Annotated in this window: 57 protein-coding genes, 1 pseudogene and 1 riboswitch (2 of these 59 only partly in view); of the genes and pseudogenes, 25 read left to right on the top strand and 33 right to left on the bottom strand. The window is 71.6% G+C overall.

Going from position 1 to position 53,996, the window contains the following annotated elements; all coding sequences use genetic code 11:
• On the top strand, nt 1-1,237 hold the 3' portion of the coding sequence (locus tag ACFTZC_RS04285; protein WP_382886647.1) for a DEAD/DEAH box helicase family protein. The gene continues 1,187 nt to the left of window position 1, outside the view; 1,237 of the gene's 2,424 nt are visible here — the last part of the coding sequence; its start codon lies beyond the left edge, outside the window; the stop codon is at nt 1,235-1,237.
• 308 nt (nt 1,238-1,545) lie between these two features.
• Here ACFTZC_RS04285 and ACFTZC_RS04280 read toward each other — a convergent pair whose 3' ends face one another.
• Nucleotides 1,546-2,406, bottom strand: a complete 861-nt coding sequence (locus ACFTZC_RS04280; RefSeq protein ID WP_382886645.1) for an alpha/beta hydrolase — start codon at nt 2,404-2,406, stop codon at nt 1,546-1,548.
• A 239-nt stretch (nt 2,407-2,645) separates the two neighbouring features.
• On the opposite strand from ACFTZC_RS04280, the gene ACFTZC_RS04275 reads away from it, so the two are divergent.
• Nucleotides 2,646-3,836, top strand: coding sequence for a PucR family transcriptional regulator (locus tag ACFTZC_RS04275; RefSeq protein WP_382886643.1), 1,191 nt, complete (start codon nt 2,646-2,648; stop codon nt 3,834-3,836).
• Between the two features lie 114 nt (nt 3,837-3,950).
• Here ACFTZC_RS04275 and ACFTZC_RS04270 read toward each other — a convergent pair whose 3' ends face one another.
• The 3 genes from ACFTZC_RS04270 to ACFTZC_RS04260 all read right to left on the bottom strand — a co-directional run bounded on the left by ACFTZC_RS04270 (nt 3,951) and on the right by ACFTZC_RS04260 (nt 6,186).
• Nucleotides 3,951-4,571, bottom strand: coding sequence for a restriction endonuclease (locus tag ACFTZC_RS04270; RefSeq protein ID WP_382886641.1), 621 nt, complete (start codon nt 4,569-4,571; stop codon nt 3,951-3,953).
• Nucleotides 4,572-4,750: 179 nt separating this feature from the next.
• Nucleotides 4,751-5,653, bottom strand: a complete 903-nt coding sequence (locus ACFTZC_RS04265; RefSeq protein ID WP_382886639.1) for an SAM-dependent methyltransferase — start codon at nt 5,651-5,653, stop codon at nt 4,751-4,753.
• The gene (locus tag ACFTZC_RS04260; protein WP_382886637.1) at nt 5,650-6,186 is read right to left on the bottom strand and encodes an EF-hand domain-containing protein; all 537 of its coding nucleotides are present in this window, start codon (nt 6,184-6,186) and stop codon (nt 5,650-5,652) included. Before ACFTZC_RS04260 ends, ACFTZC_RS04265 begins: the two co-directional genes overlap by 4 nt.
• Before the next feature lie 259 nt (nt 6,187-6,445).
• Here ACFTZC_RS04260 and ACFTZC_RS04255 point away from each other — a divergent pair, with 259 nt between their 5' ends.
• Nucleotides 6,446-6,844: a pyridoxamine 5'-phosphate oxidase family protein gene (locus ACFTZC_RS04255; RefSeq protein WP_382886636.1), complete on the top strand. Its 399-nt coding sequence runs from the start codon at nt 6,446-6,448 to the stop codon at nt 6,842-6,844.
• A gap of 72 nt (nt 6,845-6,916) precedes the next feature.
• Here the strand turns inward: ACFTZC_RS04255 and ACFTZC_RS04250 are convergent, their stop codons facing one another.
• The 5 genes from ACFTZC_RS04250 to ACFTZC_RS04230 form a co-directional block, all read right to left on the bottom strand.
• The gene (locus tag ACFTZC_RS04250; RefSeq protein WP_382886634.1) at nt 6,917-7,378 is read right to left on the bottom strand and encodes an ATP-binding protein; all 462 of its coding nucleotides are present in this window, start codon (nt 7,376-7,378) and stop codon (nt 6,917-6,919) included.
• Nucleotides 7,375-7,710 carry a metalloregulator ArsR/SmtB family transcription factor gene (locus ACFTZC_RS04245; RefSeq protein ID WP_365815349.1) on the bottom strand — a complete coding sequence of 112 codons (336 nt, stop codon included), beginning with the start codon at nt 7,708-7,710 and terminating at the stop codon, nt 7,375-7,377. Before ACFTZC_RS04245 ends, ACFTZC_RS04250 begins: the two co-directional genes overlap by 4 nt.
• Nucleotides 7,711-7,948: 238 nt before the next feature.
• Complete coding sequence (locus ACFTZC_RS04240) at nt 7,949-8,152, bottom strand: antitoxin (RefSeq protein ID WP_365815334.1); 204 nt, start codon at nt 8,150-8,152, stop codon at nt 7,949-7,951.
• A 100-nt stretch (nt 8,153-8,252) separates the two neighbouring features.
• Entirely contained in the window at nt 8,253-8,969 is a 717-nt protein-coding gene (locus tag ACFTZC_RS04235; RefSeq protein ID WP_382886632.1) for a response regulator transcription factor, read from the bottom strand.
• Between the two features lie 62 nt (nt 8,970-9,031).
• On the bottom strand, nt 9,032-9,583 hold the full coding sequence (locus ACFTZC_RS04230; protein WP_382886631.1) for a MarR family winged helix-turn-helix transcriptional regulator: 552 nt from the start codon (nt 9,581-9,583) through the stop codon (nt 9,032-9,034).
• A gap of 200 nt (nt 9,584-9,783) precedes the next feature.
• Between ACFTZC_RS04230 and ACFTZC_RS04225 the strand changes: the two genes are divergently transcribed.
• Both ACFTZC_RS04225 and ACFTZC_RS04220 read left to right on the top strand, forming a co-directional pair.
• A complete protein-coding gene (locus ACFTZC_RS04225) occupies nt 9,784-11,271 on the top strand; it encodes an MFS transporter (protein WP_382886630.1) in 1,488 nt (495 codons plus the stop codon).
• 106 nt (nt 11,272-11,377) lie between these two features.
• Nucleotides 11,378-12,235 (top strand): SDR family oxidoreductase, encoded by an 858-nt coding sequence (locus tag ACFTZC_RS04220; protein WP_382886629.1) that lies wholly within the window; start codon nt 11,378-11,380, stop codon nt 12,233-12,235.
• A gap of 82 nt (nt 12,236-12,317) precedes the next feature.
• On the opposite strand, the gene ACFTZC_RS04215 is transcribed toward ACFTZC_RS04220, so the two are convergent.
• Nucleotides 12,318-12,716 (bottom strand): hypothetical protein, encoded by a 399-nt coding sequence (locus ACFTZC_RS04215; protein ID WP_382886627.1) that lies wholly within the window; start codon nt 12,714-12,716, stop codon nt 12,318-12,320.
• 88 nt (nt 12,717-12,804) lie between these two features.
• Nucleotides 12,805-13,434, bottom strand: coding sequence for a TetR/AcrR family transcriptional regulator (locus tag ACFTZC_RS04210; RefSeq protein ID WP_382886625.1), 630 nt, complete (start codon nt 13,432-13,434; stop codon nt 12,805-12,807).
• A gap of 140 nt (nt 13,435-13,574) precedes the next feature.
• On the opposite strand from ACFTZC_RS04210, the gene ACFTZC_RS04205 reads away from it, so the two are divergent.
• Nucleotides 13,575-14,447, top strand: coding sequence for an MBL fold metallo-hydrolase (locus tag ACFTZC_RS04205; RefSeq protein ID WP_382886624.1), 873 nt, complete (start codon nt 13,575-13,577; stop codon nt 14,445-14,447).
• Here ACFTZC_RS04205 and ACFTZC_RS04200 read toward each other — a convergent pair.
• Nucleotides 14,398-15,018 carry a rhomboid-like protein gene (locus tag ACFTZC_RS04200; protein WP_382886622.1) on the bottom strand — a complete coding sequence of 207 codons (621 nt, stop codon included), beginning with the start codon at nt 15,016-15,018 and terminating at the stop codon, nt 14,398-14,400. The two genes, ACFTZC_RS04205 and ACFTZC_RS04200, sit on opposite strands and share 50 nt — an antisense overlap.
• Here ACFTZC_RS04200 and ACFTZC_RS04195 point away from each other — a divergent pair.
• Nucleotides 15,017-15,931: an aminoglycoside phosphotransferase family protein gene (locus ACFTZC_RS04195; RefSeq protein WP_382886620.1), complete on the top strand. Its 915-nt coding sequence runs from the start codon at nt 15,017-15,019 to the stop codon at nt 15,929-15,931. The genes ACFTZC_RS04200 and ACFTZC_RS04195 overlap by 2 nt on opposite strands.
• A gap of 25 nt (nt 15,932-15,956) precedes the next feature.
• Nucleotides 15,957-16,430, top strand: a complete 474-nt coding sequence (locus ACFTZC_RS04190) for a GNAT family N-acetyltransferase (RefSeq protein ID WP_382886619.1) — start codon at nt 15,957-15,959, stop codon at nt 16,428-16,430.
• 60 nt (nt 16,431-16,490) lie between these two features.
• Here the strand turns inward: ACFTZC_RS04190 and ACFTZC_RS04185 are convergent, their stop codons facing one another.
• Nucleotides 16,491-17,963, bottom strand: coding sequence for an MFS transporter (locus ACFTZC_RS04185; protein ID WP_382886755.1), 1,473 nt, complete (start codon nt 17,961-17,963; stop codon nt 16,491-16,493).
• Between the two features lie 1,070 nt (nt 17,964-19,033).
• Nucleotides 19,034-19,456 carry a MerR family transcriptional regulator gene (locus tag ACFTZC_RS04180; protein ID WP_359306506.1) on the bottom strand — a complete coding sequence of 141 codons (423 nt, stop codon included), beginning with the start codon at nt 19,454-19,456 and terminating at the stop codon, nt 19,034-19,036.
• Nucleotides 19,457-19,526: 70 nt separating this feature from the next.
• Between ACFTZC_RS04180 and ACFTZC_RS04175 the strand changes: the two genes are divergently transcribed.
• A complete protein-coding gene (locus tag ACFTZC_RS04175; RefSeq protein WP_382886617.1) occupies nt 19,527-20,414 on the top strand; it encodes an enoyl-CoA hydratase/isomerase family protein in 888 nt (295 codons plus the stop codon).
• On the opposite strand, the gene ACFTZC_RS04170 is transcribed toward ACFTZC_RS04175, so the two are convergent.
• The gene (locus ACFTZC_RS04170) at nt 20,397-21,194 is read right to left on the bottom strand and encodes an ISAs1 family transposase (RefSeq protein ID WP_382886615.1); all 798 of its coding nucleotides are present in this window, start codon (nt 21,192-21,194) and stop codon (nt 20,397-20,399) included. The genes ACFTZC_RS04175 and ACFTZC_RS04170 overlap by 18 nt on opposite strands.
• Here ACFTZC_RS04170 and ACFTZC_RS04165 point away from each other — a divergent pair.
• A complete protein-coding gene (locus tag ACFTZC_RS04165) occupies nt 21,175-21,735 on the top strand; it encodes an ATP-binding protein (protein WP_382886613.1) in 561 nt (186 codons plus the stop codon). The genes ACFTZC_RS04170 and ACFTZC_RS04165 overlap by 20 nt on opposite strands.
• A 37-nt stretch (nt 21,736-21,772) precedes the next feature.
• On the opposite strand, the gene ACFTZC_RS04160 is transcribed toward ACFTZC_RS04165, so the two are convergent.
• Both ACFTZC_RS04160 and ACFTZC_RS04155 read right to left on the bottom strand, forming a co-directional pair.
• The gene (locus ACFTZC_RS04160; protein ID WP_382886611.1) at nt 21,773-22,783 is read right to left on the bottom strand and encodes a zinc-binding dehydrogenase; all 1,011 of its coding nucleotides are present in this window, start codon (nt 22,781-22,783) and stop codon (nt 21,773-21,775) included.
• An 84-nt stretch (nt 22,784-22,867) separates the two neighbouring features.
• Nucleotides 22,868-24,076, bottom strand: coding sequence for an FAD-dependent oxidoreductase (locus ACFTZC_RS04155; RefSeq protein ID WP_382886609.1), 1,209 nt, complete (start codon nt 24,074-24,076; stop codon nt 22,868-22,870).
• Nucleotides 24,077-24,199: 123 nt separating this feature from the next.
• Here ACFTZC_RS04155 and ACFTZC_RS04150 point away from each other — a divergent pair, with 123 nt between their 5' ends.
• Nucleotides 24,200-24,871 carry a pentapeptide repeat-containing protein gene (locus ACFTZC_RS04150; protein ID WP_365815303.1) on the top strand — a complete coding sequence of 224 codons (672 nt, stop codon included), beginning with the start codon at nt 24,200-24,202 and terminating at the stop codon, nt 24,869-24,871.
• A gap of 277 nt (nt 24,872-25,148) precedes the next feature.
• Here the strand turns inward: ACFTZC_RS04150 and ACFTZC_RS04145 are convergent, their stop codons facing one another.
• Nucleotides 25,149-25,646 (bottom strand): hypothetical protein, encoded by a 498-nt coding sequence (locus ACFTZC_RS04145; RefSeq protein WP_365815301.1) that lies wholly within the window; start codon nt 25,644-25,646, stop codon nt 25,149-25,151.
• 113 nt (nt 25,647-25,759) lie between these two features.
• Complete coding sequence (locus tag ACFTZC_RS04140; protein WP_365815297.1) at nt 25,760-26,335, bottom strand: TerD family protein; 576 nt, start codon at nt 26,333-26,335, stop codon at nt 25,760-25,762.
• Between the two features lie 181 nt (nt 26,336-26,516).
• Here ACFTZC_RS04140 and arfB point away from each other — a divergent pair, with 181 nt between their 5' ends.
• Nucleotides 26,517-26,945, top strand: coding sequence for an alternative ribosome rescue aminoacyl-tRNA hydrolase ArfB (gene arfB, locus ACFTZC_RS04135; RefSeq protein WP_382886607.1), 429 nt, complete (start codon nt 26,517-26,519; stop codon nt 26,943-26,945).
• A gap of 51 nt (nt 26,946-26,996) precedes the next feature.
• Here arfB and ACFTZC_RS04130 read toward each other — a convergent pair whose 3' ends face one another.
• Nucleotides 26,997-27,566: a flavin reductase family protein gene (locus ACFTZC_RS04130; protein ID WP_382886606.1), complete on the bottom strand. Its 570-nt coding sequence runs from the start codon at nt 27,564-27,566 to the stop codon at nt 26,997-26,999.
• Between the two features lie 347 nt (nt 27,567-27,913).
• Between ACFTZC_RS04130 and cdgB the strand changes: the two genes are divergently transcribed.
• Both cdgB and ACFTZC_RS04120 read left to right on the top strand, forming a co-directional pair.
• The gene (cdgB, locus tag ACFTZC_RS04125) at nt 27,914-29,716 is read left to right on the top strand and encodes a diguanylate cyclase CdgB (protein ID WP_382886604.1); all 1,803 of its coding nucleotides are present in this window, start codon (nt 27,914-27,916) and stop codon (nt 29,714-29,716) included.
• A 175-nt stretch (nt 29,717-29,891) separates the two neighbouring features.
• On the top strand, nt 29,892-30,917 hold the full coding sequence (locus ACFTZC_RS04120; protein ID WP_382886603.1) for a CBM35 domain-containing protein: 1,026 nt from the start codon (nt 29,892-29,894) through the stop codon (nt 30,915-30,917).
• Between the two features lie 43 nt (nt 30,918-30,960).
• On the opposite strand, the gene ACFTZC_RS04115 is transcribed toward ACFTZC_RS04120, so the two are convergent.
• From ACFTZC_RS04115 to ACFTZC_RS04105, 3 genes and pseudogenes are all read right to left on the bottom strand, one after another.
• A complete protein-coding gene (locus ACFTZC_RS04115; protein ID WP_382886602.1) occupies nt 30,961-31,935 on the bottom strand; it encodes a 1-phosphofructokinase family hexose kinase in 975 nt (324 codons plus the stop codon).
• Between the two features lie 146 nt (nt 31,936-32,081).
• The gene (gene nagA / locus ACFTZC_RS04110; protein WP_382886600.1) at nt 32,082-33,254 is read right to left on the bottom strand and encodes an N-acetylglucosamine-6-phosphate deacetylase; all 1,173 of its coding nucleotides are present in this window, start codon (nt 33,252-33,254) and stop codon (nt 32,082-32,084) included.
• A 185-nt stretch (nt 33,255-33,439) separates the two neighbouring features.
• Nucleotides 33,440-34,327 (bottom strand): annotated as a pseudogene (locus ACFTZC_RS04105) (ROK family protein); the annotation flags it as partial.
• Nucleotides 34,328-34,690: 363 nt separating this feature from the next.
• Between ACFTZC_RS04105 and ACFTZC_RS04100 the strand changes: the two are divergent.
• The 3 genes from ACFTZC_RS04100 to otsB all read left to right on the top strand — a co-directional run bounded on the left by ACFTZC_RS04100 (nt 34,691) and on the right by otsB (nt 37,222).
• On the top strand, nt 34,691-35,938 hold the full coding sequence (locus ACFTZC_RS04100) for an extracellular solute-binding protein (RefSeq protein WP_382886753.1): 1,248 nt from the start codon (nt 34,691-34,693) through the stop codon (nt 35,936-35,938).
• Nucleotides 35,939-35,950: 12 nt separating this feature from the next.
• A complete protein-coding gene (locus ACFTZC_RS04095) occupies nt 35,951-36,310 on the top strand; it encodes a DUF3263 domain-containing protein (protein ID WP_382886599.1) in 360 nt (119 codons plus the stop codon).
• Nucleotides 36,311-36,379: 69 nt separating this feature from the next.
• Nucleotides 36,380-37,222 (top strand): trehalose-phosphatase, encoded by an 843-nt coding sequence (gene otsB, locus ACFTZC_RS04090; protein WP_382886597.1) that lies wholly within the window; start codon nt 36,380-36,382, stop codon nt 37,220-37,222.
• Nucleotides 37,223-37,272: 50 nt separating this feature from the next.
• Here the strand turns inward: otsB and ACFTZC_RS04085 are convergent, their stop codons facing one another.
• The 3 genes from ACFTZC_RS04085 to ACFTZC_RS04075 form a co-directional block, all read right to left on the bottom strand.
• Nucleotides 37,273-38,811 (bottom strand): trehalose-6-phosphate synthase, encoded by a 1,539-nt coding sequence (locus tag ACFTZC_RS04085; RefSeq protein WP_382886596.1) that lies wholly within the window; start codon nt 38,809-38,811, stop codon nt 37,273-37,275.
• A gap of 141 nt (nt 38,812-38,952) precedes the next feature.
• Complete coding sequence (locus tag ACFTZC_RS04080; protein WP_382886595.1) at nt 38,953-39,117, bottom strand: hypothetical protein; 165 nt, start codon at nt 39,115-39,117, stop codon at nt 38,953-38,955.
• Nucleotides 39,118-39,155: 38 nt separating this feature from the next.
• A complete protein-coding gene (locus ACFTZC_RS04075) occupies nt 39,156-40,112 on the bottom strand; it encodes a glucosyl-3-phosphoglycerate synthase (RefSeq protein WP_382886594.1) in 957 nt (318 codons plus the stop codon).
• 225 nt (nt 40,113-40,337) lie between these two features.
• Nucleotides 40,338-40,465: riboswitch (SAM riboswitch) on the top strand.
• Nucleotides 40,466-40,482: 17 nt separating this feature from the next.
• On the opposite strand from ACFTZC_RS04075, the gene thrC reads away from it, so the two are divergent.
• From thrC to groL, 4 genes are all read left to right on the top strand, one after another.
• Nucleotides 40,483-41,775: a threonine synthase gene (gene thrC, locus ACFTZC_RS04070; RefSeq protein ID WP_382886592.1), complete on the top strand. Its 1,293-nt coding sequence runs from the start codon at nt 40,483-40,485 to the stop codon at nt 41,773-41,775.
• 93 nt (nt 41,776-41,868) lie between these two features.
• Nucleotides 41,869-42,144, top strand: coding sequence for a MoaD/ThiS family protein (locus ACFTZC_RS04065; protein ID WP_365815271.1), 276 nt, complete (start codon nt 41,869-41,871; stop codon nt 42,142-42,144).
• A 359-nt stretch (nt 42,145-42,503) separates the two neighbouring features.
• Nucleotides 42,504-42,707 (top strand): cold-shock protein, encoded by a 204-nt coding sequence (locus ACFTZC_RS04060; RefSeq protein ID WP_005315736.1) that lies wholly within the window; start codon nt 42,504-42,506, stop codon nt 42,705-42,707.
• A 424-nt stretch (nt 42,708-43,131) separates the two neighbouring features.
• Nucleotides 43,132-44,757 carry a chaperonin GroEL gene (gene groL / locus ACFTZC_RS04055; RefSeq protein ID WP_365815269.1) on the top strand — a complete coding sequence of 542 codons (1,626 nt, stop codon included), beginning with the start codon at nt 43,132-43,134 and terminating at the stop codon, nt 44,755-44,757.
• A gap of 162 nt (nt 44,758-44,919) precedes the next feature.
• Here the strand turns inward: groL and ACFTZC_RS04050 are convergent, their stop codons facing one another.
• The gene (locus ACFTZC_RS04050) at nt 44,920-45,405 is read right to left on the bottom strand and encodes a carboxymuconolactone decarboxylase family protein (protein ID WP_382886589.1); all 486 of its coding nucleotides are present in this window, start codon (nt 45,403-45,405) and stop codon (nt 44,920-44,922) included.
• Between the two features lie 173 nt (nt 45,406-45,578).
• Between ACFTZC_RS04050 and ACFTZC_RS04045 the strand changes: the two genes are divergently transcribed.
• The 3 genes from ACFTZC_RS04045 (at nt 45,579) to ACFTZC_RS04035 (ending at nt 47,886) form a co-directional block, all read left to right on the top strand.
• Nucleotides 45,579-46,544: an RNA polymerase sigma-70 factor gene (locus ACFTZC_RS04045; protein ID WP_382886588.1), complete on the top strand. Its 966-nt coding sequence runs from the start codon at nt 45,579-45,581 to the stop codon at nt 46,542-46,544.
• Between the two features lie 110 nt (nt 46,545-46,654).
• A complete protein-coding gene (locus tag ACFTZC_RS04040) occupies nt 46,655-47,164 on the top strand; it encodes an RNA polymerase sigma factor (protein ID WP_382886586.1) in 510 nt (169 codons plus the stop codon).
• On the top strand, nt 47,164-47,886 hold the full coding sequence (locus tag ACFTZC_RS04035; RefSeq protein WP_382886585.1) for a hypothetical protein: 723 nt from the start codon (nt 47,164-47,166) through the stop codon (nt 47,884-47,886). The genes ACFTZC_RS04040 and ACFTZC_RS04035 overlap by 1 nt, the downstream gene beginning before the upstream one ends.
• A gap of 114 nt (nt 47,887-48,000) precedes the next feature.
• On the opposite strand, the gene ACFTZC_RS04030 is transcribed toward ACFTZC_RS04035, so the two are convergent.
• Nucleotides 48,001-48,669, bottom strand: coding sequence for a hypothetical protein (locus ACFTZC_RS04030; protein WP_382886584.1), 669 nt, complete (start codon nt 48,667-48,669; stop codon nt 48,001-48,003).
• Nucleotides 48,666-49,214, bottom strand: coding sequence for a hypothetical protein (locus ACFTZC_RS04025; RefSeq protein WP_382886583.1), 549 nt, complete (start codon nt 49,212-49,214; stop codon nt 48,666-48,668). The genes ACFTZC_RS04030 and ACFTZC_RS04025 overlap by 4 nt, the downstream gene beginning before the upstream one ends.
• Nucleotides 49,215-49,640: 426 nt before the next feature.
• On the opposite strand from ACFTZC_RS04025, the gene ACFTZC_RS04020 reads away from it, so the two are divergent.
• Nucleotides 49,641-51,008 carry an alkaline phosphatase gene (locus ACFTZC_RS04020; RefSeq protein ID WP_382886582.1) on the top strand — a complete coding sequence of 456 codons (1,368 nt, stop codon included), beginning with the start codon at nt 49,641-49,643 and terminating at the stop codon, nt 51,006-51,008.
• Between the two features lie 36 nt (nt 51,009-51,044).
• Here the strand turns inward: ACFTZC_RS04020 and ACFTZC_RS04015 are convergent, their stop codons facing one another.
• The 4 genes from ACFTZC_RS04015 to ACFTZC_RS04000 all read right to left on the bottom strand — a co-directional run.
• Nucleotides 51,045-51,287, bottom strand: a complete 243-nt coding sequence (locus tag ACFTZC_RS04015) for a DUF397 domain-containing protein (protein WP_382886580.1) — start codon at nt 51,285-51,287, stop codon at nt 51,045-51,047.
• Entirely contained in the window at nt 51,284-52,849 is a 1,566-nt protein-coding gene (locus tag ACFTZC_RS04010; protein ID WP_382886579.1) for a PTS transporter subunit EIIC, read from the bottom strand. Before ACFTZC_RS04010 ends, ACFTZC_RS04015 begins: the two co-directional genes overlap by 4 nt.
• 39 nt (nt 52,850-52,888) lie before the next feature.
• Nucleotides 52,889-53,845, bottom strand: coding sequence for an N-acetylmuramic acid 6-phosphate etherase (gene murQ / locus ACFTZC_RS04005; RefSeq protein ID WP_382886578.1), 957 nt, complete (start codon nt 53,843-53,845; stop codon nt 52,889-52,891).
• A gap of 93 nt (nt 53,846-53,938) precedes the next feature.
• Nucleotides 53,939-53,996, bottom strand: partial view of a MurR/RpiR family transcriptional regulator gene (locus ACFTZC_RS04000; RefSeq protein WP_382886576.1) — the 3' end only. The gene runs 866 nt beyond the window's last position; 58 of the gene's 924 nt are visible here — the last part of the coding sequence; its start codon lies off the right edge, out of view — the gene reads right to left on this strand; it ends in the stop codon at nt 53,939-53,941.

Genomic DNA, 53,996 nt, shown 5'->3' with positions numbered 1-53,996 from the left:
ACTGCTGGCCAACAAGGACGCGCTGCTGCAACAGGTTCTTCCCGCTGACGGTGGTGACCTGGACAAGGGCCGTCCGCAGCCAGCCCCTAATGCGAATCAGCCGAGCAGCGGCGATGAGCAGCAGATTCTGACCTTTACCTCCCGTCCACGTGTCATCGGTGACGACTTGGTGGACGGCTCTCCGTTGCTGCATGTGGAGTCGTTTGACGCTGTCATTGCCCAAGGCAAGCGAGACACGAAGGCCGTCGCAACGCTTCGAGCCAAGGTCCCTGGTGCGCCGCCGATCTGCTTCCCCAGGCGTGAGCGGGAGATTCTTCCTGTTCGTTTCTCCTTCAGCTACATCGACAACGCGGCCGCGCGGTCTGAGGGCGCCGCGTACAAGCACGAGTTCAAGGTCCCGTTGGTGCGGCAGGCGGTCGACGCCCAGCGTGGCCTGGACAACAAGGTGGGAACGTTCGTGACGGCAGCCGAATCGGTCGACGCCACCCAGAGGTTCATCTTGATCTCCGAGCTCCGCAACGATCTCTTTGGGCGGATCTGGAACAGCGGTTACGTGGAGGAGACGCTTGCCGAATCCCGAGCGGCTGAACGCGTTGTCCGTGAGTTCTTGGCGGGAGCCGGCGTAACTGCGGAAGACCAGGAGCACGAGTGGGGTGAATTGCGTGCCGCCCAGGCCGCCGCTGCACTCGGCAAGTTGGTCAAGACCGCCTACGACACCCGTAAACTCCAGCCCGCTTACGCCTTTCGGCCGGTCGACGTCCCGACTGTGCCCCCGCCGCCCATGCCCTCGAGTGTCGTCAGCAAGTGGGCGGATTTCCGTAAGGACCTTTGGTACGAGGGCTGGGATCACTCAGTCGAACCGGTTGCCTCCTTCGACGCTGGCAGCACCGAGTACGCCATGGCGCACCTGTTTGACGCGAGTCCCAGCGTTGAGTGGTGGCTGCGCAACTACGACCCGGGCCCCATTTGGATCGAGCGGGACAACGGGAAGAAGTACTATCCGGACTTCATCGTCCTCGACGCCGAGGGAACGTACTGGGTCGTAGAGGGCAAAGCTAACGATCGAGCGAATGATCCCGAGGTGCTAGAGAAGCGGCGAGCTGCTGAGGATTGGGCACGCTTTGTTCGGGACTATGGCGAGTTCGGCACGTGGCGGTACATCTTCGCGACCGAGAAGATCATCAAGGATGCCAGGGGGTCGTGGGAGTCCTTGATCGCTCTTTCCAAGCCGGAATGATCAACCGTGTTGCGTGAGCGCTGCGTGAGCGGACTGGGTGGCACCGGGGTGGATGAGGCGTCACGCTGATCGAGATCGTAAGCCTCTGATCAGCGGAAATTAGATTCGGTAGCACCCTTCGGCACCCTCCGGGATGATTTCGCAGGCCCTTGTAATGCGTAGGTCGTCGGTTCGAATCCGACAGGGGGCTCTGAAAAACCCCAGGTCACATGGTTCGTGACCTGGGGTGATGGATGTGGAGCTCGGCCGTAGGCGCCCGGTGACCCGCGACCGGGCTGCTTGCCCCGGTTTAGAAGGCGAAGCGGGCGTCAGCTCACCTGCCGCCCCTCTTCGTGGTGTTCCTTGACGAAGGCCAGAGCCGCTTCGGCGACCTCCTGCCAGCCGCTGTCGAACACCAGGGAGTGGCCGCGGTTCGGGATCTCATGGATGACAGTGGGTGCGGGATTGCGCTTCTGCTTCTTGTAGGAGGCGTGGGCGATCGCGGACGGTGCGATGTGATCCCTCTCGCCGCTGATCAGGAGCATCGGGCCGCGCTGCGGGGTCCGTGTGTCGACCTTGATCTCGGTGAACGGGTTGACGTTCGCGGTGGCGGCCTGGAACAGCGGGATCCCGGAGCCCGCCACCGGATACGTCTCGTACAGGCGCTTGGCCTCGCTCTCGCTCACCGCGTTCGCGAAGGAGTAGCGGAACTGGTCGTAGGTCAACGTCACGGCCCGCCGGTAGTTGGCCGGGTTGCCGATGACCGGGCGCGCGGACCTGAGCGCGGACAGCGGGAGCGGGAGCACCCCGCGGAACGGAGCGGAGTCCATCGGCACCGAGACCGCGGCCAGGCCCCGTCCGGCCAGCTGCTGGGTGATGAGGCCGCCGAAGGAGTGGCCGAGGACGGCCGGGCGCCGGCTGAGCGCGCCGATGGCCTCGGCCATGTGGTCGGTGACCTGCTTGACGCTCTTGCCGGCGAACACCCGCGGGTTCGCCCGGGCTTGGGTGACGGTCTCCGGGTCGTCCGGCCAGCCCGGGGCGACGGTGGCGTAGCCGTTCTCCTCGAAGAACGAGCGCCACGGCTCCCAACTGGAGGCCAGCATCCACAGCCCGTGCACGAACACGACCGGCTTGAGGCCCGACGCGTTCGCCCGGGCGATCTCGTGCCTTTCACGGGAGGTCAGACTCATCAGCGTGCCGCCTATCGATGCCAGGTGTCCCTCGGACGTGAGTGCCGGTGCCGAGTGGACAAGATCGGGGGTTCCGGCCGCCCTTCATCCTGACCCGCCCTCGGATCGGGAGCGATGTCCGGAGCGACACGAGTCTCCCGGCCGGATTGTTCCGGGGGACAACGGTGGCGCCGCGTGGAGGCCGAACTCCCGTCAGTTCGCGGCCGGGTGACACCTAGGATTGGTTCATGGAACATCCCGTGCCGGACCCTGTTGGCGCGCAGGTCGCACTGCTGGGCGCCCGGATGCTGGAGCGGGCCGGTGAACTGGCCGACGAGATGGTCGAGCGGATCCGGGCGGCCGTGCCGGTCTACCGGAGCGAGGCGGTGATCACGGTCGCGGAACTGCGCCGCACCTGCGTGGAGAACATCGACTTCGTCTTCGGGCCGATGGGACACGTCCCGGCACGCACCTCGCCGGAGTCCCGGGACAACGGACGGCGCCGCGCGAAGGCCGGGGTGCCGCTGACCTCGGTGATGGAGGCCTACCGCGTCAGCGCCCGGCTCCTGTGGGAACGCCTGGCCGAACACACCGCCACCGGCGGGATCGCGCCCGAGGCCGCTCTGCGCGCCGCCTCGGAGATGTGGCTCGTGCTCGACACCTTCACCCAGGAAATGGCCGACGGTTACCGCGAGGAGATCACCTCCCAGACCCTCGCCCGCGAAGCCGAGCGCTCGGCCGCGATGGAGGCACTGCTCGAAGGCCGCCTGGACGAGACCGACGTCTACGAGGCCGCTGACATGCTGCGCCTGCCGGCACAGGGGCCTTACGTCGTCATCGCCGCCCAGGTGCCCGAGGTCGCACGCCACGCGCTCCCGCGCGTCCAGGACGTGCTCCGACCCCTCGGCGTGGCCTCCGCGTGGCGGCTGCTGCACGACGCCGAAGTCGGCATCGCGCGACTGCCCGCCGCCCGCCCCCGTATCGAGGATCTCGCCGACGCATTGGAGAACGCCGCCAAGGGCGGTGTCGGGATCAGCCCGCCCTACGACGACCTGCGTAAATCCGCCGACGCCCTGAAACTGGCCAGGATCGCGCTGCGCGGCGCGTACGACGGGCAGCGGGTCACTGTCTTCGACCGGGACCCGCTGGCCATCGCCGCGGCCGGCGCCCCGCAGATCATGCGTGCCGTAGCCCGAACCATCCTCGGCCCGCTCGACCAGGCTCCCGAGCATGACCGCGCGACTCTGCTCGACACCTTCGGCGCCTGGCTCGACGCCGACGGGTCCGCCGACCGCGCCGCCACCGCCCTGTTCTGCCACCCGAACACCGTCCGGCACCGGCTGCGCCGGCTCCAGGACCGGACGGGCCGGACACTGTCCCGACCTCGCGAGCTGGCCGAGCTGACCCTCGCCTTCGAGATCGACCGCAGGGTCCCGGACCCCGCACCGTGAACGATCAAAGGATCGCCACCGGACCTGTCCTCGAACGGAGTTGCTGCCCACAGGCGGGAAGGGGGAGCCGGTGGGGCATCCCTGGTGCCGGCGTTCTCCGGCCGTCCTCCGCCGCTACTCGTACGTCTCCTTCCAGCGAGCCCGGTGCCGGCGGTCCCCTTGTCCCGAGCCGTTCACCGCACCGAGGGACACCAGCGACGCACCGTTGTTCCACAGCCCGAGGTGGTCGCGGTGGACGGCGAGGATGTCGTTCTCCGTGGCGAAGTTCTCCGCCGGCCCGCTGAAGTACGTCGTGGCCACGAAGATCGCCACGTCGGCCTTGAAGTGCACCCGCGCCCCGAGAAGGTCACGGACCTCTCGGCTCGGGATCTTTTTCCTGGGCGTGTAGCGCTTGCACTGGATCACCATGCCGCGGCCGTCGGGAAGCCGCCCCCGCACGTCGGCCCCGTTGTCGTGGGAGCCGCCGACCCTCCGCACTTCGGTGCAGCCGTCCCGTCGGCAGAGTTCCACCACGAAGTCCTCGAACTCCGTCCCCGTCATCGCATCGACCTCGGTGAGCGTCCGGTGCCCGGCCTTGACCGCCTCGTCCTGTCGCCAGCTCCGATCACCACCCTTGATCAGCCGGTCCGTACGCCACAGCCACCACCCGCCGGCGGCGGCGCCGCCAAGGACGAGCGCGCCCACGAGATACGGCCAGATCACTGCCCAGAACACCACGAGCAGGACGACGGTCACGCCCCCACCGACGAGGCCGGTCCTGAGCTGCCGCCGGCGACGCCTCCACGCGGCCGGTCCTCGTCGCTTCCTTGCCCTTGCCATGGTCCTCCCCGGGTCCGGACAGTAGTTTCGGGATGCGCAAGGGAGGGCCGTAAGGGCGCCCGTCGGCCAGTGGTTGACATCCGACGGCCCCGCTGCTACGAGGGAGTCCTGTGGGCGAAGATCCAGCGGTTGGCCGCCAGGGCGTCGTCGGGTTCGGGGAGGGGGCCGCGGCCGTGGTGGCGGGCGAAGTCGTACGGGGTGCGGACCGATACCGACCAGCGGCGCCGGGTGAGTTCGGCGGCCGAGTCGGGGCGGGGGTCCGGGTCGAAGAGGGCCGGCAGGTCGACGGCGATGCGCTGCTTCGCCGTGGTGTAGACGGGACCGGCGAGTACCTCCGGTGACTCGGTGAACCGTTTGATCTCGTACGCCAGTGTGCTCCCGGCCGCGCTCAGCCGGGCCACCGTCGCCATGAGCCGGCGCTCGGCCGCCGCCGGGAGGTACAGCAGCAGCCCCTCGGCGAGCCAGGCGGTCGGTACGGCCGGGTCGAAGCCGGCACCGGTCAGGGCGTCGGCCCAGTCGTGCCGCAGGTCGGCCGCGAGCGGTCGGCGATCGGCCGCGGGGACGGCCCCCGACCGGTCGAGCACCGCCTGTTTGAAGGCCAGGACCGCCGCGGTGTCGATCTCGTGGACCACACAGCCGGGCGGCCAGCCGAGGCGGAACGCCCGGGAGTCCAGGCCCGCGCCCAGCAGCACCACCTGGCGTACCCCGGCCGCCGCCGAACGGAGCAGATGGTCGTCCAGGACCCGGGTGCGCAGTCCGAAGTACCGGCCGAGCCGGTCCCAGAGCGGGTCCGCGCCGTCCCCGGGCACCTGGTCGGGCCTGACCGGCCAGCCCGCCGAGGCCGGTGCCGCCCGGACGAACTGCTCGGCCAGCTCGTCCCGTACCAGGGAGTCGGGGCGGTGGGTCTCGACGGCGCGGGCGGCGGCCACCATGAGGGCGGTCCTGCCGACGCCCTCCGCCACACCGGGATCCAGTTCGGGGGCGCCGGCCATGGTCATCGCGTCACGCGTCCGGTCAGGTGGTCCCCGGCGATGCCGGCCTTCTCGGGGCGGTAGTAGTCCCTGATCCCCTCCGCCCAGACGTCCACTCCGATGCGGTCGTCGGCGGTGGGCCCGAAGGCGTCGAACAGCGCCTCGATGTTGGGCCGTTCGAAGCCGATGGCGATCATCAGGTCCCTGAAGACGGGCCGGGGGACGAGGCCGTCGCCCTCCGGGGAGCCGAGCGCGGAGAGCGCGACGGCGAACGCGTCGATCGTCGCCTCGAACCGCTCCGGCGAGAGGACGCAGGCGGTGAACTCCTCCCGGCTGACCCGCCCGTCGTCATCGGCGTCCAACTCGGTGACGAGCGTGGTCCAGTAGCGGTGGAAGGCGTCGAGCAGCGCGCCCTTCTCGGCGTCCCCCGAGGCCGTCGCCGCCTCGGCCACCCGCCTGCCCACCAGGTCGAAGTCGCCGGCCTCCAGGTAGCCGTTCCCGTCCGCGTCGAAGAGTGAGAAGACGAGCTCGACCCGGTCGGTCGCCTCAACGGTACGCATGACGCTCACCTCTGCTTTCCGGTCCTCCGCGGCCCGTGTCCGGGCGCGACTTCACTATCCGGCGGTGCGGGGGCGGCAGGGCGGAAAAGCGGTCGTGTGCACACCATCGGGGGGCATCGAGGGGACCGGCGCATGAAACGCCGCGGCCCCGGAATGCGGACACTTCCGGCTCCCCGGCCGGACGTAGCATCGCGGGTACGGGGCCGCCGACCCGCCGCGGAACCGATGCTTCCACTGCTTCCCCCGGAGGACCTCCACCATGGCACCACCCGCCCTGCTCGCGGACCCGGCCTTCCTCGCGTTCTGGGAGGAGCGGCACGTGTGCCTGCTCGCCACGCGCCGGCCGGACGGCACGACGCATCTGGTGCCCGTCGGCGTCACCTACGACCCGGCGGCGGGCCTCGCCCGGGTCATCACCGGCGGTGGGACGGCGAAGGCCAGGAACGTCGTCGCGGCCGGACCGGACGCGTACGTCGCGGTCAGCCAGGCAGACGGAGCCCGATGGGCCACGCTCGAAGGGACCGCCGTGGTCAGCCGCGACCCGGAGGCGGTCGCCGAGGCGGAACGGCGCTACACCCGGCGCTACAAGCCGCCCCGCGTCAACCCGGAGCGGGTGGTCATCGAGATCACCGTGACCAGGGCCATGGGCCGGGTCTGAGGGAGGCGCCGTACGGCTGGGAGGGTTGGAGTCCTGGAGCACCCGTACTGCCGCGCCAGGACCTGGCAGGCCCTAGAGCGGGAGCGTGATGCAGATGCTCTTGCCGCCGCCGTCCCCGTCCTGGTGTACGACCGCGCTGCCCGCGAGGCTCGACGTGAGTTCGGCGACGGTGGCCAGCCCCGTGGTCGCGCCGCCCGTGGCCGCACCCGTGACCGCACCCGCGGTGGTGCCGGTGGGAGTGGTACGGAGGGTGGGCTGGTAAGGGTGGCGGTCGTGGACGGCGAAGACGAGGGTGTCGTAGCCCGCCGCGTAGCTGACGGTGACGTGGGGGGAGTGGGACGCGGCGTGCCGGACGCTGTTCGTGACCAGTTCGCTCAGGATCAGCAGGGCCGGGTCGACCGCGGGGTGGTGCGGGCTGATGCCCCACTCGGCCAGGAGCTGCTGGGTGGTCTCGCGCGCCGTGCGTACGGACGCGGGTCTGGCGGGCAGGGTCAGTACGTGGCGGTGGGGCAGCGGGGCGATGCGGCGGGTCACCGGACCTCAGCCTCCCGCAGTTCCTCCAGGAGTTGGTGCTGACCGGCCAGCATCTCGGTGAGGATCCGCCGCGCGGCCCGCAGCAGCTCCGCGACGTCCCCGCCCGCCAGTTCGTAGACGACGGTCGGGCCCTCGCGGCTGGAGGTGACGATCCCGGAGCGGCGCAGCACCGCCAGTTGCTGGGAGAGCGCGGAGGGCTCGATCTCGATCGCGGCGAGCAGGTCCCGTACGGGCAACGGGCCGTCCTGGAGGAGTTCCAGCACCCGGATGCGCACCGGGTGCCCCAGCATCCGGAAGAACTCCGCCTTCGCCTGGTACAGCGGAACCCCCACGAAACCCTCGCTCTCCCTCCGGCCGCACCGCTCCCACGGCGGGGCGCGCGGCCCGTACAGCATGTAGGCAATTGCAGAAGTTTGCAATTCCTGGGGAAGAGTCAACGAGCTCAGGAATCAGCGGGGTTGGGTGGCCGGGACCGCCGGTTACGTGTGGCGGTCCCGGTGTGACGCCGCCGCGCGGGGCGGGGCGGTCGGTCCGGGTGGTCCGGGCGGTCCGGGCGGTCCGTGGGCCGGGTCAGTCCGAGGACTTCTTGTCCTGGAGGCCTTCCAGGAAGTCCTTCGCCTTGTCGACGCCGGTGTCGAGGTGGTCGCTGTACTTGCCGTCGGTCTTGTCGTCGATCACGTCGGCGACCTTCTCCAGCCCGTTGCCGATCACCTCGCCATGCTCGCTCGCGAGGTCCGTGGCCTTGTCCTTCAGGTCCTTCAGCGCGTCAAACATGGGGCTGACCTCCGGTGTGAGCTGCCCAAAGCGATTGTCAACACTGGATCATATCGACCCCGGCGCAGGTGGATACGGTGTATGGCCGGGACCGGCCGGTTCAGTGGCCGGGGCAGCCGAGCCAGTAGCCGAAGCCCCGGTGTGTGTGCACCAGCGCGGGCTCTTCCTGGTCCACCTTCTGCCGCAGCCGCGAGACGAGCTTCTCGATCGCCTGTCCGGCCCGGAACTCGCCCCAGACGTGCCGGCTGATCTGTTCCTTCGACAGGACGCGCTCCGCGTTGGCCATCAGGTGGTGCAGCAGCCGGTACTCGGCGGGCGTGAGGCCGAGCGGCCGGGCCCCGCGCCGGGCCCGGCACGTGGCGTCGTCCAGGACCAGGTCGCCGTAGCAGGGCGGCCCCTCGTACCGGTCGGGGCGGCGGGCGCCCAGCAGGGCCTCGGCCCTGGCCAGCACCTCGGCGATCCGTACCGGCTTGGTGACGTAGTCCTCGGCACCCGGGCTGAGTTCGCGGGCGAGACGGGGGAGCGCGTCGCACGCGGCCAGGAAGAGCAGCGGAGGGCGGTCCGCCGGTACGACACGGCGGCCCCGCGCGAAACCCGCCAGGTCCGGCAGCGTGGCGTCCCAGACGACCAGATCGAAACGGTGCTGTGTGAGCCGTACCATCCCTTCCGCGCCGGTGTATGCGGTGCCGACCCGGTAGCCCGCCAACTCCATGGTGGTGGCGAGCAGTTCGCTGACACCGGGGTCGTCCGCGACGACCAGGACGTGCTGCCCGCCACCGCGGCGCGGTGAGGGTTTCTCTTCGAGGCTGCTCTGCATGACAAGGCCATTCGTGTAAGAGGGCCGGTAAGGCGACCGGTGGGAGAAGGCCGGTTCCGGCGTCAGGTGGAGGGCCGGGCATCGGCACGGTTCCCGGAGCTGTCCTCGGAACCGGCGGTGAAGTCGTCGACCAGCCGGCGGAAGAGGGTGGCGAACTGCCGCAGCTCCTCCGGCGACCAGTCGGCCAGGGCCCCCGCCATGCTCCGGCGGCTCACCTCCCGTACGCGGTCGACCGCGGCCAGCCCGGCGTCCGTGAGCCGGACGCGCTGCGCGCGGCGGTCGTCCGGGTCGGGGGCCCGGAGCACGTAACCGCCCTGTTCCAAGTGGCGTAGCTGCCGGGCGACATGGGACGCCTCCACGGAGAGCCGGACCGCGAGGGTGCCGGGGCGCGGCGGTTCGGTGGCGGTGGCGAGGTGCCGCAGGATCGCCACGGCGGCCCGGTCGAGCGGCAGTCCGGTCCCGGCCTTCAGGTGTTCGTGCTGCCGGATCCGGCCGGTCAGATAGGTGAGGCGGGTGAGGCCCCGCTCGATCTCGTTCGTCAGATCCGCCGGTACGGGTTGGCCCGGAGGGTCCGCCGGAGGGCCCTCCGGGGGTGGGGGTGGGGGTGTGGGCATGGGGCCACCGTAGAGCTACTTGCCTGAGTTAAGCAAGAGTGTCGATTTTCGGCCGCCGGTGCGGTTGCCGAAGGGTCGGTCACGGTTAAGTAAAGTTGCTTAAGTCAATCAATAGGAATATGGTTGCCTGAGTCAAGCAGGACGGGTGGGGTCCCGTCCGACGGCTCTTCGACCGATGACTTCCGCGGAGGAAAACTTCCATGTCCGACACTCTTGCCCGACCCGTCCCCGGGGGCTCCGCCCCGCCGAGGGCGAACGCCGTGGTGGCGGTCCTGGCCTTCGCCGGAATCGTCGTCTCGCTGATGCAGACGCTCGTGATCCCGATCGTCCCGAATCTGCCCAAGTACCTTGACGCCCCCGCGTCGGACACCGCCTGGGCGGTCACCGCCACCCTGCTCGCCGCCGCGGTCGCCACCCCGGTCGCCGGGCGCATCGGGGACATGTACGGCAAGCGCCGCATGCTGCTGGTCAGCGTCGCCCTGCTGGTGACCGGGTCGGTCGTCTGCGCGCTGAGCGACACCCTGGTCCCGATGATCGTCGGACGGGTGCTCCAGGGCATGGCCGGCGCCGTGATCCCGCTCGGCATCAGCATCATGCGGGACGTGCTGCCCGCCGAGCGGCTCGCCGGGGCGACCGCGCTGATGAGCGCCTCGCTCGGGGTGGGCGGCGCGCTCGGCCTGCCCTCGGCCGCCCTCATCGCCGACCGGTTCAACTGGCATGTGCTGTTCTGGACCTCGGCGGCCCTCGGCGCCGTCGCCGCCGTACTCGTCGTGGTGCTCGTGCCCGAGTCCAAGGTGCGCACCGGCGGACGCTTCGACCTGCTCGGCGCCCTCGGACTGGCGGCCGGCCTGGTCGCCCTGCTGCTGGGCATCTCCAAGGGCGGCGACTGGGGGTGGACCAGCGGCACCGTCCTCGGTCTGTTCGCCTTCGCGGTCGTCGACCTGGTGGCGTGGGGCTTCTTCGAGCTGCGTACCGCGGAGCCGCTGGTGGACCTCCGTACCACCGCCCGCCGCCAGGTGCTCTTCACCAACCTCGCCTCGGTGGCGCTCGGTTTCTCGATGTTCGCCATGTCCCTGGTCATGCCGCAGGTCCTCCAGCTCCCCGAGGTCACCGGCTACGGCCTGGGCAAGTCGATGCTCTACACCGGTCTGGTGCTCGCCCCGCAGGGCCTGGTGATGATGGCGATGGCCCCGCTGTCCGCCGGCATCTCCAAGAGCAAGGGGCCGAAGATCACCCTGATGATCGGCGCCCTCATCGTCGCCGCCGGCTACGGCCTCAACATCCTGCTGATGTCCGAGGTGTGGCACCTCATCCTGGCCTCCTGTGTCATCGGTGCCGGTGTCGGTTTCGCGTACGGTGCCATGCCCGCCCTGATCATGGGCGCCGTGCCCGCGTCCGAGACGGCCGCGGCGAACAGCCTCAACGCCCTGATGCGGTCCATCGGTACGTCGTTCGCCAGCGCGGTCGCCGGTGTCGTCCTCGCCCAGATGACCATCACCCTCGGCACCACCGCGCTGCCCTCCGAGAACGGCTTCAAGGTGGTCATGGCGATCGGCGGCGGCGCCGCCCTCCTCGCCTTCGTCCTCTGCCTCTTCCTCCCGCGCCACCGTGCGGCCGCCCCGGCGGCGGGATCGGCCGCCGCGGGACATGCCGGCCAGCCGGCGGAGGTCTCCGGGGCGACCAAGTGAGGCCGGGGGCCGAGGTCTGCTTGACCTGAAGTTTGGTCGAGGTTCTACGTTCGTGGCGTACCGGGCACCGCCCACCGAGCACCGCTCGACGACAGGAGCAGACCTCATGATCCTCGTGACCGGCGCCACCGGAAACATCGGCAGCGCCCTCCTCCGGCAGCTCCGGGCGGCGGGCGCGGGGCCGGTGCGCGCGCTCACCCGTGATCCCGAACGGGCCCGCGCCGGGGGCGGGATCCCGCACGGCGTCGAGGCCTTCGGCGGCGACCTCGCCCGTACGGCGTCGCTGGAGCCCGCGCTGGCGGGGGTGCGGGCGCTCTTCCTCGTGTCGCGCGTCGTGCCGCGGGCCGGGGCGGACGCGGAGATCCTCGCGGTGGCCCGGGCGGCGGGTGTGGAACAGGTGGTGCTGGTGTCGTCCATCACCGCCCTGACCCACCCGCACCTGGGCCCCGCCCGGGAGAATCTGGCCGTCGAGCGCTCGCTCAAGGAGAGCGGTATGGCGTGGACGATCCTGCGGCCGACGCAGTTCGCCTCGAACGCCCTGCTGTGGGCGGACACCGTCCGCGCCCGCGGAACGGTCCGCGTGCCCTACGCGGACACCGGCCTCCCCACCGTCCACCCGGCGGACATCGCGTCGGTGGCCCGCGTGGCGCTGACCGGCCCGGGGCATCACGGGCGTACGTACGAGCTGACCGGGCCGGCGCCGGTCTCGGCCCGGCAGCAGGTCGGGGCCATCGCGGCGGCCCTGGGGCGGGACGTGCCGTGCGTGGAGACCGGCCGGCGGGAGGCGCACCGCCGGCTGGCCGCCTTCTTCGGCGACGAGGCCGCGGACGCGGTGCTCGACGTGACGGGCGGCGACGTCAACGACGAGCTGCTGAAGGTGCGCGACACCGTCGTACGGATCACCGGCGCCCCCGCCAGGACGTTCCGGCAGTGGGCCGGGGAGAACGCCGCCGCCTTCCGGTGACCGGTCGCCGTACGCCGGTCGCCGGAAGGCGGGCGCCGGGCGCCGGTGGGCCTGGGGTGTACGCCGGTCGCGGTCGCGGGCGTCAGATCAGGCCGGCGATGCTCGGTGGCGCGAAGAGGTGGCGGGCCCGGTGCTCCAGCATGAGTACGGCGGGGAACTGCTTGGCGCTGATGTCCGACACACACCGGTCGCAGCTCTCGTCCACGGCCGGGACGTCCTGGGCGTGGTCGGTGGCGATGTGCCGCGCGAGCCGGATCTGCGTGGTCACCACGGTGTCCATGGGGTCGTAGTCGATGCCCGGTTCGCCCGCCGCGCGTGCCGCGTTCACCACCTCGGGAGCCCGTTTCATCGCCTTGTACAGCACGGTGCACTCCGTGCAGCCCCACATCCAGGAGGGCGGGAGAGGCCAGTCCTCGGCGGATCGTTCGTCCTTGAAGTGCTCGGCGGAGTGCTCGTCGGAGTGCTCGTCCTTGGAGTCCATGTCAGGCACCGTAGCGACAGGAAAGGGGCGCAGCCAGCGGATCGGCCGAATGTCAGGCGGATCGGCGGACGGATCGGCGGACGGACCGTCAGGCGGGCAGGCCGCGCATCGCGACCCGTACCGCTTCCAGGAGGGTTTCCACGAGGTCGACATGGCGCGCCTCCGGGGGCGTCCAGGCGTACGCCCGGAGCGCGAGCTGGAGCGCGGAGAGCAGCATGCCCGCCTGCACGGTGGCGTCCAGCCCCGGTTCCGCGCGGCCCGAACGGGCGGCGAGGGCGCGGGCGACGAGCGGCAGCGCGGCGAAGCTCTCACGTATCCACACCGCGTGCAGCCCGGGTTCGTCGCGGGTCAGCCGCAGCGCGTCGAGGACGGCGAGCAGGGTCACTTCGCCGTTGCTGCCGGGCGGTGTCAGCCAGTCCTCGCCGTCGAAGGCGTCGAAGGCGTCGATGAGGGGGTGGTCCGGCGGCCAGGTGTCGAGCCGCCGGGCGATCCGCTCCGTACCGAAGGAGTAGAGGGGCGCGACGCACTCCTCCTTGGAGGTGAAGTGGCTCCACAGCGTGCTCGTCGGGATGCCGGCCGAGTCGGCGATGTCGGCGAGGGAGGTGTGCTCGACCCCCTTGGCCGTGAACAGCTCGGTGGCGGCGCGGGCGATCTCCAGCCGGTGCCCGGCCCGTACCGGCGCCGCCTGCTGGACCGCCGCTGTCCGACCAGCGCTCATGCTCACACTCCATCGTCCGGGAACCACGGGACCAGCGTAGTCGGACCGTCATGACCGGTTCGGAGCCGGTCCGTTGGTCGCGGTTCGCTCGTCTCTTGCTCGTCGGGGCGTGCGCTTGCGGCCCGTCCTAGAATCGTGTGATGAGCAGCGACGGGCCTCTCCTCCTCACCGTTCTGGGCAGCGCGACGCCGTACCCGAGCGTGGACAACCCGTGCTCCGGCTATCTGGTGTCCAGCGGTGCCACCCGGGTGTGGGTGGACGCCGGTACGGGGACGCTGGCGCCGTTGCAGCGGCACGTACGGCTGGACGAGCTGGACGCGATCTGGATCTCGCATCTGCACGCCGACCACAGCGCCGACCTGCTCACCGCCTACTACGGCGCGCTCTTCGCGGACATCCAACTCCGCGCGCCCATACCGCTGTTCGGCCCGCCCGGCATCGCCGACCGGCTGGCCCACTTCCTCACCAACGGTGCGGAGCGCAGCCCCGTCGAGTCCGCCTTCGCCGTCCACGAGCTGTACGACGGGCACCGGGCGGTGGTCGGCGGGCTCACCCTGACGACCGGGGCGGTGTCGCACGGCATCCCGGCGTTCGCCGTCCGGATCGAGACGGGGACGGGGGAAGGAACGGGGGAGGCGACGAGGGCGGAGACCAGGGAGGAGACGGCGCGGGGAGGCGTGACCTCGCTGGTCTACTCCGGCGACACGGCGCCGTGCGCGGCCCTCACCCGCCTCGCCGCCGGGTGCGACGTGCTGCTCTGCGAGGCCGACAGCGACCGGCCGCCGGCCGAGGGCGCCGCGGTGCACCACACCCCGGAGGACGCCGGCGACACCGCGACCGCGGCCGGCGCGGGCCGGCTGATCGTCACGCACGTGGGCCGCTTCCTCACCCCGCGGCAGGCGGTGACGCGCGCCGCCGCCCGGTTCGCCGGGCCGGTCGAGCACGCGGAGCCCGGAGCCACGTTCACCGTCGGCCCGCCACCCGCGTCAGCGGATAGCACGCGAGACCGATGAGCACGGCCGCGAAGTGGCCCAGATCGGTGAAGGAACGCCCGACGAACAACGGCGTGCCGAAGAAGATCAGGACCGCGGCGAGATACGATAGGTGCCAGGGCCGGGGAATCCGGTACGTGAGAACGCCGATCACCCCGGCGAGCGCGTAACTCACCCCGACGTCCAGGGTGTTGACCGCCGACGGCGCCGCGTTCCCGTGGCGGACGGCCCAGCCGAGGACCCCCTCGCTGATCAGCGAGGCGCCGACATGGGCGAGGACGACGACCGCGAGCCAGCGCAGCGTCCCGAGCCACCGCTCGGCCGGGGCGTGGAACACCGTGTAGAGCACGGCGTACGGGAGCCACGTACCGCCGTCGATCCAGAACGCGCTGGCGATGAGGACCCGGAGCGGGTCGGTGGACAGCTCGTGGATGTTGGTCGAGCGCTGCCGCAGGAAGTCCTCCTCGAAATCCGGCGACATCTGGTGCAGCGCGACCGTCGTGACGAAGAGCGCGGCCAGCCAGAGATAGGTGCCGGGAGCACTCGTGATCCAGTCGCGGATCCTGGCCCAGGCCCTGAGGAAACGGCGCATGGGGCGATTCACCCACGGCTCTAGGATCGGAGCCGTGATCGACATCCCGGAGGAGTTCGCGGAACGGCAGGCGACGTGGAACGGCCCCGAGGGCCGGGCGTTCGTCGCCGCGCTGCCGGGTATGGCCGCCGAACTGCTGGCGCGCTGGCGGCTGCGGGTCGACGGCCCCTCGCTGAGCGGCAGATGCGCGCTGGTGCTGCCGGTGGCGGAGGAGGACGGCACGCCCGCGATGCTCAAACTCCAGGCGGTGGACGACGAGACGGCCGGCGAGCCGGTGGCGCTGCGCGCCTGGGGCGGCGACGGCGCCGTACGGCTGCTGCGGTACGACCGTACGACGGGCGCCCTGCTGCTGGAGCGGCTGGGCACCCGCGACCTCGAAACGCTGGAACCGCGGGCGGCCATGCCGGTCCTCGCCGGGCTGCTGGCGCGGCTGAGCGCGGCGCCCGCCCCGCCGGAGCTGCGCCGCCTCGGGGACATCGCCGCGCGGATGCTCGACGAGACGCCCGCGCGGGCGGCGGCCCTGCCGGCCGGTCCCGACCGGCGGCTGGTGCTGGACTGCGCGGCGGCGGTACGGGAGGTCGCGGACGCGCCCGGCGACCGGCTGCTCCACTGGGACCTGCACTTCGAGAACATCCTCGCGGCGGACCGGGAGCCCTGGCTGGCGATCGACCCGAAGCCGCTGGCGGGCGACCCGGGGTTCGAGCTGATGCCCGCGCTCCGCAACCGCTTCGACCCGGACGACACCCTGTGGCGCTTCGACCTGCTGACGGAGGCGCTGGGCCTGGACCGGGGCGCCGCCAGGGCCTGGACGCTGGGGCGCGTCCTCCAGAACCTGCTGTGGCAGCTGCGGGCGGGGGACCGGGAACCCGATCCCGTGCAGGTGTCCATCGGTCGGGCGCTGCTGGCGCGCTGACCGGGGGAGAGGGCAGGCTGGGAGCATGATTCGTACCGCCACACCTGCCGACATACCGGTGATCCACGCGATGATCCGGGAGCTCGCGGAGTACGAGAAGGTCCCGCACGAGGCGCGCGCGACCGAGGAACAGCTCCACGAGGCGCTCTTCGGGGAGCGCCCCGCGGCCTTCGCGCACCTCGCGGAGACGGAGGACGGCGAGCCGGTCGGGTTCGCGCTCTGGTTCCTGAACTTCTCCACCTGGCGCGGGGTGCACGGCATCTACCTGGAGGACCTGTACGTACGCCCCGACCGCCGGGGCGGCGGCCACGGCAAGGCGCTGCTGGCGGAGCTGGCCCGGATCTGCGTGGAGCGCGGCTACGAGCGCCTGGAGTGGTCGGTGCTCGACTGGAACGAGCCGTCGATCGCCTTCTACCGGTCCCTGGGGGCGCTCCCGCAGGACGAGTGGACGGTGTTCCGGCTGACGGACGCGGCGCTGGACGCGCTGGGGCGCGGCTGACTCGCCTGCGACCTGGGGGCGGCCGGGGGCGGCCGGGGGCGGCTGGGGGCGGCGGCCGGCTCATGCGCTTCCGGCCGCGCCTCGCGGGCCTTCCGCGTCCGCCGGGGCGGTGTCCGCGCTCCGCTCCCGTCGGCGCGGTGCGTCCGCGGTGACCAGCACCATCGCGAGGACCGCCGCCGCCACCAGGATCAGCGCCGCCCAGCCGATGGCGACGGTGAAGCCGTGGACCGTGGCCGTGTTGACCAGCGCGGTCTTCTTCGCCGGGGTGATGCCGCCCTGGCGCGCCGCCGCGGCGAGGCGGCCCGTCAGATAGGCGGCGGTACTGGTCGTCGCGACCGTGTTGAGCAGCGACGTACCGATGGAGCCGCCGACCTGCTGCGCCGTGTTGACGGTCGCGGAGGTCACCCCGGCGTCCTTCGGCGCGACCCCTGACGTGGCGACCGACATGACGGGCAGGAAGGTCAGCCCCATGCCGAGGCCGAGCATCAGCGTGCCGGGCAGGATGTGGGCCGCGTAGCTGGAGTGCGTGTCGATGAAGGTGAGCGTGAACAGCCCGCCCGCCGCGAGCAGCAGGCCGGGCCCCATGAGCAGGCGCGGCGGTACGAAGTGCAGCAGCCGGGCGGCGATCTGCGTCGAGCCGATGATGATCATCGCGCACATCGGCAGGAAGGCCAGGCCGGTCCTGAGCGGCGAGTAGCCGAGGATGTTCTGCAGGAAGAACGTCAGGAACAGGAACAGCCCGAACATGCCGATCGTCGTCAGGCACATGGTGAGGACGGAGCCGCCCCGGTTGCGGTCCCGGATGACGTGCGGCGGCAGCAGCGGGCTCGGCGCGCGGGTCTGCCACCAGGCGAACACGGTGAGGAGCGCCACGGCGCCGCAGAGCAGGCCGAGGACGAGCGGGGACGACCAGCCGGAGGACTGAGCCTCACTGAAGCCGTAGACGAGGGCGACGAGCCCGCCGCAGCCGAGGAGGACGCCCGGGATGTCGAGGCGCGACTCCTTGTGCCCGGCCCGGTCGTGGAGCAGCGCGAACGCGCCGGTGACGGCGAGCACGGCGATGGGGACGTTCACGTACAGGCACCAGCGCCAGGACAGGAACTCGGTGAGTACGCCGCCGAGCAGCAGCCCGATGGCGGCTCCGCCGCCCGCGATGGCGCTGTAGATCCCGAACGCCTTCGCGCGCTCCCTGCCGTCGCGGAAGGTGGTGGTGAGCAGGGAGAGCGCGGAGGGCGCGAGGATCGCCGCGAACGTGCCCTGGAGGGCGCGGGCGGCGAAGAGCATGGCGGGACCCTGCGCGGCGCCGCCGAGCGCGGAGGCGGCGGCGAAGCCGATGAGGCCGATGATGAAGGTGCGCTTGCGCCCGACGCGATCGGCGATCCGGCCGCCGAGCAGCAGCAGCCCGCCGAAGGCGAGGGTGTAGGCGGTGATCACCCACTGCCGGTTGCCGTTGGTGAGCCCCAGCTCGCGCTGGGCGGAGGGCAGGGCGATGTTCACGATGGTGGCGTCGAGCACGACCATGAGCTGCGCCATCGCAATGACGGCGAGCCCCCACCAGCGGTGCGCCTCGGGATCGGTGTCGGAGGTACCGGCCGGGGCGGCGGCCTGCGAACCCGCTCGGGCGCCGGATCCTGAGCCTGCTCGGGCGTCGGCTCCCGAGCCGGCTCGGGCGTCAGAGCTGTCCGGGGTGCCGGGCCCTGAGCCGTTCGGGGCGCCAGGTGTCGCCGGGTCGCTCATCGCGTACTTCCCTCGCAGTGGCTCCGCAGCAGCGCCGCATGGGATTTCTGCGCAGTTCTCCGCACAAGTATCCGGATGATCTGTGGCAAGCTCGGACAATCTCTGGACAGGAGACCACGGATCCGCCCCGCCCGCCTCTCGTACGGCGGGGACGCGGCGGGCCGTTTGTGTACAAAACCGCGGGTCCAACTTTGACGTTCTGCACATCTGGGTGGACAGGAGGTGCCCCCACACCGCGCAGACCCCGCCCCCTGCTCTGTCCTCGGCTGCCCCGACCCGACTGTCCGTGGCAGCCGGCGGGGTTCGGTGCTAGCGATTGGCGAGCCATGTAGCGAGGCCGCCCGCGGCAAGCGGTGTACGTGGTGTAACCGGTGTATCCACCAAGTCAGGTGTACGTACACCGGCTGGTGCACTGTGCATTGCCGGTCCGTACCCAACTCTGTTCGGAGGTCGCCCGGTGCCCCGAAGGCCTCGCCCCCCCCTGCTCAGTCCCCGGGTGCCCCGAGTTGACCACGGGTGGCCGTTGTGCGGCCCATGAGCGGGCAACGACAAAGCAACGTGTGACACCGGGGACGACCGCTTACGGGTGCAGTTGGCCGCGCATCCGCCGCGCGTACCTCTACCAGAATCCGTGGTGTGTGATGTGTGGTCGTGGCGCGTCGGTTGCGGACCATTTCCACTTTTCGCGAAGGCAGTTGCTCGCACAGGCAAGGGTTTTGCGTGTTTGCTTTTTGAGTTGATTTAAGTCGAATTAAGGCATTTTTCACAGGGCGGTGTTGCTGGCGCGGGACTCGAGGCTCGCCGGGTGCGAAGGCTGGGCGGCGAGCGATCTCGGCTGTCGTTCTGTACGGCAGACGCGTCGACGCTCACCGAGACAGGTGGGCGGGGTCCTGCGCCGTCTCGTCGGGTTGTCCGGGGTCCGGGTCGGTGACGGAAGCGGGGCGGTGTGCGCGGTTGGCGGCGATGAGCTCGTTGAGGGACTCCAGGGTACGTGTGAGCCCGGAGATGTGCGTGATGAGCTTGTCGCGTTCTTCGAGCAGGCGGTCGAAAGCCCCGTCGGAGGTGGCGGTGCTGGGCGAGTGCAGGCAGGGAAGCAGGCTGACGATCGTCTGGCTGGACAGACCCGCCGCGTAGAGCCGCTGCAGGTACGCGATCCGGTCGACAGCTTCCTCTCCGTAGTGGCGATGACCACCGGGGCTGCGGCTGCTGTCGAGCAGGCCCTGCTCCTCGTAATAGCGCAGGGAGCGGGTGCTCACCCCGGTCCGCGCCGCCAGATCTCCGATCCGCATCCGGTCTCCGGTGTGTTCGTCGTCACAAACAGTTGAATTTCACATGGATGTGAAGTTCTAGCGTACCTCCATGACCTACTCGAACCTGTCTGCCATCAGCGTCGACATCCGACACGGTGTCGCGACCGTAATAATCGATCATCCGCCTCTGAACCTGCTCGACGGCGAGCTCATCAAGGAGCTGATGGCCTTCACCTCCCAGGTCCGTACCGACGACACGGTACGGGTGATCGTGTTCGAGAGCGCCGACCCGCAGTTCTTCATCGCACACGGTGACATGCGCTTCCTCACCGATCCGGCGCTGATGTCCGCCGGCGGTGACCTGCCCACCGGAACCAACGTGGTGCAGGCCGTGAACGAGGAGATCCGGTCACTGCCCCAGGTCACCATCGGCAAGATCGCGGGCTTCGCGCGTGGCGGCGGCAACGAGTTCGTCATGGCGCTGGACATGCGTTTCGCGGCGATCGGAACGTCTGGACAGGCGCAGCCGGAGACTCTGATGGGCATCTACCCAGGCGGAGGAGGCACGCAGTACATGACCTCCCTCATCGGCCGCGCCCGCACACTCGAACTGATCCTCGGCGGCGAGCTGGCCGACGCGGAGCTGGCCGAGCGCTACGGTCTCGTCAACCGCGCCCTTCCGGCGGACGAACTCGACACATTCGTCACCGTGCTCGCGCGCCGCATCGCTGCTCTGGGCCCGACCGTCATCGGCATCGTCAAGACGGCCGTCGACGCGGCCGACTACACCAAACGGGACCTGGCTACAGAGAGCAGTCTCGCCGCCCGGCTCTCCTTCCCCGAGGTTGCCGCGACCGCCCACAAGCTGCTTGCCGCCGGTGTGCAGACCCGCGAGGGCGAACTCCGCCTGGAAGAGATCCTCAACAAGGCCCAGCAAGAAGTGACGCCGCACCTTTCGGACAAGGCTGCCACTCGGGTATCACGCGAATCCGATTGATCCTTTTCGTCCGGCGAGTCCGAGTGCGGTCAGGGGGCGCTTGTAGTCGCGTGCGGTGTGGCGGAGGGCGGCCGCGATGTTGGTGCGGCCGTCCTGACGGTGGACGCCAAGGGCGAGGTTCCGCAGGCCGGCCATGGTGCGTGGCAAGTGCGCGGTGCGGACCTTGGAATCGTCCTCGCGAAAGGTCCGGTCCCGGACGTGGTGCAGGAGGTTCTCGATGCTCCGGTGACCGCGGATCCAGGCCGCGAGTTGTTCACCGGTGGCCTCGCCGGGCTTGAGGCTGGTCATCAGGTAGACACGCGCGATGGTGAGCCTGCCGGTGCCCGACTCGCGTCGCCAGCGCACGACTTGGAGGGCCTGGGCCGCGTCGGGGCAGTCGAGGTGGGTGAACGCGGCTGTCTTCAGCCTGCGGATCTCCATGCGGTGGTGGGCGCGGGTGCGCTGGTAGTGGTCCAGGGCGATGTCCCGCCACGGGAGCCGGCGGACGCGGGCGTAGAGCGCGGGATGGTTCCTCTTGACGATCGCGAGGTAGTGGGCACCACGTTCGCGCAGGTAGGTGGCATGGTCATGCTGGGTATGCAGGGCGTCGGCGGTGACCACCAAGCCGGTGAGGTCTACGGTGTTGAGCAATGGGGCGAAAGCGGGGATCTCGTTGCTCTTGTCGGCGATCTGCCGCTGGGCGAGCACGGCGCCGGTGTGCTCCATCGCCGCCAGCAGCGCGACGGCCGCCCGGCCCGCATGGTGTGAGCCGCGCAGCGTCTTGCGAGCAAACCACCCCACCGCCGAGCGGAGTTGTCATGCCCGAATACGGAACAACCGCCCCGCCGCATGCGTCACGCCGCGCTTCGCCCAGTGCCCGCCGCTCCCGCAGGATCCCGAGGAGCCCGTCCCCGGGAATCTCGGGTACGGGCTCGCCCTGCCCTCCGCCGTCGCCACGCCCGCCATCGCGCGGGAGGCCGCCGAGGTCATCCTCGATGTGCACTGCGTGGCCGACGCCCTGATCGACCCGGCGCTCCGTCTCGTACGTGAACTCGTCGCGTACGCCTGCCGTTTCACCGCCTCCGGTGAGCAGGTCCACCTCGCCCTCCACCACGACCCGGAGGGCGCCCTGCGGATCACCGTCCACGACACCCACGCCGTCCACACCCACCCTCGCCTCGCCGCCGTGTGCGACGAACGCCGTCTGGACGCGCTCGAAGGTGTCCCGGGGCTGGTGGAGGCCCACCACGGCAGCTGGGGCTTCGGCGCCGCGCACCGTTTCGCGGGCGCGGGCCGGGGTTCCGGTGTCGGTACGTGTACTCCGCGTCGCTGGGCGGCCTGACCGCGTATCTGGGCCGCCTATGAAGAAGCCGGGATTGCTACGGCTCCAGGACCACCTTGCCCATCGTGCCGCGCGTCTCCAGCGCGCCGTGTGCCCATGCGGCGTCGGCCAGGCGGAAGCGCTGTACGGCGGGGCGCAGTCGGCCGGCTGCCGCCTCTGCCAGGGCGCGTTCCTCCAGGATGCGGAGGTCGCCGCCCGCCTTCTGGATCATCACCGGGCCCAGTACGGACTCGGAGGTGATGCCGCGCTCCGTCAGCTCCTCCTCCGTGAAGGTGAGCGGCGAGCCGTCGAGCAGCCCTTCTCCCGACCAGCCGAAGACGAGATGCAGCCCGCCCTCCGCGAGCAGGTCCACCGCCGCGCGGCCCGTGGCGCCGCCGACCGAGTCGAAGACGACGGTGGCGCCCCGGCCGCCGAGACGGTCGCGGAGGTGGGCGCGGACCTGCTCGGGCCAGTCGGGGAGCGTGTAGTCGACGGCGAGGTCCGCGCCGTTCGCGGCGGTGCGGGCGACCTTGGCCGGGCCGCCCGCCAGGCCGATGACGGCGGCGCCCGCGTTCTTCGCGTACTGCACGAGCAGCGTGCCGATCCCGCCGGCGGCGGCCGGTACGACGGCGATGTCCTCCGGGCCGAGCCGGGCGAACTGGAGGATGCCCAGCGTCGTACGGCCCGTGCCGATCATCGCGACGGCCTCGGCCTCGTCCAGCCCGGCGGGGATCTCGTGGAGCCGGGCGGCGTCGGTGACGGCGAGTTCCGCGTATCCGCCCGGGACCATCCCCAGGTGTGCCACGACCCGCTTGCCGAGCCAGCCCGGGTCCGTGCCCTCGCCGAGTGACTCGACCGTTCCGGCGACCTCCCGGCCGGGGATCGTGGGCAGTTCGACGGGGGCGGGGTACGGGCCCGTCATGCCCTGGCGCAGCGCGGTGTCGAGGACGTGGACCCCGGCGGCGGCGACGGCGATACGGACCTGGCCGGGGGCCGGGACGGGGTCCTCGGTGTGCTCGTACGTCAGGTTCTCGGCCGGGCCGAAGGCGTGGAGGCGGACGGCGTGCATGGCGGGCTCCCTGAGGTCGGTGGGCGGGCGCGCGTACGGGCGGCCCGGGCGGCACCCAGCCTCCGACCTCAAGTTCCCTTGAGGTCAAGCGCCGCCGGCGGGAATCCCGGCGAGCGCCTTGAGCGCCAGCGACGCCGCCGTGATCCCGCTGGTGAACGCCACCTCGGAGAGGACTCCCGGCGCCGCCACCTGGTCCCCCGCGAGGAAGACGCCGGTCCCGCCCCGGTCGATGCGGGGCCGGTCCCGCCAGGTGGTGCCCGGCGGGTCGACCGCGCCCGTACGGCCGTTGGCCAGCGCCTCGCGCCGCCAGACGGTGCGTTCGCGCCAGCCGGGGAAGCCGAGGTCGAGCAGGTGCTCGGCGCGGGCGAGCCCTTCGGCCCGGGGTGTGCCGGGGCCGATCGGGATCTGTCCCTGGACGAGCTGTTCGCCGGCCGGGGCGAGGGACGGGTCCTGCGCGGTGAACCGTTCGAGCCACCCCGGGGCGTCCAGGTCCGAGACGACGAACGGGTCGCCCCGGCGGGTACGGAGCGCCAGGTCGAGCAGGACCGTACGCCCGCCGGGCCAGCGCAGCCCGTCGTCCTTCAGGAGGCGCCGGGCCGCGTCCAGGGACGTCGCCACGATGACGGGGCCGTCGGGCAGGGTGTCGACCCGGGCGGAGGTCTCGATACGTACGCCCAGGGTCCGGGCGTGTCCGGCCATCCGCTCGGTGAGCCTGCCCCAGCCGCCGGCCGGGTACGTGGCCTCCGGCGGCAGCGCGGCGGCGCGCCGCAGCCGCTCCTGGACGAAGGCGGCGGAGAGCGAGCCCGGGTCGTGGTGGAAGAGCGCCACGGCGACGTAGTGCGCGGCGGCGCGGGCGGTCGCGGGACCGGCCCGCTCGGTGGCCCAGGTGAGGAAGTCCACGTCGGTGGGGGCCTGTTCGGCGCTGCGGCGGGCGAGGGCGAACAGACCGACGGGCGGGGTACGGCGCAGCGCGCCGCCGTGGTGGAAGCGGAAGCGGGCGGCCTCGCGCAGGGGAGGGTTCGCCAGGGGGCCGAGCAGCCCGCGCTGCTTGAGCCAGTGCCAGTGGGGCCCGCGCCGGTAGAGGGCGTGCGGTCCTTCGTTGGCCGCGTACGGGCCTTCGGCGGTTCTGGCCCGGCCGCCGAGGGTGCGATGGGCCTCGTGGAGGGTGACACGGGCGCCCGCCTCGGCGGCGGTGATGGCGGCGGTGAGCCCGGCGAGTCCGCCGCCGACGACGGTGATGCCGGTGCTCGGGCCGAGGCTGGGGCTCGGGACGGGGCTGGGGCTGCTGACCATGGTGGCCTCTCTCCCTCGTTCGCGTGGTCGCGTGCCGGGCGGCGCGCTCACCAAGGTGACGTGAGGTGGCCTGTCGGATGTGACATCGGGGGTGTTGTCAGTGCCGTAGGCCACCATGGGGGCATGGCGAGGAAGACGGCGAAGAGCGGGACGGCTGCGGCGCGGCGGGCGGAGGTGCGGCTTCCGCCGCTGAGCCCGTACGGCGGTGATCTGGAGCCGGACGGGGATTACGACGGCCTGGAGTTCCAGGGCCTGGACCTGGGCGGGCAGGACGGGCCTGGCGGGCGGTTCATCGACTGCGCGCTGCGGGAGTGCGCGCTGGACGAGACGGGGCTGGCGCGGGCGCGGTTCGTCGACTGTGTCCTGTCGGGTGTCCGGGGCGTGGGTACGGACCTGTCGGGGGCGTCCCTGCGCGATGTGGAGGTGGTGGACGCGCGGCTGGGCGGCACGCAGTTGCACGGCGCGACGCTGGAGCGGGTGCTGATCAGGGGCGGGAAGATCGACTACCTGAATCTGCGGAAGGCGCGGTTGAAGGATGTGGTGTTCGAGGGGTGTGTGCTGGCCGAGCCGGACTTCGGGGGAGCGGAGCTGGAGCGGGTGGAGTTCCGGGACTGTGTGCTCCGGCGGGCCGATCTGAGCGGGGTCCGGATGAAGGACGTCGATCTGCGGACGGTCGCCGAGCTGGACATCGCCCGGGGTCTTGACCGGCTGGCGGGAGCGGTGATCAGCTCGGCGCAACTGCTGCATCTCGCACCGGCGTTCGCGGCGCAGATCGGTGTGCGGGTGGAGGACTGACCGGTCCGGCCGCCCGGCCCCCGGTGGCCCGGCCGCCCGGAAACGCCATGGGCCCCGACCTGGGGGGAGAGGTCGAGGCCCACGCGCTACTCCAGCGGCACGCCATGTGGGTGGGGGGAGGATGCGGTCGCCCGCGTCCCTGGCAGTGCCCCGGCAGACTGCATCTGCCCCGGGAAGCGCGATGTACGCATGGGCACGCGCGGAACCATGAGTGGGCTGTGTGACGACTGTGCGACGGCCCTGTGGTGGCTGCGGTGAGTGACTGCGGTGGCTGTGTTCAGCAGCGGGGGAAGCGGCTCTGGAGGTCCCAGACGGCCGGGTTGTCGGCCAGTCCGTCGTGCAGATCGGTGAGGTCCGCGATCAGGTCGTGCAGGAAGTCGCGCGCCTCCCGGCGCAGCAGCCGGTGGCTGAAGGTGAGCGGCGGCTCGTCGCCGTGCATCCAGTCGGCCTCGATGTCGACCCATCCGAAGCGCCGCCGGAAGAACATCCGGTCCGCCGACTCCGTGAAGTCCAGCTCGGCGTACTGCGGGGTGGCGGAACGGCTGCCGCGCGGGTCCTGGTCGATCCGCTCGACGATGTCGCACAGGGCCCAGGCGAAGTCGAGTACGGGCACCCATCCCCACGCGGTGGACACCTCACGGTCGGCGGAGGTGTCGGCGAGATAGACGTCCCCGCAGAACAGATCGTGCCGCAGCTCCTTGACCTCCGCGCGGCGGTAGTCGGTCTGCGGGGGATCCGGGAAGCGCCGGGAGAGGGAGTAGCCGATGTCGAGCACGCCCCGATGGTCCCACGGCCGGGACCGCGCAGGGCCCCGGCCGGAGCCGGGGCCCTGCGCCGGACGTCAGGGATCAGTGATCGGTGACCGTGTCCCCGATCCGTCAACCATGATCAGAGGTTGACGCCGAAGTCCGTCGCGATGCCCACCAGGCCCGAGGCGTACCCCTGGCCGACCGCGCGGAACTTCCACTCCGCGCCGTTGCGGTACAGCTCGCCGAAGACCATCGCCGTCTCCGTGGCCGCGTCCTCGCTCAGGTCGTAGCGGGCGATCTCCGCGCCGCCGGCCTGGTTCACGATGCGGATGTACGCGTTGCGCACCTGGCCGAAGTTCTGGCTGCGGGTCTCGGCGTCGTAGATCGAGACCGGGAAGACGATCTTGGTGATGTCCGCCGGCAGGCCCGCCAGGTTGACGTTGATCGCCTCGTCGTCGCCGTCGCCCTCGCCCGTCCGGTTGTCACCGGTGTGGACGATCGTCTGGTCCGGCGTCGCCTTGTTGTTGAAGAAGACGAAGTGACCGTCCGAGAAGACCTTCCCGCCGTCGTTCACCGCGATCGCCGAGGCGTCGAGGTCGAAGTCCGTACCCGTGGTCGTGCGGACGTCCCAGCCGAGGCCGACCGTGACGGCGGTGAGGCCGGGCGCCTCCTTGGTGAGTGAGACGTTGCCGCCCTTGGACAGGCTTACAGCCATGGGATGTCCCTTTCGTTGTCATGTGCGGGCTTCGAGTCGGCCCCGAAGCTACCGTCATCCGGCATAACGCGGGCAGAGGTCCCGGAGGTTCCGCCCCCCTTTACTTTCTTTACCGAGGAGGGTGACGGCGGCACCGTTTAAGGAGATGACGCGAGGGGCGCCGGCACGCGACCATGGGGACATGTCCGGGCCTCCTCATGTCATCCGCGGTTCGGTCTCCCTGCCGGAGGCCGAGCTGATGTGGCGTTTCTCGCGCTCGTCGGGGCCCGGCGGCCAGCACGTCAACACCAGTGACTCGCAGGTGGAGCTGCGCTTCGACCTCGCCAGGACGGAGGCCCTGCCGCCGGTCTGGAAGGAGCGCGCGCTGGAACGGCTGGCGAACCGGCTGGTGGGTGGCGTGCTCACCGTACGCGCGTCGGAGCACCGCTCCCAGTGGCGCAACCGCGAGACGGCGTCCGTACGGCTCGCCGCCCTGCTCGCCGAGGCGACGGCCCCGCCGCCGCGCCCCCGCCGCAAGACGAAGATCCCGCGCGGGATCAACGAGCGCAGGCTGCGCGAGAAGAAGCAGCGCGCCCAGACGAAGCGCGGTCGTACCGGCCGCGACTGGTAGGGGCCGGACAGGGCCGGACGAGGTGTGTGCGGGCATGGGCGCCCGCTGCGGTCAGCCCTGGCCCAACTGGCGGTAGCGGCCCTTGAAGTACGTCAGCGGGCCGCCGTCCCCGGCGGTGAGATGCGCCGTCAGCACCCGCCCGATCACCAGCGTGTGGTCACCCGCCTCGACCCGCTGTTCCGTACGGCACTCCAGCGTCGCCAGCGCCCCCTCCACCAGCGGCGCGCCGCTCACCTCGCCGCGCCGGTACGGGAGGTCCTGGAAGAGGAGCCGGTCGCTGATCCGTCCCTTCATCGAGAACCGGCCCGCGATGTGCCGCTGGTTCTCGGAGAGCAAGGACGCGGCCCACAGCGGCTGTTCGGCGAGCAGGTCGTCCATCCGCGAGCCGTTGCGGACGCTGACCAGGACCAGCGGCGGGTCCAGCGAGACCGAGAGGAAGGCCGTCGCCGTCATCCCGGCGTCCTCGCCGCGCGGGCCGTCGGGGGTCAGGGCCGGTTCGTGCGCCGTCACCAGCACCACGCCCGCGGCCAGCCGGGCGAGGGCCGCGCGGAACTCGTCGTTGCTCACCCCCTCAGCATGGGGGACGGCTTCGGTGCGGGGTGCGGGACTCGTCTGGGACACGGGGTAGACGCTAGCCTCGGCGGTCCCGCGCCCGCATCGGACCAGGGGACCAGCCAGGTCCTAGGACCGCGCCGGGACCATGTTCCGTACCGTCCCGGTGGCCACCCTTCCCGTCACGCTCCGCTCGGCTCCCCAAGGCTGCGGCTTGTCTTCCGCAAAGGCGCGGGAGCGCTTCCATCAGGCATTCCACCCCTCCCCGAGCCGTGTGACTTGAGACACAGAGAGAGGTAATTGTTGACCCTGTGTACCGGGCGAACAGCTCGCTGTGATTCAGTGGCGGGGACAGTGCCACACAAGCGCCGATGAGAATCCTGGAGTTGCTGTCGAGGTCTCGGGGAGAGCGAGCAATGGAGACCGAGTCGGAGCCGTACGTCCGTCTTGCGACCCTGCGGCAGCTGCACGAAGCCGTCGCAGAGCTCAACACCGCACGCAGTCTGGCGGACACCTTGCAGACCGTCGCCGACGGCGTCGTCACGGGGCTCGGCTATGAACTCGCCTGTGTGAATGTCGTCCAGGCCGACGGCGACCTCGTCGTCGCCGCCTTCGCGGGGAGCGCCGCCGCCGAAGCTCTGATCACCGGCCGGGTCGGCTCCCGTATCTCCTGGGACCGCCGGCTCGCCATGGGGGAGACCTGGGGTGACCTGCGGTTCATACCGCACACCGAGGGCTGGGTGCTGCTGGAGGACGACGTACCCCAGTGGTACACCGAAGGCCCCGAACCCCGCTTCGAGGACGAATGGCACCCCGCCGACCGCCTCTACGCCCCGATGTACTCGGCCGCGCGCAAGGATCCGCCGGCGCACGCCGCCGGGCGCGGGGGCGAGTTGCTCGGCGTGATATCCGTCGACCGGCCGCGCGGCGGCCGGCGGCCGGGACCCTGGGGGCAGGAAGCGCTCCAGATGTACGCGTCCCAGGCGGCCATTGCGATCAGCAACGCCCGCCTCCGAGCAAACATGCAGCGCGCCCTCGTCCGCCTGGAGCGCGAGCAGCAGGCGCTCCGGGCCAGTGAGGAATCCTTCCGCCAGGCGTTCGAGTACGCGCCCAGCGGCATGGCCATCGCCGAGATGGGCGGCGACCAGCACGGCCGGCTGCTGCGCACCAACGACGCGCTCTGCCGCCTCCTGGGCCGGCCCGCCTCCGCGATGCGCCGCCACTCCTTCTCCGACCTCGTCCACCCCGAGGACATCGGCACGCTGCTGCGCACCTCCGCCGAGGGGGGCCGCGTCGAGCTGCGCCTCGCGCGGCGGGACGGCACGTACGTCTGGGTCTCGCTGCGCAACTCCGTCGTGGCGGACACGGCGGACGGCCCGCGCCTGCTCCTCACCCACGTCGAGGACATCGAGGAGCGCAAGAGCCGCGAGCTCCAGCTCGCCCACCGGGCCTCGCACGACTCCCTCACCGGCCTGCCCAACAGCGCGGAGCTGCGCTCCCGCCTCAGCTCCCGGCTCTGTTCGCGCCCGTTCGGCGTCCGGGAGACCGCCGTCGAGGCCCTGGACGCGGCGTACGGGGGGTACCAGGGCACCGTCCTGTACGAGCCCGGTTACGACGCGTACGACGGCGTTGGCGGCGAGAGGTACGCGGCCACCGGCGGCCCCGGCGACGGGTACTCCACCCACGACGGGTACGAGGAGAGCGCGGGCCACCGTGGCGGCGTACGCGCCGGCAGCGGTGGCGTGCCGCCGCTCGGCTCCGGGGGCTTCGACGGCCATGTCCACCTGGTCGCGCCCGGCGAGGGCGCGGCGGACGACGGCACGAAGGGGCTCGCGGTCCTCTTCTGCGACCTCGACGGCTTCAAGTCCATCAACGACCGCTTCGGCCACAACACCGGCGACGAGGTCCTCATCGAGGTCGCGCGCCGGCTCACCACCGGAGTGCGGGACGGCGACACCGTGGCCCGGCTCGGCGGTGACGAGTTCGTCGTCCTCGCGGACGGCCTCGGCTCGGCGGACGCCGCCGACCTCGCCGTGCGGCTGCGGAACGCGATCATTCCGCCGATCCGGGTGGACGGCAGGGCCGTCCGTGTCGGCGCGAGCTTCGGCATCAGCTGGGCGAGCTGCGGCATGTCCGTCGAGGAGGTCCTGCAATCCGCCGACCAGCGGATGTACGTCGAGAAGCGCTCGCGCAAGCAGGTCCACCGGCGGGCGGGGTGACAGGGCCCCTGAGGCCGGGGCCGTTCGGGACAGGGCTGCGACAAGCCCGCGATCGGAAATTCACCCGAGGGCCCCAGACTGGCTGCCACCCGTCAAGACCCGTCCGTAGGCTTGCCCGTACGAGGTAGGCTCGGCCGGTCGGCGACGCTGGCGAGATGGTAAGGAGTGACCACCGATGACGGCCGGGAACAACGGCGCGAACAAGCCCGAGGACGACGACCCGTTCGGCTACCTGTACGAAGACGGACAGGCGGCGGCGGGCGCCGGCCAGCGGCGCCAGGGCGGTTACGGCTACCCGGGTCCGGCCACGCAGCCGGGCGTCCCCAGGACGTCGTACAACCAGGTCAGGGCGGTCGGCGAGCGCCAGTACGGCGGTCAGCAGGCGGCGCCGCAGCAGGCCGCGTACGGCCAGCAGCAGGCGTACGGCCAGACTTCTTACGGCCAGCAGGCACCCCCGCAGCACGGTGCCCCGGCGCACGGTCACGGCCGCCAGAACGGCGCCGCAACCGCCCAGGTCCCCGCCCAGCGCGGCGGCGGACGCGGCAGCGGCGGCGGCCCGAACACCAGAGGCCTGCTGATCGGCGCGATCGCGGTGGTCGCGGTCGTGGTGATCGGTATCACAGCGGCGCTGCTCTCCAGCGGTGACGATGACAAGGGCCAGGGCGACGCTGGGGCCTCGGACCCGACGGTGTCGACCGGCCAGTCGCCGGAGGCGAGCGCCTCCGCGTCGTCCGGCAAGGACGAGACGGACGGCGGCGAGGCGTCCGCCGACGGCATCGGACTGCCCAAGCAGGACGCGGCGACCCTCAAGCTGGGGCCGCCCGCCGCGCTCGCCACGGACATAGACGGAGCCGAGGGCACCAACGGCTCGTACGTGACCGGGTTCAACGCGGTCGGCGCCTCGGTGACCTGGACCGCCGAGGTCAAGGAGGCCGGCAGCTACGCGCTCTCCGTCCGCTACGCCATTCCGGCCAAGGACGCCAACGCCACGCTGACCGTCAACGGCAAGGCGAACAACTCCCCCCTCGGGCTGAAGAACTTCATCAACTCGGACGACCCCGATCTGGCGAAGAACTGGCAGACCACCTGGGCGCCGGTCGAGCTCCAGGCGGGCAAGAACACCCTCAAGATCTCCTGCGAGCAGGGCAACCAGTGCGACGCCATCCTCGACTGGCTGGAAGTCACGCCTCCGAAGTCGTGACGGGTCCGTCCCCGGTCAGGTCGGGCTCACTGTCGGGTCCGGCTCATCCGCCCGCGCGGCGGGGGACTTCCGTCACCGTGACGCGCGGCAGCAGCTCCTCGTAGACCCGCGCGTCGAACTCGCCCGCCGCCGGGGCCAGTACCGTCGCCGCCGACAGCGCGACCGCCCGGCTGAGCCTGGCCGGCCACGGCAGGCGCTCCACGAGCCCGGAGAGCAGCCCCGCCACCGCCGAGTCGCCCGCGCCCGTCGGGTTGCCCCTGGCCGGTCCCGGTGGCGCCGCGCGCCAGGCGCCGTCCGGGGTGATCGCGATGATCCCGTCGGGGCCGAGCGAGGCGACGACCGCGTGGGCGCCGCGCCGCCGGGCGTCGTGCGTGGCGTGCACCGGCTCGCGGGAGCCGGTGAGCCGGGCGAGTTCGTCGGCGTTCGGCTTGACGAGGTCGGGGCGGGCGGCGACGCCCCGGCGCAGGGGTTCGCCGCTGGTGTCGAGGAGCGCCGGGACCCCGGCGGCGCGGGCCCGGCGGATCAGCTCCGCGTACGCGCCGACATGGAGGCCCGGCGGCAGGCTGCCGCAGAGCGCCACGGCCTCGGCGCCGGTGCGCAGCAGCCGGTCGTAGTGGGAGAGGAAGCCGGTCCACTCGGCGGCGGAGACGACCGGGCCCGGCTCGTTGAGCTGGGTGGTGTCGCCGGTCGAGGCGTCCACGACGGCGACGGTGCGGCGGGTGGCCCCGGCGATCGGCAGCAGCGCGTCGACCGGCCGCGCCGCGCGGGGCCGGCCGCTCCGGGCGGCGGGCCGGTCGCTGCCGCTCAGCAGCTCCCGCAGTACGTCGCCGGTCCGGCCGCCCGCGAACCCGGTGACCACGGCCTCGTGCCCCAGCGCGGCCAGCACCCGCGCGACGTTGACGCCCTTGCCGCCGGGGCGTTCGACGACCTCGCTGACGCGGTGGGTGGTGTGCGGGACGAGCGCGGGCGTGCGGTACGTGATGTCCAGGGCGGTGTTGAGCGTCACCGTGAGGATCATCCATCCCCCTGCCTGGGTACGCGGTCGCGTGATGGAGCGCCGAAGCGATCATGTCAAAAAGAGCGCCCTTGGCCCAGACCCCGGGCCGACCGCTTCCGTACCGGCCGGCCCGTGTACCCGTGTACCCGTCGGCCCGCGTGCGCGGGTCAGGCGGCGCGTGGGTCGACCACCCACTCCCCCTTGCGCAGCACGCCCTTGAGCCCGAACTCCGCGTCCAGCACCACCGCGTCGGCGTCCTTGCCGGGCTCCAGCGAGCCGATCCGGTCGTACGCGCCGAGCAGCCGCGCCGGGTTCGCGGAGATCGCCCGGACGATGTCCTCCACCGGCAGCCGGTCCACCGTCGCCGCCCGCCGGAACGCCGTGTCCTGCGTCAGCGTCGAGCCGGCGATCGAGCCGCCGTCCACGAGCCGCGCCACACCGTCCGTCACCTCGACGGCGAGCGGGCCGAGTTCGTAGCGCCCGTCGCCGAAGCCCGCCGCGTCCATCGCGTCCGTCACGAACGCGACCCGGCCGGCGCCCGCGCGGTGGAAGGCCAGCTCCAGGGCGGCCGGGTGCAGATGCGTACCGTCGTTGATCAGCTCGACGGTGACCCGCCCGTCCTCCAGAAGCGCGGCGATCGGCCCGGGTGCCCGGTGGCCGAGCGGCGGCATCGCGTTGAAGAGGTGCGTGGCGACGGTCGCGCCCGCGTCGATGGCCTCGACGGTCTGCTCGTACGTGGCGTCCGTGTGCCCGATCGCGGCGATCACGCCGTGCTCCGCCAGCAGCCGTACGGACTCGATGCCGCCCGGGAGTTCGGTGGCGAGGGTGACCATCCTGGCCGTGCCGCGCGCCGCGTCGATCAGCTTGCGCACCTCGGCCGGGTCGGGGGCGCGCAGCAGCTCCTCGCTGTGGGCGCCCTTGCGGCAGGGGGAGATGAACGGTCCCTCGAAGTGGATCCCGGCGAGGTCCCCCTGCTCGACCAGTTCGGAGAGGAGCCCGGCGCGCTGGGCGAGGAAGTCCATCTCGCCGGTGACGGTGGAGGCGACGAGCGTGGTGGTGCCGTGCTCGCGGTGCGTCCGGATGCCCTTGAGCACGTCGTCCACGGAACCGGAGGTGAAGGAGGCACCGCCGCCGCCGTGGTTGTGGAGGTCGACGAAGCCGGGGACGAGCCAGTGGCCCGTCAGGTCCAGCGTGGCGGCGTCCGCCGGGGCGTGGCCCGCGATCCGGCCGCCCTGGACGATCACCCGCCCGCCGTCCACGGTCCCGGTGGGCAGCACCACCCGGGCGCCGGTGAGGACGACGGGTTCGGCGCGTACGGCGGATGTGGCGCGAGCGGCCATCAGGCGGTTACCTCCGGGGCGAGTGGAAGCCCGACGGACGGCCCGTCGGGGTGGGAGGGAGCGGGGGAAGGCGCTGACGAGGAAGCCGCCGGGCGGGGCGGCGTGGACGGCGTGGCCGACCCGGGCGGCGTGGACGACGTGGCCGAAAGGGGTGACGGGGACGATGCGGGCGGCGGGCCGCCGTCGAGCAGGTCCCAGGCGAGCAGCCCCGCCCCCAGGCATCCGGCCGTGTCGCCGAGCGCCGCCGGGACGATCTCGGGGAGCTTCTGGAACGTCACCCGCTCGGCCACCGCCCCGCGCAGCGGCGTGAACAGGGTGTCGCCCGCCTCCGCGAGGCCGCCGCCGATGATCAGGGTGCCCGGGTCCAGCAGCGTGACCGCGGTGACCAGGCCGGCGGCCAAGGCGTCGACCGCGTCGTGCCAGACCCGTACGGCCGCCGGGTCGCCGGCGTCGACGGCCCGGGCGCACTGCGCCGCGTCCGCCTCCGGGTCGCCGCTCGCCCGCCGCCACGCGCGGGTCACCGCGGCGGCGGACGCCAGGGTCTCCAGACAGCCCCGCTGCCCGCAGCCGCACACGGGCCCGTCCGGGCGGACCACGACATGGCCGATCTCGCCGGCCGAGCCGTGGGCGCCGGCCTCTATGGCGCCGCCGATGCCGATGGCCCCGGCGATGCCCGTGCCCAGCGGTACGAAGAGGAAGCGGTCCGCGCCCCGGCCCGCGCCGAGCCGCCCCTCGGCCAGGCCGCCGGTGCGTACGTCGTGGCCCAGCGCCACCGGGACGCCGTCCAGCCGCGCCGCGAGCAGGTCCCGTAGCGGCAGGTCGCGCCAGCCCAGGTTCGCGGCGTACCGGGCGATGCCGCGCTCCGCGTCGATGATGCCGGGTACGGCGATCCCGGCGGCGACCGCGCCCGCGCCGTAGTGCTCGGCGCCGTACGCGCGCAGCTCCGCCGCGAAGCCGAGGATGGTCTCGACGACGGCCTCGGGGCCGCGTTCCCTGCCGGTCGCGCGCCGCGCCTCGTACAGCAGCGTGCCGTCCGCGCCGACGAGGGCGGCCTTCATCCCGGTGCCGCCCACGTCCAGGGCGATGACGTGTCTGACGTGCCTGTCGGATCTCACGTGGACAGTCTCGCCTGCGGATCCTGAAAGGTCTAGTCCACTACGCCCGCCGCCTCCGGATTGTTGCCTGCGCATACAAAAGAACAGAACATTCACGCCGTGTGGACCCGGGAAATCAGACGTTGCGGAAGCGCAACCGCCGCCCCGTAGACCTCAAACTTCCTATGAGGAAAAATCACTTGCTCGATAGTCAGCACTCGGCAGTCCACAACAGTGCGTCATGGGGGACCGGTCAGGGCCTTACGCGCAGCGAAAGAACAACAAAGGCAGGGGAACAGACCTGTGCGACCTGTACGACAGCGCCACCACGGTTACCGGACAATGGCGGCGGCGGTGGCCGCATTGGGCCTGACGGCGGCGCTGGCGGGGTGCGGAGACACCTCGGCGCCCGGAGACGTCACACTCAAGGTGGTCGCCGCGGAGTACGGCACCAACGCGGAGGACAGCTCGAAGAATTACTGGGAGTCCTTGGCCAGTTCGTTCGAGGCCGACAATCCCGGAATCAAGATCGATGTTTACATCCGGCCGTGGAAGACGATCGACGCCGATGTCGCGCGGATGGTCGACGAGGGCAAGGCCCCCGACATCGCGCAGATCGGTTCGTACTCCCACTATGCCAAGGACGACAAGCTCTACGCCGCCGATGATCTGCTCTCCATACCCGCGCAGTCGAACTTCCTCGACCAGCTCTCGGAGGCCGGAGAGGTCAACCGTATTCAGTACGGGATGCCCTTCGTCGCCTCGACCCGGCTGCTCTTCTACAACAAGGAACTCTTCGAGTCGGCCGGGGTGAGCGCCCCGAAGGACTGGGACGACATCAAGGCGGACGCCGAGGCGCTCAAGGCGGACGGCGTGACGACCCCCCTCGCGCTGCCGCTCGGCACGGAGGAGGCGCAGGGCGAGACCCTGATGTGGCTGCTGAGCGGCGGGGGCGGCTACACGGACAACGCGGACGGCTCGTACAGCATCGACTCGCCGACGAACGTCAAGACCTTCACCTGGCTCCAGAAGGACCTCGTCGGGAAGGGGCTGACCGGCCCGGTCCCGCCGAAGGACCTGGACCGCGCCACCGCCTTCAAGGCGTTCACCAGCGGCCAGGTCGGGATGCTGAACGGCCACCCGACGCTGATGAAGGACGCGGCGAAGCGGGGCGTCAAGGTCGGCATGGTGCCGCTGCCCGGCGCGGACGGCAAGGCGGCACCGTCGGTCGGTGTCGCCGACTGGATCATGGGGTTCAAGCAGAACGGTCACCGCGAGGAGATCGGCAAGTTCCTGAACTTCTCGTACGAGGACAAGAACGTGCTGAGCTTCGCCGGCCAGTACGACCTGCTGCCGGTCACCTACAGCGCCAACGAGACGATGCTCGCGGACCCGGAGCACAAGGACCTGAGGACGTTCCTGACGGCCCTGCCCGACTCGGAGCTGTTCCCGTACGGCAAGAACTCGTGGTCGCAGGTGAGCGAGAGCTTCAAGAAGAACATCGGCAGCGCCGTCGAGCGCGGCGCCAGCCCGCAGGCGGTGCTGGGGCGGATCGCCAGGGACGCGTCGGCGGCGGAGGCGTCCGAGTAGCGTGTCACCGACATGACCACACCCGAGCCCGAGCCCCGGTCCGGGCCCGATCCTGAGACCGGGCCCGCCCCTGCCGCCGAGCCTGAGCCCGGGCCCGCTCCCGGCGCCGAGCCCGAGCCCGCTCCCGCCGCCGAGCCCGCCCCCGCCCCGGGGCTCTCCGCGCGGGACCGGGCCGTGCTCGCCATGGAGGGGCGGGGCTGGCCGGGTCCCGGCGCCAAGGAGCGGGAGATCCGCGAGCGCCTGGGCCTCTCCCCGACGCGCTACTACCAGCTCCTGAACGCGCTGCTGGACGATCCGGCGGCGGCGGAGCACGATCCGGTGACGGTCAACCGGCTCCGCCGGGTCAGGGCGGCGCGCCGCGAGCGCCGCTGACCCGGGCCGTACGGGCCGGGTTTCCGCCCGTACGGCCCGTACGGCGGCCGACGTGGATAAGGTCGGAGCATGGGCAGCCACTCGTACTCCCTGCCGCAGCCGACCACCCCCGCCGGCGCCGACGGCCTGGCCGCGCTTCTCGCCCGGCCGGGCGGAGCCGTCGTCGCGCTCGACTTCGACGGCACCCTCGCCGACATCGTCCCCGACCCCGAACAGGCCCGCGCCCACGAGCGCGCGCTCCCCGCCCTCGCCGCCCTCGCGCCGCGCGTCGCCTCCGTCGCGGTGGTCACCGGCCGCCCCGCCGAGGTCGCGGTACGGTACGGCGGCTTCGCCGGGGTGCCCGGGCTGGAACACCTCGTCGTCCTCGGCCACTACGGCGCCGAGCGCTGGGACGCCGTCTCCGGTACGGTCCACGCCCCCGCCCCGCACGAGGGCGTCGCGGCGGTACGCGCCGAACTCCCCGGCCTGCTCGCGCAGTTCACCGCCTGGCGCGGCACCTGGATCGAGGAGAAGGGCCGGGCGGTCGCCGTCCACACCCGCCGTGCCACCGACCCCCAGGCGGCCTTCGAGGCGCTGCGCGACCCCCTCGCCCAACTCGCCGCGCGCCACGGCCTGATCGTCGAACCGGGCCGCATGGTCCTGGAGCTGCGCCCGCCGGGCGTCGACAAGGGCGTGGCGCTGCTGGAGTACGTCCGCGAGGTGGGCGCCGAGACCGTCCTGTACGCGGGCGACGACCTGGGCGACCTGCCGGCCTACGCGGCCGTCGAGAAGCTCCGCTCGGAGGGCCACCCGGGCCTGCTGATCGCCAGCGGCACCGAAGTCCCCGAACTGGCCGAACGCGCCGACCTCGTCCTCCCGGGCCCGGCGGCCCTGGCGGACTTCCTGGCCGCCCTGGTTCCGTCCATGGGCTGAGGTCCATGAGCTGAGATCCATGGGCTGAGATCCATGGACCGAGCGGGGCCTCAGGCCCGCAGCGCCTCCAGCTGGTCCAGGAACCAGCGCTGCGGCGGCAGGGCCGTCGCCGCCGCGGCCAGGCGTTTGGCGCGGTCCGCGCGGTCGGCGGCGGGCATGGTCAGGGCCTCGTGGAGGGCGTCGGCCGTGGCGCCGATGTCGTACGGGTTCACCACCAGCGCGTCCTCGCCCAGCTCCGCGCAGGCGCCCGCCTCCCGGGAGAGGACCAGTGCGCAGGCGCGCTCCGAGAGGACGGGGATCTCCTTCGCGACCAGGTTCATGCCGTCGCGGATGGGGTTGACCAGCGCCACGTCGGCCAGGCGGTACGCGGCCAGGGAGCGGGCGAAGTCGTCGAGGACGTGCAGCACGACCGGGGTCCAGCCGGGCGTGCCCAGCTCCGCGTTGACCGCGTCGGCGGTCCGCCGGACCTCCGCCGTGTAGTCGCGGTAGACCGCAAGGTCCTGCCGGGAGGGGTACGCGAAGGCGACGTGGACCACGCGCTCGCGCCATTCGGGGTGGTCGAGCAGGAGCTGCCGGTAGGCGAGCAGGCCCCGGACGATGTTCTTGGACAGCTCCGTACGGTCCACCCGGACGATCGTCTTCCGGTCGGCCCCGTCCGCCGTCCGGCCGATCTGCTCGCGCAGGGTCACCATCCGCTCGGCCACGTCCGGGCGGTGCGCGCGCTCGCGCAGGAAGTCGCCGTCCGCGCCGAGGCCGTGGACCGCGAGGTAGGTCCGGCCGTCCGCCGGGCCGTCGCCGGCGCGCGGGTGAGTGAGGTACGGCGGCCCGCCGTCCACGGCGCCGTCCTCGGGCCAGTGAGCCGTCAGCCCGCGACCCGCCAGCACGGCGCGGGCGCACTCCTTGAACGCCCCCGCCCACCGCCGGGTCAGGAAGCCCAGCCGGTCGGCGCCGAGCAGGCCCAGCAGCAGCCGCTCCGCGATGTCGTCGGGCAGCAGCCGGAAGTACTCCGGCGGCGCCCACGGCGTGTGCGAGAAGTGCCCGATCCTGAGGTCGGGGCGGAGCGCCCGGAGCATCCCCGGGACCAGCGCCAGGTGGTAGTCCTGCACGAGGACCGCCGCGCCCTCGGCCGCCTCCCGCGCCAGCGCCTCGGCGAAGGCGCGGTTGTACGTCTCGTACGCCGCCCACCGCTCCCGGAACTCCGGGCCGAAGGACGGCTCCAGGGGGGTCTGGTAGAGCATGTGGTGGACGAACCAGAGCGTGGAGTTGGCGACGTCGTTGTACGCGGCGGCGTACACCTCGGGCTCGATGCCCAGCATCCGTACCCGCTGCCCGCCCGTGTCCGCCGGGTCGAGGCGGCCCTCCGTACGCCGTACGGCCTCCCGGTCGCCCTCGCCGAGCGCCGCGCACACCCAGAGGGCGTCGTCGTCCGAGCCGATGGCCGACAGCCCCGACACCAGCCCGCCGCCGCCGCGCCGGGCCTCCAGCGTCCCGTTGTCGCGCCGCGTGTACGAGACGGGGCCCCGGTTGGAGGCCACGAGGACACGGGCGGGCGCGGGGGTGCCGGAAGCTTCTGACGGCTCGGTAACCATGTCGCGAAACCTAGCCCGTCCCGGAAACGCTCAAACGTACGGCTCGTGTGACGTCCCCGGCCCCGGGAGCCTCCCCCCGTCCGGAGGCCGCCCGGAGGCCCGCTCGGAGTGCCCCCCCCCGGAGGCCGGCCCGGCGGGCTCTCAGTCGCGCCTCCCGCGCGCGGCGGCCAGCGCGACCACCCCCGCGCCCGTCAGCGCGAACGCCATCCCGCCCAGCAGCCACAGCCGCTCGGCCGTGGTGCCGACCTGAGCCAGCACCACCCAGGTCAGTTCCGAAGCCCCTGAAAACGTGTGATTCAGTCTCATGAGGGGGCAATGTAGACAAATGGTGCGATGATCTGATGTTACGCCGCGCGTCCGGCCGTGTACTCCGCGATCTCCCGCATCGGCGGGCGCTCCTCCGTGTCCACCGCGTGTGTCCGCGGTACGAAGCCGTCCTCGCCCCGCTCGAACTGCGTCAGCAGCGGCCGTACGAGATGGCCCCGCTGGAGCCGCAGCTGCGCCGTACGGTAGATCGCCGCGGCCATCCGCCCCAGCGCCCGGTCGTCCTGGTGGCGGTGGAGCCGTACCCCCACGTCCACCTGGGCCAGCGCGTCGAGCCCCACCGTGTGCAGCGCGTCCACCAGCAGGCCCAGCTCCACGCCGTACCCCACCGGGAACGGCAGCCGCTCCAGCAGCGAGCGGCGCGCCGCGTACTCCCCGCCCAGCGGCTGGACGAAGCCCGCCAGCCGGGGCCAGTGCAGGTTGAGCAGCGGGCGCGCCACCAGCTCGGTCACCCGCCCGCCCTGGCCGGACTCCGGCGCCGGCCCCTGGCGCAGCGGGCGGTCGTACATCGCCTTCACGAACTGCACCTCGGGCTCGGTGAGCAGCGGGCCCACGATCCCCGAGACGAAGTCCGGCGAGAACTCCCGCAGATCGGCGTCGACGAAGCACACGATGTCACCGCGCGTCACCAGCAGCGACCGCCACAGCACCTCGCCCTTCCCGGGCAGCGCGGGCAGCCGCGGCAGGATCGTGTCCCGGTGGACGACCCGCGCGCCCGCCGCCGCGGCGACCTCGGCCGTACGGTCGGCGGAGCCGGAGTCGATCACCACCAGCTCGTCGACCAGCCGGACCCGCTCCATCAGCTCGCGCCGGATGACGGCGACTATCGCGCCGACCGTCTCCTGCTCGTCGAGCGCCGGCAGGACCACGCTCACCGTGGCGCCGCGCGCCGCCTTCGCCGCCAGGAGCCGGTCGGGCGTACGGTCCCCCGCCGACCAGGAACGCCTGGTCAGCCAGTGCTCCACCTCTTCCAGCACGTTCGGTACTCCCTGCGCGCGTTCTCTGTCAGGTACGTGATGTCTCATGGCTCGTACGTCGGCACGCACACCGGCATACACGCCGCAACGTGATCCATCTCGCGGTGCGGACGACTATCTCAACCCTCCGCCCCTTCGGTTACAGTCTTGAACAACGCGAATGACCACGGCATGCCGGGGTCAGCACGTGAACAAACGCACCGGACCAAGGCTCCGGCGCCATAGCGCTCATCCAGAGGGACTGAGGGAACGGCCCGTTGAAGTCCCGGCAACCCTCCCGCCGACCATGAGGTCACGGTGGGGAAGGTGCCAATTCCGTCTCGTGGCGAAGTACGTCGCGAGGAAGATGAGGAGAAAGGGCCTCGCCATCATGGCTGTGCAGACCGTCCGGAGCGGTACCGACGCGACCGTCGACCTCGGACCCGCCGCCGCGCTCTCGTGCCGCGAATGCGGAGAGCGTTTCGACCTCGGCCCCATTTTCGCCTGTGCGAGCTGTTTCGGGCCGCTCGAAGTCGCGTACGACCTGCCGAGCGGGGACCCCGAAGAGCTGAAGAAGCGCATCGCCGAGGGCCCGGACAACATCTGGCGGTACGCGCCGCTGCTGCCCGTCCCCGCGGACGTCGCCTCGAAGCCCAACATCAACCCCGGCTTCACGAAGCTGGTCAAGGCCGACAACCTCGCCCGTGAGCTGGGGATCACCGGCTCGCTCCACATCAAGGACGACTCCGGCAACCCGACGCACTCCTTCAAGGACCGCGTCGTCGCCATCGCCGTCGAGGCCGCGCGCGCCTTCGGCTTCACCACCCTCTCCTGCTCCTCCACCGGCAACCTCGCGGGCGCCGTCGGCGCCGCGGCGGCCCGCGCCGGTTTCCGCTCCTGCGTCTTCATCCCGCACGACCTGGAGCAGGGCAAGGTCGTCATGGCCGCGGTGTACGGCGGCGACCTGGTCGGCATCAAGGGCAACTACGACGACGTCAACCGCTTCTGTTCCGAGCTCATCGGGGACCCGCTGGGCGAGGGCTGGGGCTTCGTCAACGTCAACCTGCGGCCGTACTACGGAGAGGGCTCCAAGACCCTCGCGTACGAGATCTGCGAGCAGCTCGGCTGGCGGCTGCCGGACCAGATCGTCATCCCGATCGCCTCCGGATCGCAGCTCACGAAGATCGACAAGGGACTCCAGGAGCTGATCAGGCTGGGGCTCGTCGAGGACCGCCCCTACAAGATCTTCGGCGCCCAGGCCGAGGGCTGCTCGCCGGTCTCCACCGCCTTCAAGGCCGGGCACGACGTCGTACGGCCGCAGAAGCCGGACACCATCGCCAAGTCCCTGGCGATCGGCAACCCGGCGGACGGCCCGTACGTCCTGGACATCGCCCGGCGCACCGGCGGCGCGGTGGAGGACGTGAACGACGGGCAGATCGTCGACGCGATCAAGCTGCTGGCGCGCACCGAGGGCATCTTCGCCGAGACCGCGGGCGGCGTGACCGTCGGCGTGACGAAGAAGCTCATCGAGGCCGGCGTCCTCGACCCGGCCCTCACCACGGTCGTCCTCAACACCGGTGACGGGCTCAAGACGCTGGACGCCGTGGCGCCGACCACGGGTCCGACGGCGACGATCCGCCCGAGCCTCGACGCGTTCCGCGAAGCCGGTCTTGCCGCGAGCTGATCACGCCGCCAAGCTGACCCCGCTGACGAACCGGGTGATCCTCCGTCAGGCCGATCACCCACTCCGACTCCGACTTCGCAGAAAGGTCCCATCATGAGCGTCAAGGTCCGTATCCCCACCATCCTCCGCACCTACACCGCCGGCCAGGCCGAAGTCCCCGCGGAGGGGGCGAACCTCTCCGAGGTCATCCAGTCCCTGGAGACGAGCCACCCGGGCATCGCCGCGCGCGTCCTGGACGACGACGGCAAGCTGCGCCGCTTCGTGAACGTGTACGTGAACGACGACGACGTCCGCTTCGAGCAGGGCCTGGAGACCGCCACCCCGGCGGGCGCGGGCATCTCCATCATCCCGGCGGTCGCCGGAGGCTGACGCCGCCGCGCTCCGTAAGGGAAACGGTCCTCTCCGCGACAGAAGCGGAGGGGACCGTTCTACATGGTTGAGCACGGTAGAGTAAGGGAACGCCCCGCCGTCGCCCGCTCCCAACGCGAGCGAGAACGCGACAACATGAGGGCAAAGTCCTGGCGCCGTATGTGGTGTACGTACCCTTTGCCCGGCCCGACTTGCCCCGGAACGCAGTGGATTCAGCACTATGCGTGTTCGGCCATGCCCAGATTTCTCGTCCGATTGACCTGTTGCAGAGGGCAGTTGGGCAGATACATTCAGCCGCGGTCGACGCGTTCCGGCGCGAAGTGTGGCCCCGTCCAAGGGCCAGTAATAGGGGAGTTGGCATGGCTCAGGGCACCGTCAAGTGGTTCAACGCGGAGAAGGGCTACGGCTTCATCGCGGTCGACGGTGGTGCGGATGTATTCGTCCACTACAGCGCGATCCAGATGGACGGTTACCGCACCCTTGAAGAAGGTCAGCGAGTGGAGTTCGAGATCTCGCAGGGCCAGAAGGGTCCGCAGGCGGACATGGTCAAGCTCGCCGTCTGATCCCGGCGCGATCGGCCACCGACGCACTCACGTACGCGGTCAGTACGCACTCTGCACCCACTCACGCATGAGGGGCCCGCATCCCGCACCGGGATACGGGCCCCTCACGCGTGTCCCCTCGGCTCCGGGGGCGAAGTCCTCAGGCGCTTGCGCCCACCCGCCGACCGGCCGCCACCCCTCGACGACCCCTGTAGGCGCTTGCACTCTCATGGGTCGAGTGCTAATTATTGGCGTTAGCACTCTGCGAGTGAGAGTGACAACTTAAGGACCGGGTCGGTGAGGCCCGAAGAGTCGTTGGGGCAAGGAACCAGCGGCTCTCAGGCCGTCCGTCGCGGGCGCCAGCGCGGTCCGGAGCAATCCTTCCCCAAGCTCTCAACTGCGTTCGAGCAGGGGAGACCCCATCCGTCCGGGAGGACCACTTCACATGGCCAAGATCATCGCGTTCGACGAGGAGGCACGGCGCGGTCTCGAGCGCGGGATGAACCAGCTCGCCGACGCCGTCAAGGTCACCCTTGGTCCCAAGGGCCGCAACGTCGTCCTCGAGAAGAAGTGGGGCGCCCCCACGATCACCAACGATGGTGTTTCCATCGCCAAGGAGATCGAGCTCGAGGACCCGTACGAGAAGATCGGCGCCGAGCTGGTCAAGGAAGTCGCCAAGAAGACGGACGACGTCGCCGGTGACGGTACGACCACCGCGACCGTCCTCGCCCAGGCGCTCGTCCGCGAGGGCCTGCGCAACGTGGCGGCCGGCGCCAACCCGATGGCCCTCAAGCGCGGCATCGAGAAGGCCGTCGAGGCCGTCTCCGGCGCCCTGCTGGAGCAGGCCAAGGACGTGGAGACCAAGGAGCAGATCGCTTCGACGGCCTCCATCTCCGCCGCCGACACGCAGATCGGCGAGCTCATCGCCGAGGCGATGGACAAGGTCGGCAAGGAAGGCGTCATCACCGTCGAGGAGTCGCAGACCTTCGGTCTGGAGCTTGAGCTCACCGAGGGCATGCGCTTCGACAAGGGCTACATCTCGGCGTACTTCGCCACGGACATGGAGCGTATGGAGGCGTCGCTCGACGACCCGTACATCCTGATCGCCAACTCCAAGATCGGCAGCGTGAAGGACCTCCTTCCCCTGCTGGAGAAGGTCATCCAGTCCGGCAAGCCGCTGCTGATCATCGCCGAGGACGTCGAGGGCGAGGCCCTGTCGACCCTGGTCGTCAACAAGCTCAAGGGCACCTTCAAGTCCGTCGCCGTCAAGGCCCCGGGCTTCGGTGACCGCCGCAAGGCGATGCTGAACGACATCGCCATCCTCACCGGCGGCACGGTCATCTCCGAGGAGGTCGGCCTCAAGCTGGAGAACGCCGGTCTCGACCTGCTCGGCCGCGCCCGCAACGTCGTCATCACCAAGGACGAGACGACCATCGTCGACGGTGGCGGCGACAGCGACCAGGTCGCGGGCCGCGTCAGCCAGATCCGCGCCGAGATCGAGAACAGCGACTCGGACTACGACCGCGAGAAGCTCCAGGAGCGCCTCGCGAAGCTGGCCGGCGGCGTGGCCGTCATCAAGGCCGGCGCCGCGACCGAGGTCGAGCTCAAGGAGCGCAAGCACCGCATCGAGGACGCGGTGCGCAACGCCAAGGCCGCCGTCGAGGAGGGCATCGTCGCCGGTGGTGGCGTGGCTCTGCTCCAGGCTTCCTCGGTCTTCGAGAAGCTTGAGCTCTCGGGCGACGAGGCGACCGGCGCGCAGGCCGTCAAGCTCGCGCTGGAGGCTCCGCTCAAGCAGATCGCCGTCAACGGTGGTCTTGAGGGCGGCGTCGTCGTGGAGAAGGTCCGTAACCTGACGGTCGGTCACGGCCTGAACGCCGCGACCGGCGAGTACGTCGACATGATCGCCGAGGGCATCATCGACCCGGCGAAGGTCACGCGCTCCGCGCTCCAGAACGCGGCGTCCATCGCCGCGCTGTTCCTCACCACCGAGGCCGTCATCGCCGACAAGCCGGAGAAGGCCGGCGCGGCCCCGGCCGGCGGCGGCATGCCGGGCGGTGACATGGACTTCTGATCCACCCGAGGCCGCCCGGACGCCCGCCGCGTCCGGGGCCGGCCGACCGGTTGATCGACCGTCCTGACCGAGGGCGGCACCTCTTGGACCCGAACGGGCCGAAGGGGTGCCGCCCTCGGGCTTTTCCGCCCCCGGGTTCTTCTTTCGCGTCAGCTCACGGCGTCAGCTCACCGCGGCGGCGAACATGCCGACCTCGTACGAGCCGCCCCGCTGGTGCACGATCACGGCGAGCCGGTTGGCCGCGTTGATCAGGGCGACCAGGGAGACCAGCGCCGCGGTCTGGTCGTCGTCGTAGTGCTCGCGCACCCGCGCCCAGGTCTCGTCGGAGACGCCCTGGTGGGCGTCGGCGAGCCGGGTGCCCTCCTCGGCGAGCGCCAGCGCGGCCTGTTCGGCCTCGGTGAACACGGTGGACTCGCGCCAGGCGGCGACCAGGCTGAGCCGGACCGCGGTCTCACCGGCCGCCGCGGCCTCCTTGGTGTGCATGTCGATGCAGTGCCCGCAGCCGTTGATCTGGCTGGCGCGCAGCGACACCAGCTCCTGCGTGGCGGCAGGCAGCGACGACTGGTGGATCACCAGGGCGGCGCCGGCGAACCGCTTGGCGAACTTGCCGGAGACCGGGTTCTCGAACAGATTGAATCGGGCGTCCATCACAGGATCCTCACTCGTGGTGTTGCACTGGATGAACACGAGATGCCGGCGGCCCGCTCCCTGTGACAGGGCGGCCGTGTGACGTACGCCACCGCTCGCGGGTGTCACAGAGCCGCGGGGACCGGCGTCTTGTGCGCGGGGCACCGTCCGGAGCGAACAGGCAGGAGCAGCCGGTGAGGAACGAGCACGGTGAGCACGGCGAGCAGGGGGAGCAGGGGGAGCACGCGGAGGGGTGGCCGGGGGAGCACGCGGACGGGCGGCGCGCGGATTCCGCCACCGAGGCGTTCGTCGCCCATCGCAACCTGCTCTTCACCGTCGCCTACGAGATGCTCGGCTCCGCCGCCGACGCGGAGGACGTCCTCCAGGAGACCTGGCTGCGCTGGGCGGGCGTCGACCCCGGCACGGTGCGGGAGCCGCGCGCGTACCTGGTCCGGATCACCACCCGCCAGGCGCTGAGCCGGCTGCGTACGCTCGGCCGCCGCAAGGAGTCCTACGTCGGCACCTGGCTGCCCGAGCCGCTGCTCACCGCGCCCGACGTGGCCGAGGACGTCGAGCTGGCCGACAGCGTCTCGATGGCGATGCTGCTGGTGATGGAGACGCTCACGCCGACGGAGCGGGCGGTGTTCGTGCTGCGCGAGGTGTTCGACCTCGGATACGACGAGATCGCCGAGGCCGTCGGCAAGAGCCCGACGGCGGTCCGCCAGATCGCGCACCGGGCCCGGGCCCATGTCGCGGCGCGCCGGCCGCGCGGGACCGTGTCCCAGGCCGAGACCCGGGACGCGCTCGACGCGTTCACACGGGCGGTCGAGACGGGCGATCTCCAGGGGCTGGTCGACATCCTCGCGCCGGACGTCGTCCTCCTCGGCGACGGCGGCGGCATCAAACAGGCCGTCCTGCGGCCCGTCGTGGGAGCCGACAAGGTGGCCCGCCTGCTCACGCACGGCCTCGGCAGGGTCACCGCGGCGACGCTGCGGCCGGCCCAGGTCAACGCCTGCCCGGCGCTGATCGTCCAGCTCGACGGCGAGATGGACACGGTCATGGCGGTGCGCATCGACGACGGCCTCATCACCGGGCTCTACGCCGTGCGCAACCCCGAGAAGCTGTCGCACATGCGGCGGGAGACCGCCCTGCGCCGCTGAGCCCCCGGCGGCTGAGCCCTCTTCGCCGCTGAGACCCCGGCCGGGAAATCCGCTCCCGATTCATGGGCCAGGGACGTAAGGATGCGCCGGGGCCATGACATATAGGGGGTGTGGAGACCTTGAAGACCGGGAGCGACCGTGACCGCGCCGCGCGGTTCACGGCCTTGTATGTCCGTGACCACCCGCGTGTGTCCGCTTTCGTACACCGGAGGTCGGGGGACCGAGCGGCGGCCGAGGAGCTGACCGCCGAGGTTTTCCGCACCGCCTGGGAGCGCATGACGGACGGTCAGGAGGTTTCGGCCGGCTGGCTGTTCGTCACCGCGCGGAACCTGCTGAACAACCACTACCGCTCGATGGAACGCCTGACGGAGCTGCACCGGCGGATCGGCCACGAGCTGGACCGTACGCCCGCCTCCGGCCCGGACGAAGCCGTCCTCGACGCGCTCGACCGGCTGCCGTCCCACCACCGCGAGGTGCTGCTGCTGAGCTACTGGGACGGGCTGAGCGCCGCCGAGGCCGGTGTGGTCCTCGGCTGCGCCGCGCCGGCGGTGTGGGTCCGGCTGCACCGGGCCCGCAAAGCGTTCCGTGATGTCTACGATCTGCCTCAGGAGTCGGTGTGATGCGCGTGAAAACTCTGATCAAGAACGCCAATCCGGTGCCGCACCCGGGGTCCGAGGGACTGTCGGCCCGCGCAGCCGGCGAACTCGCCGCGCTGATCGGTTCTGTGGACGGCTCCGTGGACGCTTCCGCCGCTTCCGCCGCTTCCGCCGCTTCCGCCGCTTCCGCCGGGCCCGTGCCCGCGGCCGTCCGCCGGGCGCCCCGGCGCGGCTTCCTGATGGCGGCCGTCGCGTGCGGGGCCGCCGCCGTCATCGGTGGCGTCAGCCTCTTCCTGCTCCAGAGCGACCCGGCGGGCCCCGGCGGCGGCACGGGCGGCGGAACGCTCGCCGACGAGCCGTACTTCGAGACCACGGCCCGGCTGGAGGGGGTCGCGAACGTGATCGTACGGGCGAAGCTCGGCGCCGGTCGCGAGGAGAACGCCGACGACGTCGCCACGACCGTCGCGACGGCGGAGGTGGTGGCGACCGCCAAGGGGAAGACCCCGGGCGACTCGATCGAGGTCGCGTACACCACCCCCGGCTCGGGCCCCGAGACCGCCGGGCTCACGGCCGGCAAGGAGTACGTCCTGCTGCTGGAGGAGAGCGGCGACGGGCGCTACGTCCTGGTGAACACCACGCAGGGGTGGTACGCCGTGGGCGGCGACGGACGGCGGGCGGTCGCGGGGAGCGACAACGACGTGTCCCTGAGCCCCGGGGTCCTCAAGGCGCTCCGGCTCACGGAGTAGACCATGGCCGGACCCGCCGACGCCGACGCCGTCGGCCCGGAAAAGGGGCGGGGCGTCACGGAGAGCTTCCTCCGTGACGTCCCGCCGGGGGCCGGTGCTACGCGCCGGTCCGGGTCACCGGGTGCCGATCCGGTGCGTACGGTCGGCGAGCCGGTCTATCCGGCCCGCGTTGTCGAAACCGCCGCCCGACACGGCCTTGACCGCGCCGCCGGACCCGACGGTGTACAGCGCCTGCTCCGGGTTGAGCAGGTCGTACGGGTTCTTCGCGCCGTTGTCGGCGAGCATCAGCACGTACTCGGTGCCGCTCCCGGCGAGCGCGGTGGTGCTCCGCTCCTTGTACGTGACGCCCTTGTACGTGCCCCCGAGCTGGCTGACCTCGACGGTGTCCCCGACGGACACGTCCCCGGCGAGCACCTGGGAGACCTTCACCGTGGAGACGGTCACGACCACCGGGTCGGCCTCGGCCGCCGCCCGGGCCTCCGCGATCTCCTCGGGCGAGAGCCCCGCCTGCGGGTTGGTGGCCGGGTCGCCGTCCGCCGAGGTCTCGGGCAGCATGCGCTCGACCCGGGAGTTGACGACGGTGCCCTTGACGACGAGGTCGGACTCCTCGATGACCGCGTCGAGCGAGTCGTAGGCGGGGTAGTCCGCGTGGTACGCCACGACGTCCCGCGCTGCCGAGGACCCGGACCGGTCGGCGGAGCCGCCGTCCGAGGAGCAGCCGACGACGCCGAACGCGGCGAGGGCCGCGGTGCCGGTGACGAGAAGGTGCCGTGTCGTGATCACGAGTAGATCCTCTTCACCTCGGAGATGTCGTACGACAGCGGCTTCTGCACCGTCGCGCGGTTACGGCTGTGCTTCATGAGCGACGCCTTGCTCGTATTCGGGTTGTCGTCGAGGCTCAGCGCGTGCCCGAGTTCGTGTGTGGTGGTACTGCGGACCCACTGGTCGTACTTGGAACCGGCATCCCGGTCGAGGGTTCGCGCATTCACCTGGATCTTGAAGATCCGATTGATGTGACGGGATCCGGAAGGCGAATACATTCCGTACCAGCTCGCGCTGTAGCGAGCGGCGGTGAAGGACGCCTTCGCGCTGGACTTACGCCCGATCTTCGCGCCGGCGCCCGCGTTGTTCCAGTTCGAGCGGCCGGTGTCGAAATACTTGACCCATTGGTCGTTGATGCCGACGGTCTTGACATTGAACGACCGGCCCGGCATGCCCCCGCTGTAGTACGTGGCCTGCGCGGATGTCGCTCCGGCCAGGGTGCCGGCGACGGCCAGCGCGGTGCAGGAGGTGAGGACGAGTGATGCGCGTGCGAATCTCCGACTCAAGTTTTTCCCCGTGAATTGGGCATGCGTCAGCGCAGCGCTGCGCATGCGCGATCGAGAATGAGGATGCGGATATTTTCACGCATCCTTAATGAGCTGAACTTCCCCCTTCGTGCCCCCGGTAGGTCCCCCGTCGGTCAGCTCACCCGACACATCAGACCCTATGGTCCGTCAGCTCTTTCGTCAAAGGATATTGACCATCGAATTCCCCGGATAAACAGGGGGGTTGGCTCCGCATGTAAAGAATCTCCGGTCGGGTTTCGGCGGCTCCGCGCCGGGCCGTCGTGCGTCGCGGTGGCCCACATCGCCGCCATGTGCCGGATGTGTCGGAAGTGCGGGAATGTCGCCGTTGGTTCACCCCGCGGTGGTGGGCTGGGTGCCGTGGGTGCCGCAGGCACCCTCTGCCGATCGCTTCAGGGAGAAACACCCATGCCCAGACCGCACCCCTCTCGCCGTCACCTCGTCGTCGGCGCCGCGCTGGTCGCCGCCGTGACCGCCGTGACCGTCACCACCACCGCCGGCGCGTGGGACACCAAGGACCAGGCCGCGCAGGCGATCAAGAGCGGGAAGGCGAAGAACGTCATCCTGCTGATCGGCGACGGCATGGGCGACTCGGAGATCACGCTCGCCCGTGACTACACGGTCGGCGCGAACGGCCGCCTGAACATGGACAAGTTCCCGCTGACCGGCGCCTACACGACGTACGCCGTGCACGCCGACGGGACCCCGGACTACGTGACCGACTCCGCGGCCAGCGGCACCGGCTGGGCGACCGGCGTCAAGACGGTCAACGGCCGGATCTCCAAGACGCCGGGCGGCAACAAGGCCGTGCCCACGATCCTGGAGCTGGCGCAGAAGGGCGGGTACGCCACCGGCAGCGTCACCACGTCCGAGCTGACCGACGCCACCCCGGCGGTGCTCGCCTCGCACGTCACCGACCGCTCCTGCCAGGGCCCGGCCGACATGGCCAACTGCCCGGCCGACAAGATCGCCGCGGGTGGCCCGGGATCGATCGCCGAGCAGTCCGTCAACCGCAAGGTGGATGTGCTCCTCGGCGGCGGGAAGCAGCGGTTCGACCAGAAGGTGACCGACGGCACGTACAAGGGCCGTACGGTGACCGAGCAGGCGAAGCAGCTCGGCTACCAGGTCGTCACCGACTCCGCCGGGCTGAAGAACGTACAGGCGGGCAAGCCCGTGCTCGGCCTGTTCGCCCCCGGCAACGTGCCGGTGGAGTGGACGGGCAAGGCCGCGGCGGCCGGCGGCACGGCCCCGCAGCGCTGCGTGACCTCGAACGCGAACCGCCCGGCGGGCACGCCCGTCCTCGCCGACCAGGCGACCAAGGCGATCCAGCTCCTGGAGGCGAAGCAGAAGCAGCGCAAGAGCAAGGAGGGCTTCTTCCTGCAGATCGAGGGCGCCTCGATCGACAAGCAGGACCACTCGGCCGACCCGTGCGGCCAGATCGGCGAGACGGCCGCGTTCGACCGTGCGGTGAAGGTGGCCCGCGACTACGCGGCCAAGCACCCCGACACGCTCGTGGTGACCACCGCCGACCACGGCCACACCAGCCAGATCGTGCCGCTGGAGGCCACCCCGCCCGGCCTGTCCTCCACCCTCGTCACCGACGAGGGCCAGCAGCTGAAGGTCAACTACTCGACCAACACGCCGGGGCAGTCCCAGGAGCACACCGGCACGCAGGTGCGCATCGCCGCCCAGGGCCCGCAGGCGTACCGGGTCCTCGGCGTCACCAACCAGACGGACCTGTTCACCACGGTCCGCGAGGCCCTGCGCCTGCGCTGATCGGCGCAGCAGGCGCGCCCGTCGGCCGGCCGTGCGTCAGGCCGGCCGTGCGGACGTGCCGGCCTTGACCCCGGTGACGAAGACCGACCACACCCGGGCCCGGAAGACCAGGCCCGGGATGTGGGGGGTCTTGGAGTCGCGAACCGGGACCGTGCCGTCGGGACCGCCGGGGCCGTCGGCGACTTCCAGGCAGTTGCCACCGGTGCCGCCGCTGTACGTGGACTTCCGCCACGTCGCGGCGCTCAGGTCGTACCCCTGGCTCTGGCTGCTGCTCTTCATGCGTAGTCCTCCGCCACTGATTCGGCCACTGCCGAGGATGCTCTCGGTGACTGTGTGGTGGCCCCCGGTTGATCGTAGGGCAGTTCGGGCGCGTTGAGCTCGGTCAGCATCGTGCGCGTGAAACCGAAGCAGTACGTGGCGACGAAGCCCGCGACGTACCCGGCCAGCAGCCCGCTCCCGTACACCGCGACCGCCTCGCCGAGGCCCCGGCCGCCGGCCAGCAGGGGGAACAGGGCCCAGCCCGACGGGCCGAGCGCCGTCGCGCCGATCGCCGTGCCGAGCTGGTGGAAGAGGCCGACGACCCCGCCGCCGACCGCGCCGCCCACGCACGCCGTGACGAAGGGGCGCCCCAGGGGGAGCGAGACGCCGTAGATCAGGGGCTCGCCCACGCCCAGGAGGCCCGCGGGGAGGGCCGACCGGATGGTGCGTCGCAGGGACGCGTTGTGCCGGAGGCGTACGTGGACCGCCGCGGCGGCGCCGACCTGGCCGGCCCCGGCCATCGCGAGGAACGGGAGCAGCACGGTGTAGCCCTGCTGCGCGATGAGCGTGGTGTGGAGGGGGATCAGCGCCTGGTGCAGGCCCAGCATCACCAGCGGCAGGAACAGCCCGCCCAGCACCAGGCCCGCCAGCGAACCACCGGTGGACAGCAGCCAGTTGGCGAAGTCGCCGATGGCGGTGGAGATTTCGCCGGCCACGTACATCAGGCCGTACAGCGTGGCCAGGCCGGGGAGGAGGACGGTCAGGGCCGGGGTGACGAGGATGTCCAGCGACTCCGGCACCCACCGCCGGCACCACCGCTCGACGTGCGCCGCGAGGAGGGCCGCGGCGAGCGCGCCCAGCACCCCGCCCTGCCCCGGGGCGAGTTGGCGGCCGAGGACCTCGATCTGGGTGACGCCGGGGAAGACGACGACCGCGGCGACGGCGGCGCCCAGGACGGGGGTGCCGCCGAACTCCTTCGCCGTGTTGTGCCCGACGAGGACCGCGATCAGGGACATGAAGCCGGACGCGAGCGCGGTGAGCGCGGGGGCGGTGGACGGGAGCCAGTGGAGGTTGGTGAGCAGGCCGTTGAGACCGGCGATGATGCCGCAGCCGATGAGGGCGGGGATCAGGGGGACGAAGATGGCGGCGATCCGGCGGAGGAGGAGCCGGACCGGGGTGGCGTTCCTGGCCCCGCGCGCCGCCCTGATGGCCTCGCCGCGCGCGGACAGTCCGTCCGCGGTGGAGGCGCTGGGGATGATGGGGGTGGTGGAGGCGGTGGGGGTGGTGGTGCGGGAGGTCGCGCGGGCCGTCGCCACGAGTCCCTCGAACTCGGACGTCACCCGCGCCGCCGTTCCCGGGCCGAGCACGATCTGGTACGCCACCCCGTCCGCCACCACGCCGAGCACCGCGGACAGCGCGCGCAGCTCCGCCTCGCGCACCAGGGACGAGTCGTGCAGGCAGAGGCGGAGCCGCGTCATGCAGTGGGCCACGGAGGCGATGTTCGCGGCGCCGCCGAGGAGCGGGAGGAGGGCCCGCGCGGTGGCGCGGTTCCCCCCGCCGCTGGTCTCGCTGTGCTGTTCCATGGGGGTGCACCGTGCCTTGGTTCGGGGGGCCGGAGGGCCTCAGGGGGTACGTGGGGGTGCCGCGGCCCGGAGCAGCGCCGCGCGCAGCCGGCCGTCGTTCTCGGTCAGCAGCCGGGCGGCCGTCGGGCCGTCGACCGCGCCGAGGATGAGCAGGATGGCGTTCTTGACCTCGCCGCCGGTGGCGGCGAGCGCGGACTCGATCTCGTCGTCCGGCGCGCCGGTGGCGAGGGAGACGATCCGGCGGGAGCGGGCGCGCAGCTTGTCGTTGGAGGCGCGGACGTCGACCATGAGGTTTCCGTAGGTCTTGCCGCGCCGCATCATCGTGATCGTCGAGATCATGTTGAGGACGAGCTTCTGCGCCGTACCGGCCTTGAGCCGGGTGGAACCCGCGAGGAGTTCGGGGCCGACGACGACCTCGATGCCGTGTTCGGCCGCCGCCGCGAGCGCGCTGTCCGCGTTGCAGGAGAGGCCGATGGTGAGCGCGCCGAGGGCGCGGGCGTGCTCGACGGCGCCGACCGCGTACGGGGTGCGGCCGGAGGCGGAGACGCCGACGACCGTGTCCGCCGCGGTCAGTTTTATGGCCGTCAGGTCGGCCGCCGCCAGTTCCTTGGAGTCCTCCGCCCCCTCGACCGAGGTGATCATCGCACCGGGCCCGCCCGCGATCAGGCCGACGACCTCGTCCGGGTCGGTGTTGAACGTCGGCGGGCACTCGCTGGCGTCCAGCACGCCGAGCCGCCCCGCCGTACCGGCGCCCGCGTAGACCAGCCGGCCCCCTTGGGCCGCGCGCTCGGCGGCGGCGTCGATGGCGGCGGCGATGCGGGGGAGCTGCGCGGCGACGGCGGCGGGGACGGTGGCGTCCTCGCCGTTCATGATCCGGGCGATGTCGAGCGTGGGGAGCGTGTCGATCTCGGCCAGTTCGGGACGGAACGCCTCGGTGGTGAGGGTGTCGAGCTGGGCGCGGAGGTCACCGTACTGGCCGTGGTGCGTTGAGGACATGGGGAAGCGGCTCTTTCTTTCCGGGGGTGCGGGCGCCGGGCTCCGGGGGTGCGGGTGCCGGTGTGAAAGGGGGTGCGCGGGAGAACCGGTGCGTCAGCGGAGGCTGTTGCGCGGGCTGTGGCGGTGCGCGAGCGCCTCGTACGACGCGGCG

The sequence above is a fragment of the Streptomyces sp. NPDC056987 genome, from assembly GCF_042673865.1.
GTDB lineage: Bacteria > Actinomycetota > Actinomycetes > Streptomycetales > Streptomycetaceae > Streptomyces.
The sequence above is the reverse complement of the archived record's forward strand: the minus strand, read 5'-3'. Positions and strand labels throughout refer to the sequence as shown.

Bases quoted from the DNA above. Each gene is read 5' to 3' on its own strand.
- ACFTZC_RS04235 (WP_382886632.1), bottom strand. From the start codon at position 8,969: ATGCAGAGCAGCCTCGAAGAGAAACCCTCACCGCGCCGCGGTGGCGGG.
- ACFTZC_RS04190 (WP_382886619.1), top strand. From the start codon at position 15,957: ATGATTCGTACCGCCACACCTGCCGACATACCGGTGATCCACGCGATG.
- murQ (WP_382886578.1), bottom strand. From the start codon at position 53,845: ATGTCCTCAACGCACCACGGCCAGTACGGTGACCTCCGCGCCCAGCTC.
- ACFTZC_RS04115 (WP_382886602.1), bottom strand. From the start codon at position 31,935: ATGATCCTCACGGTGACGCTCAACACCGCCCTGGACATCACGTACCGC.
- ACFTZC_RS04015 (WP_382886580.1), bottom strand. From the start codon at position 51,287: ATGAAGAGCAGCAGCCAGAGCCAGGGGTACGACCTGAGCGCCGCGACG.
- ACFTZC_RS04185 (WP_382886755.1), bottom strand. From the start codon at position 17,963: ATGGCGCAGCTCATGGTCGTGCTCGACGCCACCATCGTGAACATCGCC.
- ACFTZC_RS04205 (WP_382886624.1), top strand. From the start codon at position 13,575: ATGAGCAGCGACGGGCCTCTCCTCCTCACCGTTCTGGGCAGCGCGACG.
- ACFTZC_RS04215 (WP_382886627.1), bottom strand. From the start codon at position 12,716: ATGGACTCCAAGGACGAGCACTCCGACGAGCACTCCGCCGAGCACTTC.
- ACFTZC_RS04065 (WP_365815271.1), top strand. From the start codon at position 41,869: ATGAGCGTCAAGGTCCGTATCCCCACCATCCTCCGCACCTACACCGCC.
- nagA (WP_382886600.1), bottom strand. From the start codon at position 33,254: ATGGCCGCTCGCGCCACATCCGCCGTACGCGCCGAACCCGTCGTCCTC.
- cdgB (WP_382886604.1), top strand. From the start codon at position 27,914: ATGGAGACCGAGTCGGAGCCGTACGTCCGTCTTGCGACCCTGCGGCAG.
- ACFTZC_RS04035 (WP_382886585.1), top strand. From the start codon at position 47,164: ATGCGCGTGAAAACTCTGATCAAGAACGCCAATCCGGTGCCGCACCCG.
- arfB (WP_382886607.1), top strand. From the start codon at position 26,517: ATGTCCGGGCCTCCTCATGTCATCCGCGGTTCGGTCTCCCTGCCGGAG.
- ACFTZC_RS04085 (WP_382886596.1), bottom strand. From the start codon at position 38,811: ATGGTTACCGAGCCGTCAGAAGCTTCCGGCACCCCCGCGCCCGCCCGT.
- ACFTZC_RS04265 (WP_382886639.1), bottom strand. From the start codon at position 5,653: ATGACCATGGCCGGCGCCCCCGAACTGGATCCCGGTGTGGCGGAGGGC.
- ACFTZC_RS04280 (WP_382886645.1), bottom strand. From the start codon at position 2,406: ATGAGTCTGACCTCCCGTGAAAGGCACGAGATCGCCCGGGCGAACGCG.
- ACFTZC_RS04200 (WP_382886622.1), bottom strand. From the start codon at position 15,018: ATGCGCCGTTTCCTCAGGGCCTGGGCCAGGATCCGCGACTGGATCACG.
- ACFTZC_RS04225 (WP_382886630.1), top strand. From the start codon at position 9,784: ATGTCCGACACTCTTGCCCGACCCGTCCCCGGGGGCTCCGCCCCGCCG.
- otsB (WP_382886597.1), top strand. From the start codon at position 36,380: ATGGGCAGCCACTCGTACTCCCTGCCGCAGCCGACCACCCCCGCCGGC.
- ACFTZC_RS04010 (WP_382886579.1), bottom strand. From the start codon at position 52,849: ATGGAACAGCACAGCGAGACCAGCGGCGGGGGGAACCGCGCCACCGCG.
- ACFTZC_RS04195 (WP_382886620.1), top strand. From the start codon at position 15,017: ATGGGGCGATTCACCCACGGCTCTAGGATCGGAGCCGTGATCGACATC.
- ACFTZC_RS04050 (WP_382886589.1), bottom strand. From the start codon at position 45,405: ATGGACGCCCGATTCAATCTGTTCGAGAACCCGGTCTCCGGCAAGTTC.
- ACFTZC_RS04095 (WP_382886599.1), top strand. From the start codon at position 35,951: ATGACCACACCCGAGCCCGAGCCCCGGTCCGGGCCCGATCCTGAGACC.
- ACFTZC_RS04240 (WP_365815334.1), bottom strand. From the start codon at position 8,152: ATGTTTGACGCGCTGAAGGACCTGAAGGACAAGGCCACGGACCTCGCG.
- ACFTZC_RS04020 (WP_382886582.1), top strand. From the start codon at position 49,641: ATGCCCAGACCGCACCCCTCTCGCCGTCACCTCGTCGTCGGCGCCGCG.
- ACFTZC_RS04060 (WP_005315736.1), top strand. From the start codon at position 42,504: ATGGCTCAGGGCACCGTCAAGTGGTTCAACGCGGAGAAGGGCTACGGC.
- ACFTZC_RS04155 (WP_382886609.1), bottom strand. From the start codon at position 24,076: ATGGTCAGCAGCCCCAGCCCCGTCCCGAGCCCCAGCCTCGGCCCGAGC.
- ACFTZC_RS04230 (WP_382886631.1), bottom strand. From the start codon at position 9,583: ATGCCCACACCCCCACCCCCACCCCCGGAGGGCCCTCCGGCGGACCCT.
- ACFTZC_RS04150 (WP_365815303.1), top strand. From the start codon at position 24,200: ATGGCGAGGAAGACGGCGAAGAGCGGGACGGCTGCGGCGCGGCGGGCG.
- ACFTZC_RS04180 (WP_359306506.1), bottom strand. From the start codon at position 19,456: ATGCGGATCGGAGATCTGGCGGCGCGGACCGGGGTGAGCACCCGCTCC.
- groL (WP_365815269.1), top strand. From the start codon at position 43,132: ATGGCCAAGATCATCGCGTTCGACGAGGAGGCACGGCGCGGTCTCGAG.
- ACFTZC_RS04080 (WP_382886595.1), bottom strand. From the start codon at position 39,117: ATGAGACTGAATCACACGTTTTCAGGGGCTTCGGAACTGACCTGGGTG.
- ACFTZC_RS04175 (WP_382886617.1), top strand. From the start codon at position 19,527: ATGACCTACTCGAACCTGTCTGCCATCAGCGTCGACATCCGACACGGT.
- ACFTZC_RS04120 (WP_382886603.1), top strand. From the start codon at position 29,892: ATGACGGCCGGGAACAACGGCGCGAACAAGCCCGAGGACGACGACCCG.
- ACFTZC_RS04100 (WP_382886753.1), top strand. From the start codon at position 34,691: ATGGCGGCGGCGGTGGCCGCATTGGGCCTGACGGCGGCGCTGGCGGGG.
- ACFTZC_RS04255 (WP_382886636.1), top strand. From the start codon at position 6,446: ATGGCACCACCCGCCCTGCTCGCGGACCCGGCCTTCCTCGCGTTCTGG.
- thrC (WP_382886592.1), top strand. From the start codon at position 40,483: ATGGCTGTGCAGACCGTCCGGAGCGGTACCGACGCGACCGTCGACCTC.
- ACFTZC_RS04220 (WP_382886629.1), top strand. From the start codon at position 11,378: ATGATCCTCGTGACCGGCGCCACCGGAAACATCGGCAGCGCCCTCCTC.
- ACFTZC_RS04140 (WP_365815297.1), bottom strand. From the start codon at position 26,335: ATGGCTGTAAGCCTGTCCAAGGGCGGCAACGTCTCACTCACCAAGGAG.
- ACFTZC_RS04260 (WP_382886637.1), bottom strand. From the start codon at position 6,186: ATGCGTACCGTTGAGGCGACCGACCGGGTCGAGCTCGTCTTCTCACTC.
- ACFTZC_RS04160 (WP_382886611.1), bottom strand. From the start codon at position 22,783: ATGCACGCCGTCCGCCTCCACGCCTTCGGCCCGGCCGAGAACCTGACG.
- ACFTZC_RS04210 (WP_382886625.1), bottom strand. From the start codon at position 13,434: ATGAGCGCTGGTCGGACAGCGGCGGTCCAGCAGGCGGCGCCGGTACGG.